Source organism: Segatella paludivivens DSM 17968 = JCM 13650 (assembly GCF_000373185.1).
GTDB lineage: Bacteria > Bacteroidota > Bacteroidia > Bacteroidales > Bacteroidaceae > Prevotella > Prevotella paludivivens.
Window position 1 is genome coordinate 1 of record NZ_KB890636.1, and the last position, 57671, is coordinate 57671.

The 57671-nt window shown below is 39.7% G+C and carries 36 protein-coding genes and 1 pseudogene (1 of these 37 running past the window's edge); 14 read left to right on the forward strand and 23 right to left on the reverse strand.

Annotated features, from left to right (window positions below; all coding sequences use genetic code 11):
- From B045_RS15500 to B045_RS0104755, 5 genes are all read left to right on the forward strand, one after another.
- A partial coding sequence (locus tag B045_RS15500) for a hypothetical protein (RefSeq protein WP_044067623.1) occupies nucleotides 1–316 on the forward strand: 316 nt, incomplete at its 5' end.
- Between the two features lie 142 nt (nucleotides 317–458).
- Nucleotides 459–932, forward strand: a complete 474-nt coding sequence (locus B045_RS0104740) for a DUF4252 domain-containing protein (protein ID WP_018463124.1) — start codon at nucleotides 459–461, stop codon at nucleotides 930–932.
- Nucleotides 933–951: 19 nt separating this feature from the next.
- Entirely contained in the window at nucleotides 952–1443 is a 492-nt protein-coding gene (locus B045_RS0104745) for an RNA polymerase sigma factor (RefSeq protein WP_018463125.1), read from the forward strand.
- The gene (locus tag B045_RS14265) at nucleotides 1431–1829 is read left to right on the forward strand and encodes a hypothetical protein (RefSeq protein ID WP_018463126.1); all 399 of its coding nucleotides are present in this window, start codon (nucleotides 1431–1433) and stop codon (nucleotides 1827–1829) included. Before B045_RS0104745 ends, B045_RS14265 begins: the two co-directional genes overlap by 13 nt.
- 27 nt (nucleotides 1830–1856) lie before the next feature.
- On the forward strand, nucleotides 1857–2303 hold the full coding sequence (locus tag B045_RS0104755) for a DUF4252 domain-containing protein (protein ID WP_018463127.1): 447 nt from the start codon (nucleotides 1857–1859) through the stop codon (nucleotides 2301–2303).
- Here B045_RS0104755 and B045_RS0104760 read toward each other — a convergent pair.
- From B045_RS0104760 to B045_RS0104780, 5 genes are read right to left on the reverse strand one after another with little or no spacing between them, the layout of a single operon-like run.
- The gene (locus B045_RS0104760; protein ID WP_018463128.1) at nucleotides 2287–4737 is read right to left on the reverse strand and encodes a glycoside hydrolase family 2 TIM barrel-domain containing protein; all 2451 of its coding nucleotides are present in this window, start codon (nucleotides 4735–4737) and stop codon (nucleotides 2287–2289) included. The two genes, B045_RS0104755 and B045_RS0104760, sit on opposite strands and share 17 nt — an antisense overlap.
- On the reverse strand, nucleotides 4734–5762 hold the full coding sequence (locus B045_RS0104765; protein WP_018463129.1) for a glycoside hydrolase family 53 protein: 1029 nt from the start codon (nucleotides 5760–5762) through the stop codon (nucleotides 4734–4736). The genes B045_RS0104760 and B045_RS0104765 overlap by 4 nt, the downstream gene beginning before the upstream one ends.
- A gap of 23 nt (nucleotides 5763–5785) precedes the next feature.
- A complete protein-coding gene (locus B045_RS14270) occupies nucleotides 5786–7132 on the reverse strand; it encodes a DUF5111 domain-containing protein (RefSeq protein ID WP_018463130.1) in 1347 nt (448 codons plus the stop codon).
- A 12-nt stretch (nucleotides 7133–7144) separates the two neighbouring features.
- A complete protein-coding gene (locus tag B045_RS0104775) occupies nucleotides 7145–8728 on the reverse strand; it encodes a RagB/SusD family nutrient uptake outer membrane protein (protein WP_018463131.1) in 1584 nt (527 codons plus the stop codon).
- Between the two features lie 12 nt (nucleotides 8729–8740).
- A complete protein-coding gene (locus B045_RS0104780; RefSeq protein ID WP_026234340.1) occupies nucleotides 8741–11707 on the reverse strand; it encodes a SusC/RagA family TonB-linked outer membrane protein in 2967 nt (988 codons plus the stop codon).
- Between the two features lie 206 nt (nucleotides 11708–11913).
- On the opposite strand from B045_RS0104780, the gene B045_RS0104785 reads away from it, so the two are divergent.
- Nucleotides 11914–15279: an AraC family transcriptional regulator gene (locus B045_RS0104785; RefSeq protein ID WP_018463133.1), complete on the forward strand. Its 3366-nt coding sequence runs from the start codon at nucleotides 11914–11916 to the stop codon at nucleotides 15277–15279.
- 238 nt (nucleotides 15280–15517) lie between these two features.
- Here the strand turns inward: B045_RS0104785 and B045_RS0104790 are convergent, their stop codons facing one another.
- The 5 genes from B045_RS0104790 to B045_RS0104810 are packed head-to-tail and all read right to left on the reverse strand — an operon-like array spanning nucleotide 15518 to nucleotide 25497.
- Nucleotides 15518–17653 (reverse strand): glycoside hydrolase family 97 protein, encoded by a 2136-nt coding sequence (locus B045_RS0104790; protein WP_018463134.1) that lies wholly within the window; start codon nucleotides 17651–17653, stop codon nucleotides 15518–15520.
- Nucleotides 17654–17683: 30 nt separating this feature from the next.
- Nucleotides 17684–19450: an endo-dextranase gene (locus tag B045_RS0104795; RefSeq protein ID WP_018463135.1), complete on the reverse strand. Its 1767-nt coding sequence runs from the start codon at nucleotides 19448–19450 to the stop codon at nucleotides 17684–17686.
- 31 nt (nucleotides 19451–19481) lie between these two features.
- Complete coding sequence (locus tag B045_RS0104800; RefSeq protein WP_025882704.1) at nucleotides 19482–20975, reverse strand: SusF/SusE family outer membrane protein; 1494 nt, start codon at nucleotides 20973–20975, stop codon at nucleotides 19482–19484.
- 16 nt (nucleotides 20976–20991) lie between these two features.
- The gene (locus B045_RS0104805) at nucleotides 20992–22491 is read right to left on the reverse strand and encodes a RagB/SusD family nutrient uptake outer membrane protein (RefSeq protein ID WP_018463137.1); all 1500 of its coding nucleotides are present in this window, start codon (nucleotides 22489–22491) and stop codon (nucleotides 20992–20994) included.
- A gap of 9 nt (nucleotides 22492–22500) precedes the next feature.
- Nucleotides 22501–25497, reverse strand: a complete 2997-nt coding sequence (locus B045_RS0104810) for a SusC/RagA family TonB-linked outer membrane protein (protein WP_025882706.1) — start codon at nucleotides 25495–25497, stop codon at nucleotides 22501–22503.
- A 220-nt stretch (nucleotides 25498–25717) separates the two neighbouring features.
- On the opposite strand from B045_RS0104810, the gene B045_RS0104815 reads away from it, so the two are divergent.
- The 5 genes from B045_RS0104815 (at nucleotide 25718) to B045_RS0104835 (ending at nucleotide 32188) form a co-directional block, all read left to right on the forward strand.
- Nucleotides 25718–27367: a DUF6377 domain-containing protein gene (locus B045_RS0104815; RefSeq protein ID WP_018463140.1), complete on the forward strand. Its 1650-nt coding sequence runs from the start codon at nucleotides 25718–25720 to the stop codon at nucleotides 27365–27367.
- A 189-nt stretch (nucleotides 27368–27556) separates the two neighbouring features.
- Nucleotides 27557–29047, forward strand: a complete 1491-nt coding sequence (gene cysS, locus B045_RS0104820; RefSeq protein WP_018463141.1) for a cysteine--tRNA ligase — start codon at nucleotides 27557–27559, stop codon at nucleotides 29045–29047.
- A gap of 172 nt (nucleotides 29048–29219) precedes the next feature.
- On the forward strand, nucleotides 29220–30017 hold the full coding sequence (locus tag B045_RS0104825) for a M48 family metallopeptidase (RefSeq protein WP_025882710.1): 798 nt from the start codon (nucleotides 29220–29222) through the stop codon (nucleotides 30015–30017).
- Between the two features lie 655 nt (nucleotides 30018–30672).
- Nucleotides 30673–31185: a hypothetical protein gene (locus B045_RS15280; RefSeq protein WP_025882712.1), complete on the forward strand. Its 513-nt coding sequence runs from the start codon at nucleotides 30673–30675 to the stop codon at nucleotides 31183–31185.
- 82 nt (nucleotides 31186–31267) lie between these two features.
- Nucleotides 31268–32188: an ATP-binding cassette domain-containing protein gene (locus B045_RS0104835; protein WP_018463144.1), complete on the forward strand. Its 921-nt coding sequence runs from the start codon at nucleotides 31268–31270 to the stop codon at nucleotides 32186–32188.
- Nucleotides 32189–32267: 79 nt separating this feature from the next.
- Here B045_RS0104835 and B045_RS15770 read toward each other — a convergent pair whose 3' ends face one another.
- Complete coding sequence (locus tag B045_RS15770) at nucleotides 32268–32393, reverse strand: hypothetical protein (protein WP_262502954.1); 126 nt, start codon at nucleotides 32391–32393, stop codon at nucleotides 32268–32270.
- Nucleotides 32394–32412: 19 nt separating this feature from the next.
- Between B045_RS15770 and B045_RS0104840 the strand changes: the two genes are divergently transcribed.
- The gene (locus tag B045_RS0104840; protein WP_238311951.1) at nucleotides 32413–32958 is read left to right on the forward strand and encodes an ABC transporter; all 546 of its coding nucleotides are present in this window, start codon (nucleotides 32413–32415) and stop codon (nucleotides 32956–32958) included.
- 81 nt (nucleotides 32959–33039) lie between these two features.
- On the opposite strand, the gene B045_RS14275 is transcribed toward B045_RS0104840, so the two are convergent.
- Nucleotides 33040–33426: an HU family DNA-binding protein gene (locus tag B045_RS14275; RefSeq protein ID WP_025882715.1), complete on the reverse strand. Its 387-nt coding sequence runs from the start codon at nucleotides 33424–33426 to the stop codon at nucleotides 33040–33042.
- A 970-nt stretch (nucleotides 33427–34396) separates the two neighbouring features.
- Nucleotides 34397–34834 carry a GatB/YqeY domain-containing protein gene (locus tag B045_RS0104860; RefSeq protein WP_018463149.1) on the reverse strand — a complete coding sequence of 146 codons (438 nt, stop codon included), beginning with the start codon at nucleotides 34832–34834 and terminating at the stop codon, nucleotides 34397–34399.
- A gap of 134 nt (nucleotides 34835–34968) precedes the next feature.
- Between B045_RS0104860 and B045_RS0104865 the strand changes: the two are divergent.
- Nucleotides 34969–36889 (forward strand): annotated as a pseudogene (locus B045_RS0104865) (heavy metal translocating P-type ATPase).
- A gap of 16 nt (nucleotides 36890–36905) precedes the next feature.
- Here B045_RS0104865 and B045_RS0104870 read toward each other — a convergent pair.
- The 6 genes from B045_RS0104870 to B045_RS0104895 form a co-directional block, all read right to left on the reverse strand.
- The gene (locus tag B045_RS0104870; protein WP_025882717.1) at nucleotides 36906–38147 is read right to left on the reverse strand and encodes an esterase; all 1242 of its coding nucleotides are present in this window, start codon (nucleotides 38145–38147) and stop codon (nucleotides 36906–36908) included.
- 53 nt (nucleotides 38148–38200) lie between these two features.
- Nucleotides 38201–40561, reverse strand: coding sequence for a beta-glucosidase (locus B045_RS0104875; RefSeq protein WP_026234341.1), 2361 nt, complete (start codon nucleotides 40559–40561; stop codon nucleotides 38201–38203).
- A gap of 20 nt (nucleotides 40562–40581) precedes the next feature.
- The gene (locus B045_RS0104880; RefSeq protein WP_025882719.1) at nucleotides 40582–42915 is read right to left on the reverse strand and encodes a glycoside hydrolase family 3 N-terminal domain-containing protein; all 2334 of its coding nucleotides are present in this window, start codon (nucleotides 42913–42915) and stop codon (nucleotides 40582–40584) included.
- Nucleotides 42915–44111, reverse strand: a complete 1197-nt coding sequence (locus B045_RS0104885) for an esterase (RefSeq protein WP_025882721.1) — start codon at nucleotides 44109–44111, stop codon at nucleotides 42915–42917. Before B045_RS0104885 ends, B045_RS0104880 begins: the two co-directional genes overlap by 1 nt.
- 153 nt (nucleotides 44112–44264) lie before the next feature.
- The gene (locus B045_RS0104890) at nucleotides 44265–45833 is read right to left on the reverse strand and encodes a RagB/SusD family nutrient uptake outer membrane protein (protein WP_018463156.1); all 1569 of its coding nucleotides are present in this window, start codon (nucleotides 45831–45833) and stop codon (nucleotides 44265–44267) included.
- A gap of 26 nt (nucleotides 45834–45859) precedes the next feature.
- Complete coding sequence (locus tag B045_RS0104895; RefSeq protein WP_018463157.1) at nucleotides 45860–48922, reverse strand: SusC/RagA family TonB-linked outer membrane protein; 3063 nt, start codon at nucleotides 48920–48922, stop codon at nucleotides 45860–45862.
- A 203-nt stretch (nucleotides 48923–49125) separates the two neighbouring features.
- On the opposite strand from B045_RS0104895, the gene B045_RS0104900 reads away from it, so the two are divergent.
- Nucleotides 49126–53133, forward strand: coding sequence for a hybrid sensor histidine kinase/response regulator transcription factor (locus tag B045_RS0104900; RefSeq protein WP_018463158.1), 4008 nt, complete (start codon nucleotides 49126–49128; stop codon nucleotides 53131–53133).
- A 183-nt stretch (nucleotides 53134–53316) separates the two neighbouring features.
- Here the strand turns inward: B045_RS0104900 and dusB are convergent, their stop codons facing one another.
- From dusB to B045_RS0104925, 4 genes are all read right to left on the reverse strand, one after another.
- Nucleotides 53317–54303: a tRNA dihydrouridine synthase DusB gene (gene dusB, locus B045_RS0104905; RefSeq protein ID WP_018463159.1), complete on the reverse strand. Its 987-nt coding sequence runs from the start codon at nucleotides 54301–54303 to the stop codon at nucleotides 53317–53319.
- A gap of 956 nt (nucleotides 54304–55259) precedes the next feature.
- On the reverse strand, nucleotides 55260–56390 hold the full coding sequence (gene dprA / locus B045_RS0104915; protein WP_018463161.1) for a DNA-processing protein DprA: 1131 nt from the start codon (nucleotides 56388–56390) through the stop codon (nucleotides 55260–55262).
- A gap of 4 nt (nucleotides 56391–56394) precedes the next feature.
- Nucleotides 56395–56799: an acyl-CoA thioesterase gene (locus B045_RS0104920; protein ID WP_026234342.1), complete on the reverse strand. Its 405-nt coding sequence runs from the start codon at nucleotides 56797–56799 to the stop codon at nucleotides 56395–56397.
- Between the two features lie 167 nt (nucleotides 56800–56966).
- Nucleotides 56967–57671, reverse strand: the 3' portion of a protein-coding gene (locus B045_RS0104925; protein ID WP_018463163.1) for a DUF4249 family protein. Its footprint extends 201 nt past the window's final position; the window shows 705 of its 906 coding nt (coding positions 202–906); its start codon lies beyond the right edge, outside the window; it ends in the stop codon at nucleotides 56967–56969.

Here is a 57671-nt window from a genome sequence, read left to right on the forward strand (position 1 = left end):
TATTGTTGAGGCGCCGCGTATCTTATTTAAAGATACTACAAGTCGAACTAATTACCCAATACAAATGCAATATTTTATTTTTATTGTTGAGGCGCAGTGTCTTTTATTTAAAGATACTGCAAGTCGAACTAATTACCCAATACAAATGCGATTTTTTATTTTTATTGTTGAGGCGCCGCGTATCTTATTTAAAGATACTACAAGTCGAACTGATTACCTAATACAAATGCAATTTTTTAGGCGCAGTGAATCTCATCATTCTAATCATTTATTGCCAAAAAAGAATAAAATACCTGTTTATGCGCTTACAATATAACAGAGAATGTTTATCTTCGTAATTTAAAGATGTTTTGGCATTTTTACAATTATATAAATTAATTGTAACATAAATCGTAATATTGCGTCTATGTTATTGTAAGCGCTACAAATGATTATAAACATTTAAAACAAAATTCATTATGAAAAAGATTATTCTTTCTATAGTATTGGCTTTAGCAACAACAGTTTGCACTGCACAAAGCGTAAATGATGTTATCAGTCAGTTCAAAGGCGTAAAAGGCGCTACGTGTCTTAATCTTGATAAGACAATGATAAAATTGATGGGACAAGGCAAAGGTAATATGCGTCTTCCTGAAAAAATGCAGTTGGATGCCGTGGTAAACGGCATAGACTCTGTTAAAATACTAACGCTTGAGGATTGTAATGCAAGTATTAAGAAGAAGTTTGCCAACAAAAATATTAACTGGGACAAATATGGATACGAATCTGTTGTGACAAGTAAGGAAGATGGAGAAAACGTTGAAATATTTGGGAAAAAAGATGGTGATGTTTTTAAGGAAATAGTGATACGTGTCGTATCAGAAGATGATGACAATGTGTTGTTGCAAGTATTTGGGAAGATAGATCCTAAGATGTTAAACAACAATAAATAGATGATATAAATCTCTATAAATGGAAGCCTCTGAATTCAAACGACTTTTTCTGCCTTGCAGCAACAAATTATATATTGTTGCTTGGAGACTTACGCATAACCGTCAGGAAGCGGAAGATCTTGTGCAGGAAACAATGCTGAAGTTATGGACTCAGCGTGATAATTTGAATGAGTTGAAGAATTGTGAGGCTTTCAGTGTACGAACACTCCATAATATTTTCATTGACCAAAATCGCAGGAAACACCTTATGGAGACAGATTCTCCACCTGAAGGGATGACGCTGAAGGCAAATGAGAGTGACGCATCAGAGATTATGCAACAAAAGGAGACGGGAATTATCGTGACAAGGCTTATTGCTAAACTGCCGAAACAGCAACGCGATATAATAACTCTAAAGGATATTGATGATTTTTCTTATGAAGAAATAGCTCAACAGACAGGACTATCAATGATTAACATCAGGGTACACTTAAGTCGGGCTAGAAAGCAGATCAGACTATGGATAAGATAAAAGATATGATGGATAAATATTGTGAGGCGCAGACTTCTGATTCTGAAGAAAAGGAAATAAGAAGGATGATAATGGGTGAAGACCCAGAAGTGCCTGATGACTTGGAAGCAAGACTATCCAAACAGATTGACATGTGGAACACTGTAGAAAAGAAGTCGGTACGTAAAGCCAACATCACAAGTTTGCGTTGGATTGGATGTATTGCTGCTTCATTGCTGTTGTTGTTCTCTCTTGGATTTTTTCTGAACCAACGTACTGATGAAGAGGAATATGCAAAGCAGGAAGAAAACTGCACAAATCCTGATGATGCGTATGCTGAAACTGCGAAAGCTCTAAAGACGTTCTCTCATGCTATGAAGCATGGAGAAGAACTTATGAATAAATAAATGAATTTGTAAAATAACAGATATCAAATGAAAAGATTCATCATATCATTGGCTTTGCTATGCTGCATGACAGTTGCTCTGGCACAGAATGCCCTGTTTAACAAATATGGAAATACGAAGGGCGTGACTACTGTCACGGTTGGAAGTGCTATGCTGCAATTTATGGGAAATGGCAGAGTGGGCGATAAGGACATAAGTAAGATTGCCGGTAAGCTGAAAAGTATAAAGATTTTGGATTGTGAGCGTCCTTCAATAGCTCCAATAATATACAAGGAAGCTCAGCAGTACTATCGTAAATACAGATATATTGTTGCTATGGAGACCAACGAAGATGGTGAGCATACAACAATTTATATGAAAGAATACGGAAAGGGATTAAACGAATTCGCCCTTCTCCAATATGAGAAGAGCGAACTCCAGATTATTAATATCATAGGATATGTAAATCTCAACGATATTAAGGGATTGCAATAATTTTTGTCTTAACTGTCTTTCCCAATTTATTATCTTTTACGGTAAGTAATATGTCGCCCTTCTTACCGTTACTCTCTACAACGACAACCAACTTTCCGCTGAACAGTTTCATCTGAGGTTGAGTGAATGATTCAAGACTTGTTGCGTCTCCATTACATGCTGCCTTGAAACTTCCTGCGCCCTTAACATCAAATGTAAGTTCATCAGAAGCGTCAGGAATCAGATTACCCTTGTTATCCGTTAGGCTAATAGTAACAAAAGCCAAGTCGTTCCCATCGGCTTTTATCTCATTACGATCGGCTTTAGCCTCTAATTTTGCAGGTTTTCCAGCGGTACATATAATTTTTTCCTCAGCTTTCTCGCCATTGGCTTTGTATGCCACAACCTTTATCTCACCTGGTTCATACTTTACGTCATCCCACATAAGGCGATAACGGCTAAGCAAATCCATGTTTTCTAGCTGAGGCTTTTCAGTATTTGAGCTTGAAGGAGCAACTGCATAAGTCTGCTTAAACTTTCTTCCTTGGCTTTTCCCGTTTACAAACAGTTCGGCACTAGGGTAGTCGGTATATACAAACACTGGTGTAACTTGTCCTTCACGACCATGCCATGTCCAGTGAGGCAATACGTGAAGAGTGTGTTTTGCTTTGTTCCAAACACTGCGATAAAGATAGAAGCGGTCTTTTGGAAGACCTGCTAAATCGCATATTCCAAAATAGCTGCTACGACTTGGCCAATAAGTATCATAAGGAGTAGGTTCGCCTAGATAATCAAAACCAGTCCAGACAAATTGTCCAATGGTGTAACTTCTATCATCCTGCATCAGCAAATCAGCCTCTGGAAGATTACTCCAGCCACAATATTCAGTATCATAACTAGAACACTGTCCGTCAGGATAAACTCCGTTGTCGGTAATTTTCACAGGGAACTTATATATTCCACGACTGCTCACAGTAGAGGCTGTTTCAGAACCCAAAATGAAACCTTGCGGAATATTCTTGATGCTTGTATCGTATTTGTATACTCTATAGTTGAATCCCGGAACATCCATTACCTTTGCAAATCCGCTGGTGATAGCATTCTCAGCTTTATCCATGCCCTGAGTAACGGGACGTGAAGGATCAAGACGATGACAGATGTCTTGTAATTGACGTGAGATTTCACGTCCTTCTACACTCCATTGTTCTGGAATCTCGTTTCCGATGCTCCACATGATGATACTTGGATGATTACGATGGTTTAGCACTAGATTTGTAATATCACGATCAGCCCAGTTATCAAAGAATTTGGCATATCCGTTCTTGCACTTAGGATATTTCCACATGTCAAAACTCTCAGCCATAACCATCATACCCATAGAATCACAGACTTCCATTTGCATTGTAGAAGGCATGTTGTGTGACGTTCGAATAGCATCACATCCCATATCCTTCAATATGCGTATCTGGCGAATGATAGCAGCCTTATTAACTGCTGCTCCAAGAGGACCTAAGTCATGATGCAGACACACGCCCTGAATTTTACGGCTGATACCGTTTAGCATAAATCCTTTATCAGCTGATACGCTTATCGTGCGAATGCCAGTCTTATCAGTTGTTTCATCAATAAGTTTGTCTCCACAATATAGTTTTGTCACTACACGGTAAAGATATGGACTTTCAGGACTCCACAGGTTAGCATTTGCTATATTCATCTCAGAATGCATGTTCCCGATGTTGTCTATCTTAGCATTGCTTTGAGCTGTAATATTTCCAGTAATGTCAATGATAGATACTTCAGCGCGAAGTCCTTCCATATTCTCATATCCATGTACATGAGTGTCTATGGCAATATTGGCATTCCCATTGCTGATTTTGTTTGTTCTTATATATGTACCCCAACGGTCAATGTTTGTATCACCAGTCAATATCAATGTCACAGGACGGTATATTCCGCCACCAGGATACCAACGACTGCTCTCCTCAACATTATTCAGATGTACTTCAATCGTATTGTCCTTTCCGTCCTTATTGATATAAGGAGTCGCGTCAACACGAAATGCATTGTATCCATACGCCCAATATCCGGCTTTGTGACCATTAATATAAACAGTTGGTTCACTCATTGCACCATCAAACTTCAGCATTGCGCGATTATATTCAGATGGAACGGTGAAAGTCGTTTTATAAAATCCTTCACCAATCCAAGGCAAAGCACCAGAACGTCCGCTTTTCTCGGTCTTTTCCTTCTCGCCATTCTGTGTTATGGCAACAGTCTGCAAGTCCCATTTCTTGTCAAATGGTCCACTGATAGCCCAATCATGCGGAACAGTTACCTGTTGCCATTCTGTGTTATCGCGGCTGAACTGCCATTTGTTAATGTTAACTTCTCTGCGTACCTGTGCAAAACAGGTAGCAGAGATTAATAATGATGTCGCAATAAGTCTTATCTTCATTGTTTGAAAATATTTAGTGTTGATGTAGCCTTTCCTGAGTTATCAAAAACTCCTTTGCTGTATCCTTGCCAGCTGTTGTAACATTCTGGTTCCCAATAGAACACGCCAAGGCATCCGTCAATAGCTTTGCAGCCTGTTACAAGCTTCGTCATAAAAGCTCCTGCATTTTCTGAATCCCAAGGCATACCTACTTCAGAAAGAACTACTTTGCATCCATATCTGTCTTCAAGTGTCTTGATGTTGCTTAAGCAGTCGTTGGTTTCTGTTTCCCAATCGCTGTCTTCTGGGTAAAGAGACATACCGATAACATCCCATTTAGCACCGTTAGCTTTCAGTCCGTCGAAGAGCCATGTGAAATGTCCTAGCACATTACCTTTGTCTACGTGTATGATGACCTGTGCGTTCGGATAAACACTCTTTACTGCATCATAGCCAGAATTGATAAGTTGTGCGAAACTACTCTGGTCAGTGTCAGAATAAGCTCCTTCCTTCCACAACATTCCTGTTGGAGTTTCATTACCTACTTGAACCCATTCTACATCAACGCCTTTGTCTTTCAAAGTCTGCAATACATCTGTTGTATGTTTTGCTACGTCAACCTTAAGTTGGTCTAGGTTGTCATTTGCCCATGCAGCTGGTTTTGTCTGATGTGCAGGATCAGCCCATGAGTCGCTATAATGAAAGTCAATCATGACTCTAAATCCTAGATTCTTTGCACGAAGAGCTTTAGCAAGAACATCCTGTTTGCCGTTCCAACCATCAGTTGGGTCAACCCATACACGTAGTCTTATAGAGTTAACGCCCATTGATTTCAAAAGTTTCAGACATTCAGTTTCTCTACCGTTTGCATCATAAAATTTTGTTCCAGCAGCTTCCATTTCTGTAACCCAACTTACATCGGCACCTTTTGCGAAACCGCTCATGTCATAAGTTGGAACAGTCTCTGCAACTGTTGTATCGGTATCACTGCATGAAGATAATGCAATGATACTGACAAAAGCTAGAAATATATACTTTAATTTCATAAATTTTTCTTTTAAGAATTTAACTATTTAGTATAGCTCCATTTCATCGTGTTTAAATCCACTGTCACATTCAGACTCGTTCCGTTTGTGAAGTCTGCATTAAACCATATAGCATACTTTCCATCTGCGCTGTCAAGAGTATATTGGTTTGTAGGATCAGAACCATACCACACCTTATTCTCTTCATCAACTATTTGGAAGTTTTCCCATTGCTGTGCAGCATAAGTACCGGCATATATACCTGTTCCGGTTTTAGCTAGAGTTGCCAGTTTGGTCGCACCATCTTTAGAATACATTGCGAGTTCAGATGGGAACTTGACAGTAGGATTATCAGGTGTAACAGTTCCGCTAACAATTTCATAACTGTATTGTGCATGACTGTTGATATACATATTAACAGTGTAAACACCAGCCTTTGCTATTGTTGTGTCTGGAAGATTGAATGTTTTTGCAACAGATGACGAAGTGCGTGTCGTTGAATTGTATTCATTAGCAGTTGCTGTTCCTCCAATATTTGTGTTGTCAGCTGTTGTCGTAATCTGAGCAGTCCATACCCCCTTCTTTGTATCATACGTAAAATCACTACCGTTTATTGTAACCTTTGTGATATTTGCAGCACTCCATACTTCATTCTTTGTATCCACAGTAACAAACCAATGTCCGCTACCATCAGCAAACCAGCAGTTCCATGCGTCGCTAGCCTTAGATAGTTCAAACTCATGGCCACTAACGTTATAGTTGCCCCATGTAGTTCCGTCATTCTCTACAAACCAACAGTTATACCAGCCTGCTGCTTTCATGTAGCCAGTGTAAACTCCGTTTTCAGAGTCACTGTAAAGGCGAGCTATAGTATCAGTCTTATCCTTGCTTAGTACGCTGACAAAGTTCATGTGGATAGTAAATGGAGTAACGTTAACCTTTTCAACATTACTGTATGCAGGGTCCATATTGTTACCTTCTACGCTTTTTATGCGAAAATATAAAGGAGCCGAAACATCGGCACTTAGTCCTAAGCCTTTAGCTATAGAATTGAGGTCATCACCTATATAAGCTTTAGAAGGAGAAATTACAGTGCTCTCGTTAACCTTTCCGCTGAAATCCTCATTAGCTGATATTTGCAGATAAGTTTTTAGCACTCCGTCTGGAGCAGTCTTCGATGAATCAGAAGAAAGCAGAGTAGCATTGTTCCATTCAAGAGACAATACAAGTTTCTTGCTATTGGCTATTGACAGTACCACGTCATTTGTTGTAGCTGTAAGTTCAGAACCTCCGAACCCGTTAAGGTATATAAGGTCACCGTCCTTATTACAACTGCTAAGCATTGTAACAGTTGTAAGTAGCAACATTATGTTGTATAATATCTTTTTCATTTAATTGCTGTATTAATAGTTCTCGTTGTATAGATTTGGATTAGCGGTGAGCTCGGTATTTGGTATAGGGTAGATGTTATACTTGTTGTCTACTGCCATACCGTCTTTAGTGCCACCTTTCCACTGCCAAAGATATTTTGAAGTGGTAAACTCGCCGAAGCGTATAAGGTCTGTACGACGTTCACTCTCAAGATATAGCTCACGTGCGCGTTCGTTGATGATGTAATCAAGAGATAACTGGCTTTGTTTTAAATCACCGTCAGTGTTACCATAAGCACGTTCGCGCAAAGCATTTACATACTTTAAAGCCAGATCATAGCTTCCGCCATTGCCACCTCTTAATACCGCCTCTGCATACATTAGATATACATCTGCGAGACGGAACATTGGATAATCTGTATCTACACCACCATCGGCAGTATTAGAAGCAGTTTGTCCAGCATCGGTAAGGTTAGTCCATTTTGTCATGAAGTAGCCTTGCGATTGGTTCGTAATATCATCTAGATACTGAGTTTGGTTTTTCGTGAAGAATTTAGCACGATTGTCTCCAGTTTCAAATTTAGCAGGCAGTTCGCCTCTTGAACGGAACATTCCCCATGCAGACTTTACTCCATAATCGGCAACGTTAAGATCGCTTGATGTATTTCCCATCTCACCGCAGATTATATATGTCGTAGAACCCCAAGACACAGTTTTCTGTGCGTCAACAGGCAATGCGAATATTATTTCGTTAGTACGTTTGTCGTTGTCGGCATTAAATAGTTTTGAGTAATCACTTTCCAAAGTGTATCCTTGTGCGATAGCGTTATTACATGCATCAATACACTCTGTGTATTTAGCCTGACCTGTATAAACCTCATCGTTTAGATACAGTTTCGCAAGCAGTGTATAAGCTGCGCCTTGTGAAGCACGTCCATAAGGACATTCTGAAGCAGGATACATATCTGTTACTGCAGATTTAAGTTCACTTTCAATGAAAGCGGCTGTCTGTGCAGCAGTATAGCGTGGAGGAGTGAAACTTCCTACAGGGTCGTTTTCGTCAACGAATGGTATATTGCGGAACAGGTCAAGTGCGTGATAATAGAACAACGCACGCATGAAGCGAGCTTCTGCACGATAGTGTCGAAGCAATTGCTGATCGGTATCGCTGAATGTACTGATTTTAGTATCAGTGCAGTTGCGCAGGAATTCATTGCACAATGTGATATTATAGTATATACGATAATACATATCCGAAACCCAAGGGTCGTTGGCATCCCACTGCAGATAAGTAATACCCGAAGTTTTATCACCCGACAACCATGTAGAAGCGACTTCATCAGTACCACATTCCTGTAAATTGAAGTAGCATCTCATGTAATCGTATCCCATGTTAGAACTTAGGTCGGAATTTAGACCTCCCTTACCTTGTCCGGTAGTCACCATTGACGTATAAATCTTTCCAAGAACAGATTCGTAATTTTCTGCAGAGGTGTACACCTGTTGTGATGTAGTCTCTGTATGTGGGTACTGGTCTAGATCGGATGTACAAGATGCCATAGGCATTGTCAACGCAGCAAGAGCCAGCATATTGATTGCTATTTTTTTAGATTTCATGAATTTCGATTTTTAGAATTGAAGACCAATGCTAAGTGAATAAGTGCGTGGACGAGGATAGAAAGAATTATCCATTCCGTTTGGTACCTCTGGGTCTACGCCTGTATATTTCGTGATAGTGAATACATTCTGAACCAAAGCTGATAATGTAAGTCCAGATATATACTTTCCTACATTTCCGAAATTATAGCTGAGGCTTAAATTATCCAATTTCAGGAATGATGCGTTCTCTACATAATAGTCTGAAAGATACTGACGAGATTGGAAACCAGTCTTTACATAACTGTTATTCAGATTATTCAATTGGAATGAGTTATAACTTACGGTTTCCCATGCGCCTGTGCTCATTGCCATTCCGTTATATACATAGTTGCCTATGTTTGCACGGAAACTTGCACTGAAAGTAAATTTCTTATAACGTAAAGATGAACTTAATCCCATAATATAATCAGGTGCTGGAGACTTGTAACGATACAAATCAGCAGAGTTTATCTGTCCGTCGTGATTTAAGTCGGCGTATGCACCCTCAATAGGTTTACCAGTCTTCTGGTCATAAAGCTGATGGTAAACATAGAACATGTAAGGTTCATAACCCTCTGATAATACTTGGAACTGATAAGAGTCAATACTTGGACCTACAAGAATGTTGGTTGCAGTGCTTCCCTTTACTAAAGAGAGGTTCTTAACTTTCATTTTCTGCCATGTAAGGTTGTAGCTCAAGTTCCAATCCCAATCCTTTGTCTTAATAGGATTGGCGTTAAGAGAAAATTCTATACCGTGGCTGTCTACGTTACCCACATTTGTAAGAATATTCTTAGCGAAGTTTGTTCCTGCCGCTGAAGGAACAGTTGCCAAAAGGTCTTTTGTCTTTCTTGTATAGAAGTCGAAACTACCAGAAAGGCGATTGTCGAGGAATCCGAAATCAAGTCCGAAATCCCATGATGATGTTGTTTCCCATTTAAGATTTGAAACGTATGCCTCTGGACGATATGTATATATATATTGTCCATTCATTAGTGCTTGTGCGCCGTCAACGCTCTGTGTGTATATTGGCAGATAGTTATAGTTTCCTATACCATCCTGCTGACCTGTCACACCATAGCTTGCGCGCAGTTTAAGATTACTGAGCACTTTGTTATCCTTTAACCAATTTTCCTGAGTAAGTGTCCATCCCAAAGCAATAGATGGGAATGTTCCCCAACGTGTGTCTGGAGAGAAGCGTGATGTGCCATCACGGCGCATAGTTGCTGTAAGAAGATATTTTCCGTCATAAGTATAGTTTAGACGACCATAGTAAGAAAGCAATACATGGCGATAGTCACTAGCCTTTATCTGTGAGAGAATATCGCCCTTTGCATCCAATGTTGCATAAGCTGGGGTTGTACTCTTCCAGTATTGGTAATCATAACCTACTGTAGCCTCTACGTTGCTCTTAATGTCTTCAAAGTACTTACTATAGTTTGCATAAAGTGTGAGAAGACGGTTTGTGTTTTTCTGTGGACCATAACCATAGTCAAGTCCGTAAGTTGAATAATTTGAAGCAGCCTCTAATGGTACATATACTGTTCCCTTACCTTCAGAGATATCAGTACCCATTGTCGCGTGCAATTTCATGTCTGGGAAGAAATGGAGCTTATAATCGAGGTCAACACTTCCGATAAAGCGCTTAACCGTACTTTTTGATGTGTTTTGATCTACAAGACCTAAAGGATTTCTTACGCCACCGTTTACTGGTAGTCCTGATGCATCAAGAGATTCATAATATCCGCCATAAGTCTGATTGCTCATGTAGATAGGTTGTGTTGGGTTGAATGTCGCTGCTGCCCATATAGCGTTGCTATTATAGAATTGGTTGTTGTTGTATGTGCCCTTAGCGTTGACAGTTACTTTCAAATGATCTTGAAAGAAACTAGGACTCAGTACGACATTTCCAGTCCAACGACCAACATTGTCGTTCTTAACTAATCCGTTCTGGTTCATATATCCAGTTGAAACACGGAATGGCAGAAAACCAATCTTCCCACTTAAACTCAAGTTGTTGTCTGTTCCGAAAGCAGTGTGATAAACTTGATCGTTCCAGTCGGTATCAGCATTGCCGAGAAGAGCCTGCTGGGCTGTTGTTCCCTGTGACTTTATGGTGTTTACAAAATCGTTGCGACTCATCATGTCAATAAGTTTTGTGCGAGTCTGCATGCTGTTTGTTGTGTTAAAGGCAATTTTTAGCTTACCTTCAGCACCTTTCTTTGTTGTGATGATGATAACGCCGTTTGACGCACGTGAACCATATATAGCAGTAGAAGAGGCATCCTTTAATACTGTTATGCTCTCAATGTCGTTAGGATTGATCATACTTAGGAAATTACTTGAATTTCCAGATATACCACCTTGCTCCAATGGCACTCCGTCAAGAACGATAAGTGGGTCGTTACTTGCATTCAATGATGCACCACCACGAATACGGATAGTGCTTCCTGCTGTTGCAGAACCGCTGTTTGACATTATCTGTACACCCGAAACCTTACCGTTGATAAGTTGTTCAGGACTGCTTACCATACCCTTATTAAAGTCTTTCGACTGAACTGTTGATACACTACCAGTAAGGTCGCTTCTGCGTGCAGTACCATAACCGATTACCACAACCTCGTTAAGAGATTTCTGGTCGTTCTGCATCTTAATGGCAATATTACTGCCAGTGATAGTTACGTGCTGTGAAATATATCCCACATAACTTACAGTAAGAGTCTTTGTACTTTGTGGTACGATAATCTTGAAGTTTCCGTCAAGATCTGTTACAGCCCCGCCACTTGTGTTGCCCGGAAGCATAATGGTTGCACCGATAAGCGGTTCGCCATCGCTTGCGTCAGTAACGATACCTGTAATAGTTCTGTTTTGTGCTGCTGCTGATAAAGACATGCAAAGCAACACCCCCAAAATAAAGAAGATATTCCTTATCCGGGATAGATTTAGAAGGTTACTCATTGTTTTTTAATTAATAGGCTTAAATGATTTTGTTTAAATTCTACGGCGGCAAAGTTAGTTCCAATAAAATAGGGCAAAGACTACAAAATAGACAAATAAAACTACATATTAGACAAATATTCTTAATCGGACAACAAAAAAGACATCTGTTGGTCTAAAATATGTATCTTTGCCATATTATACACAGTCAACGCAACCATAACATTATGAAAATCATATATCAGACATTGTTTATAAGCATTGTGCTGCTAATGTGCAGCATTAAGGGACATGCCGTGCCATATAGATTTGATAATATGCATATTGACGGTACTTCTACCGTTTGCAGTTTCACACAGGATGAAAGTGGAATGATGTGGCTTGGAACCGAAAACGGACTGTATAGTTATGACGGTTATAATTTCTATCCACATTTTCAGAGAAGGGATATCGCTAATTCACGTGTACATTCTTTGTGTATGCGCGACGGAATGATATATTTGGGGACCGAAAATGGACTCATGATTTATGATATTCATGCTGGGAGATATGTAGAAAAAGCTAAGAATGGACCGCATGATATACGTGCAATGCTGATGATGCACGACAGAATGTTGCTGGGAACATCACGTGGATTGTTTATAAAGAAAGGAAATAGCATAAGATATGCTGCGGAATATGGAATCAGCCAGACTGTCTACTCGCTCCTCAATACTCATTGGGGACAACTTGTTGGTACAATCAACGGACTATACGTCATCAATGGCAACCACGCACGTAGAATAATGATAGGTACGGGAAGACAACCACTTGTAAATGCGATAATTTCAGATAAGCATAATAATATATGGGTGGGAACAGAAGGTGCGCTATACAGTTGGAATGGACGCTCTTTTATCCCGGTTCTCCCTCTGATGGGAAATTCTGTTAAGACTCTTGTCACTGATGCTAAGGATAATTTGCTTGCTGGAACAGACAATGGCTTATATATTATCTCTTCAAATGGTAATGTAACGCGTGTAATACATGATGCGCGCTCACAGGAATCACTTGCCAATAACATCGTGTGGTCACTTTATCGTGATCGTTTTAATAATATATGGATAGGCACAGATAATGGAATGTCTATGTTCTCAGGCTTGTCTTTCTATAGTTATACTTCTCTTGCTGATATTACGCAAAGTGGAGACGGTAACTGCCTGCACTATATTTATCGTGACAGTAGGGGCACCATGTGGATGGGTGGCACAGATGGATTGTTGAGATACGACAATTATAATGGTATATATGATCATGTTTCGTGGTTCAGGCAGAATTCTCCGCTTACACCGCTATCTCATAATCGTGTGCGTCGTGTCTATGAGGATGTTGATGGTGATATCTGGGTAGCAACAGATCATGGAATTAATTGGTATGACCGAAAAAGTGGACAATTTCACAACTTCATTATATTAGACAAGACCGGACGTTATTCCACAGCATGGGCGTATGATATAGTGCTTGATAGTCGCAAGCGTTTATGGATTGCCGCATATATGGGAGGTGTGTTTGTGATTGATAAGCGCAGACTTCTTTATTCTCATGGTACTGTTATTGCCGATCATCATATTTCTGACGGAAAGGGTAAACTATTAAATATACATATTGGTCAACTTAATATTGATGCAAAGGGAAATATCTGGGCTCTTGTTTATGGTAGTGGCATGGCATGCATAAACCCTGTTAATTTCAAGGTGCGAACAGTAATGCCGCAGCGCAGTATCAGTTACATGATGGCAGATAGCCGTGGACGTATCTGGGCTGGATATGACGGTGGTGTAACAATGATAAATCCATATACAGGAAAGACAACAGACCATAAATTTACAGATGGTTTCACTTCCGACCGTGTAGTATCTATGGTTGATGCAGGAGGACAGATTTGGGCTCTTGGAGAGCAGACTTGTCGCATCATCAATATGAATGGAAGCGACCGACATTTCCGAATACCTGGAATTACGGCTCTCACTGCTAGTTACTCTCCACGCGACCGTATGGTCTACATTGGTGGCAATGACGGCTTCGTTAGCGTAGCACCTTCTGTGTTCTCTGGAAAGGTGAAGACTCATAAACTAATGCTTACTTCATTGCTCGTTAACGGACGTGAATATGTAAACGACGAATGTGATATACGCTTTGCTGACGAAGTAAAATTGAAATGCAATGAGAATAATATTTCATTTCACCTTTCAGACATGCCTTATAATAATAGTCCACAAGCTATTTATGTCTACAAACTTGAAGGCAGTGATAACGATTGGAGAAATCTTGATAGCAGAAATGGTGAAATACAATATAATGCACTGGAATATGGTAACTACAGACTGCTGGTGAAGAATATTGACAATGCTGCTGATGATGCCTTTGTGTATAGTCTTGATGTTATAATCTCTCCACCTTGGTATCTTTCCATTTGGGCTAAGATATTCTATGTAATTCTTATTATCGCACTTTTGCGCTGGATAATGAACTTCTATGCTGTTAAGAAGAATCTGAAACTTGAACGCATTGCACGTCAACGCATCATGGAGCAAGCTCAGGCTCGTACTCGTTTCTTTGCTCACTTGAGTAGTGAACTTAAAATTCCTTTGGCAAGGATTCTTTCGCCTGTATATAATCTACTTGCTTCTGATAATACAAAGAATTCTGAACTGGAGGATATACGTAACGGTGCATCTATTCTTAACAGACTTATCTACAAGTCTCTTGATGTAGATAGTGATGATCGTGAAACGATAAAACCACAGATTGTCACTATTGATGCCGTGAGCTATCTTAAATATGTGGCAGCTGATATCCGTAGAAGATGTCATGGCGGTATGCGTGTAGACAGTGATGTGACGATGCTTTATATTGATGTAGATGTTGTACGCTGGGATATCGTGTTCAATTCGCTTCTTGAGTTTGTTCAGCGGCATTCTGATAATGATTCCGAGAGCGTTGTAACATTGCGCAGCGACGTAGAGAAACAGTTGCTTTCCATTTCTGTTTCAAACCGCACTATGCACATCAACGAGGCAGAACGACAGTTTATATTCGAGAAATACAATCCTGGGAGTAACGATGCCGAAAACGTGTCTTCGGGGCTCTTCATGGTAAAGAAATATATTGAGTCTGGTAAAGGTTCTGTTTCTTTTGACCGTAATTCAGTAGGAACTTGGGTCTTCAGAACACATTTTCCACTTGATAGAAAGGCAGCTCATTCCATAAACAGTGGTGAACAGGAACCAGCTGATAAATTGTTTGCTAAGGCTGTAGCTGTTATTGAGGCGCATATCAGCGATTCAGAGTTCAACGTTACTAGTCTGCAAAATGAATTAGGAGTTGGAAACAAATTGCTTTATCGTCGCATCAAACAAATAACCGGTATGACTCCAGTTGAATACATTCGTGACATAAGAATGAAGAAAGCTGCACTGTTGCTTCGTGAAGGTAAATATTCTGTGTCAGAGGTTATGTTCATGGTAGGTTTCTCCAATACGGGATATTTCTCAAAGTGTTTCCAAAAAGCATTTGGAATGACACCTACTGAATTTGGAAAGGGAATGAAGTAATGATAAGAAAAAACTAGTTTTATTCTAATCAAAAATTATGAGAATTCTAAATCTTTCTTACTAGATATAAATATCTAAATGAAAGATAATAATCATTTCGTATGATGTTAAAAATAATATAGCATAATCCGTTTGTTATTTTAATAACAAACGGATTATATTTACTGATAAAAACTATCAAAACTAGTTGAAGCTAATAAAGATGTTATTATAGCAATTTTTGTGAATTCAAGCTAAATTATTCTTTTAACATAGAAATGGCAAAACCACCTCCTCTAGCTTCGCGTATCTTGAGCACATCGCCCTTTCTTAAGGTTCTGTGAGTGATCACATAAGCTTCTGAATTTTTCTCGTAATCAGCATCAGGCGCATCTTGGTAGATAGTACAGTTGTACTTTCGTCCTTTGTCTAGAAAATCTAGCTTCACAACTGCGGTATGGCCATCTCCGTCGCACTTACCGCCAATAAACCAATTGTCTGTCCCCTTAGTTTTACGGGCTACAGTAATATATTTTGCAGGCTCAGCCTCCAAATATTTTGAATAAGCCCAGTCTAAAGGTACATCACGAACAAATTGCAGTGGATCATCATACTTCGCATAATTTTCAGGTGTATCTGCTACCATTTGTAGTGGACTATACATTATCATATAAAGAGCTAGTTGACCGACAAGAGTTGTATGGACATAATTTTGATTTTTGCTCCATGTACTTAGCTTTGTTTCAAAAATTCCTGGAGTATAGTCCATAGGTCCACCTTGCAGACGAGTAAATGGAAGGATGACAGTATGGTAAGGAGTATTACCACCAAAAGCCTCGTACTCTGTTCCACGTGCACTCTCATTAGCCACCATATTCGGATATGTTCGACAAAGCCCAGTTGGGCGGACAGCCTCGTGAGCATCCACCATAATATGGTGTTTGGAAGCCTCTTTGACGCAATACAAATAATGGTTATTAATAAATTGGCTGTAATGATGCTCACCTCGTGGAATAATATCCCCGACATAACCACTCTTAACAGCATCATAATTATATTTGTTCATCAGGTTGTAGGCAGCATCCAGATTACGCTCATAATTCCTTACCGAGGCGCTTGTCTCATGATGCATCATCAGTTTCACACCCTTATCATTAGCATAATCATTTAATGCCTTGATATCAAAATCCGGATAAGGTGTTATAAAGTCGAATACGTCATCCTTACTATGTCCGAACCAATCTTCCCAGCCTTCATCCCAGCCTTCGACAAGCACCTCGTCCAAATGGTTTTTAGCAGCAAAATCGATATACTTACGAACCTCAGCATTGTTAGCCCCGTGTGAGTTATTTGGCTTACATTTAGAATAGTCCGTAACACCTAAACGGACGGACGGAAGATCATCCGTGTAATTCCAAGTTTTAGCACCCACAATCATTTCCCACCACACACCGCAGTATTTAATGGGATGAATCCATGAAGTATCTTTTAATTTGCATGGCTCATTCAAATTCAGTATTAGTTTACATGATAGCATATCCCTGGCATCATCGCTTACTAACACTGTACGCCAAGGTGTATTAAATGGTGTCTGTATATATCCTTTCAGACCTTGTGCATCTGGAGTAAGCCAAGACTCGAAGATAAAATTCTTATCATCAAGATTCAGGTTCATCGTCGGATAATTGACGCATGCAGCTTCATGAATATTAATATATAATCCATTATTGCTCTTCATTTGCAAAGCTGTCTGGACACCCGTCGGAGAATATGTAGTCTGCGAAGCATTACTTGTTACAGCAGTCTTCATCAGACCACGAATCTGAGAAAGTCTGGATATCTGTGTTTCATACTCCTGCGTATCATAATCACCAGGTATCCAGTAAGCCATATTATCACCTGTCATTGCAAACTGTGTATGCTCTTCCTTAATAATAAAATAATTAAGATCTTTCTGCTGTGGAAATTCATACCGAAGCCCCATCCCATAATCATAGACACGGAACCGAATCACGATATTTCGGTTACTTGATTTCTGATAGAGATTGACTGCCATTTCATTATAATGGTTGCGAATAGTTGACGTCTCTCCCCAGACAGGTTCCCAAGTTTCATCAAATGTAGAATCATGAGCTGACGTTTCCGTAAAGCCATCTATTAGACTCGTCTCATTCGTTCCTTTCGAAGCATTCTTATTTTTAGCTAGTTCCAACCCCAAATGACTAGGTTTTATAACAGTCTTACGCTTATAGAACATCTCATAGGTAGGGACTCCATTTTCCGTAAGTGAAAATTTCACCAATACATTCCCATTCGGTGATTTTACTGTCTGAGCACATAGGCAATCAGGCAGTAAAATCATAAGAATAAGAATAATCTTTATTATCTTTTTCATCCTTTTTCTTCTCTTATTATAATAATTTATTTATTTCTCGATGACAACCATTGTCCAGTATTTCAAGGAAGGAATAGTAAACGTAACATAATCTCCTTGCTGCTTAAATTTAAGTTCTTGAGGAGCTCCACCATAATTATCAGGAGAAGCAACCCATATCTTCTTGACCGAAGAAGCATGCACCCCCAAAGGTAAGGATGTTATTGTCTCTGGTTCTGGCATGGAACCGTCCAGGTCGCGCCAACTTAAACTATTGGCTTTGACAAAGTTGAGAAGATGAATAACTTCTTTACCTTTAACCTCTTTGGCATACGCCGTTACTGTATTTAGCTTTGGAGGCCAGTTATTAATAATTACATTACTGTTTCCACTATAAATCTCGTCATAATTTTGAAGACCTTTATCTCTAAGGAAATTTTCATAAGCTGTAAAGAAATCATAATAATGAATGATTGCCGTTTTTAAAACGTCACTCATCTTTAACTTGCTGTTTGGAAAATATTCATTCCACAACATGTGATCGCCTAATTCAAGATGGTCAGCTCCAATGGCAAACATAACAGCATCAGTCAACAGCACACCAGGAGTGTTAAATTCAGATTGACTGCTGTTATAATTCATATAAGCGGCATAAACTTGAGCTAGGCTGTCATTATATGACTGATTGCCTTTCATAATGGAAAGTAAATCACTGAATGTTGACTCTCCACTCCATAATTCAGAGTACAAGAAATCAACATCACCAGTTCCTGCTATCTGTTGAGAACCAAAATTGGCAACCGCATTCATCACTAGACTCTTATTTAACTGGCGAGTCTTCATTTTTTTTATAAAAGAAGCGAAACCATCAGTAAGATTTAATTTACTCCCATAATAATCATAGACATTGCCCCTGTCTCCTACCTGGTCAATATGATAACCGTCAAAATCCAGACTGGCATAAACATCATCATTACGGTCGGCTATATAATTCTGCCAGTTCTCATTAGCAGCATCCATCAAATAGATGTCACTCTTCCATCCCGTCGGCATTGATAGTTTATCCATCGTAGCATGTCCTGCATCATCATACAGATGCCACTTCTCACTGACACCATCCTGCTTTGCATCATCCAAGGCCCCATAGCATAGATTATAAAACATTGCCTTCATACCATAAGCATGCTGAGTAGATATATAATCTTTGATAACACTAGTATAAATAGTACGGTTTGCAATATCTGTATAACTGTCCATCAAGTTTCCTTTTGCTCCTCCTAAAGGCCATTGATGTTTGTAATGCCAATCATAAAACTGGATACCATTGATATGGCAGCGATTGAGAAAAGACATGTCATCCTGAATTACAGAATGGGTCTTACTGCCATCGTATGTAGCCACAAAACCATAACGGGGGTATTTAGCCCAATCGGTAGATACATCGATAGCAATAGTACCATAGACGGTTTCTGTATGATCGTCATTTTGGGTATAAACATCAGCTAGATAACCAGTATAGTTAGCGGATGGGGCTGTCCAAGTCCATGCATTACTTGCCAAGTCATCACTGGTAACAACATCGTTCCCATGACGATAACGGATCTTAGCTCCTACTGGAATCTTACCAGAAGCTGTAATAGTAACTGTCTCTCCAGGTTTGTAAAGTGCTTTGTCCGTATTCAAATTTAAATTTAATTCAGAACTGATATTGACTGCTGGTTGCAACGTCTCTATATGAGAACTGTCAAACGCGACATTGTCACTACTACAAGATTGACATATCAGCGGAATAATCATTAATATAGGATACATTTTCATATTTATTATTATTTTTATTTTATATTGTAAACTATTGCTTAACAATAGAAACCGTCTCTTCAAGCTGATTAAGTGTAATTGTATAAGTTCCGGAAGTTGTAATTTTCCATTTTCTATCAATACTGGAAATATCAATATTTTTGTATTCCGCTTTTAGATAGTCATTGCTCATATCAATAAATAGAGCTTTTTCAGTCTGTCCAGTAGGTTTTTCATCATTCCCGTTGGCACACATGAACCAGCCTCCAAGCCAGTCACTTTGTTTGTCGCAAGAAAACTTTAGTTCACCAGCGTTAAGTATTCCTGTCCATGTAAAGATATAAGGACTGTCTGTAGCTGTCATTGGTGTGGCGTTGCCAAGGTCCCAGCCGCAGGGAGCTGCATCACCTACCAGATACATCATGCTGTAAGGTGTAAACTCACTCATCATCATATGCTCCTTGCCTGTCCGAATATCAACACAAATCTTATATGCTTTACCTGTCTCACTATCCTTCAGTTCCCATTTGTTGTCGGGCGTGAATCCGCTTACCAGCTGCATCGAAGTTTCTTTATAGGGGGCATTTCCCTGAGTTGGTTTATACATATATTCCCAACTGCCTTCTGATGTGCCGAATTTAAAATTACCGCCTTGATCAAAATAATGTCCATATCGGAAAAGAAAATTATCCAAAGGATCATGGGGCATATTAACGAAATTCCAACTTGTCATATCTCCTACAAAATAAAGATGGTCAAAGGCTGGTTTATTTCCTTCTTCCTGAGTTAATGTGACTTGGCCAGTAAGGAGATTTGCTGTCACCTTGTAATAATGGTCCACTGTGATTTGCCATTTACCGTCAGGTTGATCGTCACGGGTACGTAATACTACCGAGTCATTTTCATTCTTATTATATGATGGGAGAATTTGTCCAAGAGTCGTGATAAATTTCAAGTTGCCGGATTTTAAATTACCTTCCCAAGTGAAAAGACCGTTTTCTGTACGTGTCATCGCTGTTGCATTATCTGCACTCCAGCCATTTGGAGTCGCATCACCGATAAGATAAAGAGTGGTAGTAACAGCCTTATAGGGAGTCATCTGAAAAGTTAGAGAGTCTGTTTGAGCCTGATCTACTCCATTTACGATAGCACTGATACGGGCATCTATACTTGTAGGCTGTCCTGTTGTTCCGCCAAACTTATCTAGGATAAGATTGTTGATATTTTCTTCGTTTATACTCCATGTATAGACTTGTGATCCATTTGCCAAAGCTGTATACGGTTCCGCAAAATTAGTTCCTGCTTTAGCAAGTTTGAGTTGATAATAAATTCTATTACCTGTATCTGCATTATTTCCTGTTGTCCAATTCAGCGTAATCGCATTACTAGCATGGTTGATTTCCTGTAAATTATCAACTTTCTCGGCGGCGGTTAGGGTGAGTTGATTCATCCCTTTATCCAATTGTTTGTAGTCCTGATCGGTACAAGCTGAAAGTAATAGCCCTCCTAGCAATATTCCGATAAAACCATAAATATATTTTTTCATCATATTTCTTAATTTATTAATAACCTGGATTTTGTGTCATCAGAGGATTTGCATCAATCTCTGTCTGTGGAATCGGGAATAACAAGCGGTTTTTTGTCACATTTGTCTTTCCGATAGATTTGAGAAATTTCAAAGCATAATTGCCATGGTCCAGACGGATCATATCAAACCATCTATGTCCTTCAAAAGCGAGTTCCATACGCCGCTCATGAATAATTTTATCACGCATTTCTGACTGAGTAAGACCGGAAACGGCATCTAATCCAGCACGTTTACGTACTGTGTTAAGAGGTATTGCTGCTTGGTCTGTTTTGCCAAGTTCATTAAGAGCTTCTGCCTTCATGAGTAATACATCTGCATAACGATATACGACGAAGTTGGCTGGCGAAGTATTATATTCAGGGGAAATACTCTTTGGGATCAAGAATTTTCTCACATTATACCCAGTGTATGAATAAGAACTTTTATAGATTTTCCCATCAAAGTCAGGGCAACCTTCATAAAGAACCGTAAGATCTTTCCTCTTGTCACCATCTTCCCATTGACCCATAAATTCCGATGTAGGTTGATTCCAGCCGTAACAGCCGGCTACAAAGTTGGAATTACGTGGTCCCATAAAGGTAGACAACCAATTTGATTGAGGATTGTTCCCCCAGAAATCATACTCAGTATCTCCACTATATTGTACTTCAAATATTGATTCTGTTCCATTATTAACCTTTGCGTCAAAATTTGCGTCAAAATTACATTTGCTCAAATCGTAGCCAAGAGCTGTAACTGAATCACAGAGATTGACTACATTCTGATAATAGTCCGGATGGTCAGGTGCAAGCGTTAAGTACATATCTGCCATCATGGTCATGGCTGCATCCTTAGTAGCCCGTCCTAAATCTACTTTATTATATTCACTCTTAGTTGGTAAGAGATCCATAGCCTTCTGACTATCAGAATGAATCTGTTTGTAAACATCATTAGCAGAAGAACGGGCAATAGCTGTAGGTGTACCAGGGGCATAAGGTTCAAGTCGTAGAGGGATGCCTCCATATAGACGAACGAGAATATAATAATAATGTGCACGAAGAAAATATGCCTCTCCAAGACAGCGTTTTTGGAAATCATCCAAATTTTTTCCTTCTAGATCCTTGATCAAAATATTACATTGGCCAATGCCTACCCATGGTGAACGCCACATGTAAAGGGCCATGCCATTATCACTTCCTTCTGTGAAGTTAGAGGCCTGAACAGTTTCTATGCCATCAGTACCTCCACCAGCACCAACATTGCTGTTTCCTGAAACAATATCCAGCGTCCACAAACGCTGATTATACATATTTGAAGATTGGAGCGTTCGATAACAACCACTCGCCATAGCTGAAGCGACAGAATCTGTGACACTCGTCTCTGGATCTACTGTGTTCTTGGGTGCTTTGTCTAGAAAATTATCACTGCAAGACGTAACTGTTTGGACAGCTAGGACTGTCAAAAATACTATATTGAAAACCGATAACTTTTTCATGATGATATTTTAGAAGTTAACATTAAAACCAATATTGAAAGTTCTGGAAACTGGATAACTGGACAAATCTATGCCGTTAATGCCTACTTCCGGATCAAACCCAGAATAACCCGTGATAGTAGCTACATTCTCACAAGAAAGTGTTAGTCGAGCACTTTCAACAGAGAAAATTTTCATCCACTGTAACGGAAAATTATAAGAAAGAGATATTGTTTTTAAACGAAGATAAGATCCATTTTCCACAAAACGGTCTGAAATACGGTTATTGCCATTTGGATCACTATAGACGGCACGGGGTATAACGTTACTTGTTCCCTCTCCATTCCAACGTGAAAGAACATCGGTCAACTGGTTATAAGCAGCAGACATTCCTGTAAGGTCAATTTTATTAGCATTAAAAATTTTATTGCCAGCAACTCCTTGAAGGTAAATGCTCAGTTCAAATCCTCTCCAAGTCATACTGTTGTTTATTGAGAATAAATGGCTTGGATTAGGATTACCGATAACCGTACGGTCTTCATCATTGATTACACCATCATGATTAAGATCTTTGAAACGAATATCCCCAGGTTCTGCACCTACCTGTGAAGCATGGTCATGAACTTCTTTCTCATTTTGAAAGATTCCGTCAGTTACATAGCCGTAGAATACGTTGATAGGATAGCCTTTTGCCAACATAGTGACATAAGAATTATTAACCTGATTAATATAATAAGGGGTAGAACTGTTTAAATCATTGATCTTATTTTTATTATACGTATAGGATAGAAGAGTTTCCCAACCAAGAACCCCTTTAAGATTCTGGGTATGCAAAGTGATTTCTATTCCTTTATTGGTAACTTTACCAGCATTGGTGTAAGTAGTACTGGTATCCTCAAAACCTGATGTAATAGGAATCGAAGCTTTTACAAGCATATCGCTGGTCTTCTTGATATATGCATCAAAAGATAAATTAATTCGTGAATGGAACATTGTAGCATCAAAGCCAATATTTTTTTGAGCAACCTGTTCCCAGTGAATATTTGGATTAGCCAAAGTGGTGGAAATAAGTGCTGTCTGCTCATTGCCATCTGTACCAAAAGGATAGACACTTGTATTATAGGTGGGCATATAGCTGTAATTGCTTACACTGGCTTGGCTACCTGTAATTCCATATCCCATGCGGATTTTCAAGTCATTGAGTAACTCGTTCTGCTTAAACCATGGTTCTTCTGTCAGTCGCCATGCCATAGAAACAGATGGGAAAGTTCCCCAGCGATGATTGCGCCCAAATCGGCTTGAACCATCTTTACGTATGGTTGCTGTTATTAAATAACGGTTACTGTAATCGTAATTAGCACGAGCCATATAGGAAAACAGAGCCCATTCTGTCTCATTGCCACCAATCGCATACATCTTCTGGCCATTGTCCATTTCATGAACATTTTCGAAAGCGAAGAGATTTTTCTGTGCATTCAGATAGTCAAAATCATTCCATTGTGCAGAAGTACCTGCCATTAGAGAAACATGATGTTTCTCGGCAAAAATATGGTCATAGAGAAAATAATTATCCCAAAGGTAAGTAAATGACTTATTATTACTTTTATATCTGGAGCTTTGCTCTACAGGAATAGGTTTCCATGCATAAGCAGGAGTATAGTTATCCATATACCAGAATTTCGCATCAATACCCAAAGTACTTTTAAATTTCAAATCCTTACTAAAACTGATTTCACCTGTAATACTACCAAGAAGATTATAACCATTTGTCTTGTTTTGGTTCATTTCAGTAGGACCCACAGGATTTTTTGTAGAACCATACCATAAAGAGTTACCATTAGGTCCTGACCATTCACCGTTTTCATCTTTTACAGGAAAAATAGGAAGTGCACGATAAGTACTTCCCAAGTCGTAACTTCCCTGCTTCTTAACATCGGCACTCAAAGCAAGGCTATTTGAAAATTTGAGCCATTTTAGAACTTGAGCATCACTGTTAGCCTCGAAGGTATATCGACGATAACTGACACTTCTAACGGTACCCGTCTGGTTAAGAAAACCTCCCGACACATAATAATGGGCTTTATCTGATCCACCAGAATAGCTTAACGTGTAATTTTCAAGATAACCTGTACGAAAAACCTTGTCATTCCAGTTGGTTCCATTTCCGAGTGAAGAAGGAGCCGCCCATAAAGGGTTCTGATTATAACCAGCATTAGCCATCATCTCATTATTCAATTCTGCATATTGAGAAGCATTGAGAAGAGAAGGCTTTTTCGTAGCATTCTGAAATGAAAAATTTACGTTCAGTGAGAGGTGTCCTATGCCATCTTTACCTTTCTTAGTCGTAATCATAATTACTCCATTGGCACCACGAGATCCGTAAATAGCAGTTGCAGAAGCATCCTTCAATACATCCACCCGTTCTACATCAGCCATATTCAGATTATTCAATCCCAAATCAGTTGGTATACCATCTATGACGACAAGCGGATCACAGTTGTTGATAGATCCCAATCCTCTGATTTTAATAGAGACATTGTCACCAGGTTTACCAGCATCTACAACTTGCAGACCAGCGACTTTTCCTTGTAAAGATTGTCCTATGTTTGCAACAGGTTGCTCATTCAATTTTTTAGCATCAATGGATCCTATTGAACCCGTCAGATCACTCTTCTTCATCGTGCCATAACCAATAACCACAACTTCATTAAGTTGCTTGCTATTCTGAGATAGTTCAATGTTTAAAACTTGTCTGCCTTGAACCGGCACATTTTTTGTGGTATATCCCAAATAAGATATGGAAAGAGTTGCTGTAGAAGGAACCATAAAGATAAAATTACCATCCAAATCCGTAACAGTGGCATTTGCAGTACCCTTTTGGATTACCGTAGCTCCAATAATAGGTTCCCCGCTTTCGTCTTTTATGACTCCGTGGACCTTAATGTTTTGGGCGAAAAGGCTTAATGATAGTAGAACGCCTACGCTACAAAACACAATTCTTTTTGTCAATTGTTTAAAGATGTTCATAATAAAGATAAGTTTACATTTTGTTTAGATTTCTGTGGCAAAAATAGCTTATTATTCTACAAGTTAATCATGTAAGTATAGAATAAGTAGAACATTGAATATTTATGAAACCTATAACTCATTGATTATTATGGTTTTTCATAGAATTTTAAAAAACATTTAAGTAGATGTTTGATAATATCTTATTTTTTGTTATATTTGCAGAAATAATTTAAAAACCATGTTAAAACGCCTTTTATATACTATTTTTTTCTGTATGCTTGCGGGATTGTCCTGTCAGGCATCAAACCAGAGACTCCTTTTACGATTGGATAGTATTCTTTCCAATCGTGAAGCATATCACAATTCCAAAGAAATGTATATTAGTATACTTAAAAACTATGCTAAAAAAAAGCAAAGCAAGGAAGAACTGTTAAAAATTTATGAAGATCTTTATCAGGAATACTATGTATACCAATTTGATTCTGCTAGGGTATATATAAACAAAGCTATTCTCCTCTCCCAGCAAATAAAAGGAACTGATCATGTTATTCAAAACTTGCTCTATAAAGTGCAACTTTTTGGTATTGGAGGACTTTATAGTGAAGCATCCAATTTGCTGAATGCGATTCAAGTAAAGAAAATATCACCAAAGTTGTATTTCCTATATTATATTACTCGCTTTACTCTCTATTCATACAGGAGTGATTACTGTAATGATGACTATTATTCTCCAAGATATAGGGCATTGGCAGCATATAGCCTCAAAATGGCCATGCCATATTTGACCAGAAACATGCCGGAATACGATTTTTATCACGGTGAATACTATATATATGTCACGCGAAATGATAAAAAGGCTCTTGACTACTATTTCAAGACCATTCATCATCAGAAAGAAACTTCGCGATACTATGCAATGGCCAGCTTTGCTATTGCTAACAATTATAATGCGCATGGTGATACTGCTAAATATGAAAAATATCTCATTCAAGCTTGTATCGGCGATGCACTATGTAATACACGGGAAAATCTCGCATTGCAGGATCTTGCTATCTTTCTGTTCAAAGGAGGACAAAAAAGGGTAAATAATGTAGAACGTGCCGATAAATATATCAAGATTGCTTTGGAGGATGCAAAATTATATAATAACAGGCTTAGAATACTCGAAATATCACAAAAATTGCCAATAATTGTTTCAACTTACGAGAGTATGATTAAATCAAATAATAGCAAACTAGAATTCACTCTTATTATAATTTCCATACTTATCATCATATCTCTTTTCGGTATTGTTTTAATATTCCGACAAAACAAACTTCTTACTTTACATCGAAAACAATTATATAAGAGCAATGACCAGCTTATTCTGTTCAACAACCGATTGAACATTCTTAACTCTGAACTTCTTGATACTAATCGAAAAAGAGAAGGACTAGCTAAACTATATATTGACTTATGTGCCAAGTATATTGATAGGTTAAGTAAATATCAGAATTTAGTACAGAGAAAAATAAAAGCTCACCAAGTTGACGAACTTCTTAGCACAATATCTTCCTCGCGCTTGTCCGAAGAAAATGCTACGACATTTACGAATCGATTTGATAAAGCTTTTCTTGACCTTTATCCTACTTTTATTGATGAATTTAACAATCTTCTGATTGATCCACAACCCAAAAAGACAGGCAAAACCATCAAAAGCTCTATGACTAATGAACAGCGAATTTATGCTTTGATCCGGTTAGGTGTACTAGAAAGTTCAGAAATAGCATCTCTGCTTTTCTATTCCCCACAAACCATCTACAATTACCGCTCAACAGTAAAAAATAGAGCAAAAAATAAGGATACTTTTGAATATGATGTACAGAATCTCTGTACTATTATTAAATAATCCGAGTTGAACGAATTACTATTCGGTGTCAGAAGTTATATTCATTGTAGATTTTTTCCAAAAAGCATTTGGAATGACACCTACCGAATTTGGAAAGGGAATAAAGTAATGATAAGAAACGAGGGAAATATTTTGATTTTACCCTATTTTGCATTAACTTTGCAATCACATTAGTAATATAAATATGTTATGGAACAGAATTTTTTAATCTATAATACTCTTACTCGACATAAAGAGTTGTTCAAACCGTTGCATGCTCCTAATGTTGGTATGTATGTGTGCGGACCTACTGTTTATGGTGACGCGCATCTTGGACATGCACGTCCTGCGATAACTTTCGACATATTGTTCCGCTATCTTAAACATCAGGGCTATAAGGTGAGATATGTTCGCAATATCACTGATGTAGGTCATCTTGAGCATGATGCTGATGAGGGCGATGACAAGATTGAGAAGAAAGCTCGTCTTGAACAGCTTGAACCAATGGAGATTGCGCAGTATTACACAAATCGCTATCATGATGCTATGGAGGCGCTCAACGTGCTTCCACCGTCTATTGAACCTCATGCTACTGGTCATATCATTGAACAGGAAGAGTTGGTGAAGGAAATCCTTGCCAACGGTTATGCTTATGAGAGTAATGGTAGTGTGTATTTCGATGTAGTGAAATACGATAAAGATCATAAATACGGTATTCTTTCAGGTCGTAACCTTACCGACATGATAAATAATTCTCGCGAACTCAATGGTGTCAGCGAGAAGCATAATCAAGTAGATTTCGCTTTGTGGAAGAAGGCTCAGCCTGAACATATTATGCGTTGGCCTAGTCCTTGGAGTGTAGGCTTCCCAGGTTGGCATTGTGAGTGTACTGCAATGGGACGTAAATATCTAGGTAGTCATTTCGATATTCATGGTGGAGGTATGGATCTTGTCTTCCCTCATCACGAATGTGAGATAGCACAGGCTGTTGCAAGTCAGGGTGATCAGATGGTCCACTACTGGATGCACAACAACATGATAACTATAAACGGACAGAAGATGGGAAAGAGTCTTGGTAACTTCATCACTCTGGAACAGTTCTTCACGGGTAATCATGAGAGTCTTACTCAGGCTTACAGTCCTATGACGATAAGATTCTTCATTCTCTCTGCTCATTATCGTGGCACAGTTGATTTCTCTAACGAGGCTTTGATTGCTGCCCAGAAAGGCTATGAGAGACTGATGAACGGTATCTCTGATATAGATCGTATTCAGGTATCAAAAGAATGCGATGCTGAGACTGATAAATTTGTGAAGGCTTTGCGCCAGCGTTGCTATGATGCAATGAACGATGATTTGCAGACTCCTCTTGTTATCAGCTACCTGTTTGAGGCATGTCACCTTATCAATAACTTACTTGACCACAAGGCTCAGATTTGTGCAGAGTGTCTGAAGGAACTTTCAGAGACAATGAATCTTTTTGCTTTCGACTTGTTAGGTTTGAAGAGCGAGAAGGGTGCAAACAACGATGCACGTGAAGAGGCTTACGGAAAGGTAGTAGATATGGTTCTTCAGCTTCGTACAAAGGCAAAGACTGATAAGGACTGGGCTACGAGCGACCAGATACGTGATGCCCTTGCAAATGCTGGCTTCGAAGTTAAAGACACGAAGGATGGTGTCACTTGGAAGTTAAACAAATAAGATATACGAACTAGTATTGTCTAAATGAAATAAGCGCACAAGTCAATGTGTGCCTTTTAAATCCCCTCCCGTAAAGAGAGGGGATTTTAAATTGTAAAAATGTTAGCAAGTTCTTATGACAAGTTTTGAAATACTATTATAAATTTAATCAATGTTTAATATATAAAAGAAGATGAATTTTAAACTAATCAAGCGTATTATCTTAGTAATACTTTTAGCGTGTTCAATGCCGGCTGCGGCACAATTTAATTTTAAGAAAGTAATTGGTGGTGCATCAAAAGCTGTACAAGCTGTTGTAATTTCTGATGCTGATATGGCTGCATATGTAAAAGAGTATATTGACTGGATGGATAGCCATAATAAGGTGTGTGATGAAAAAAGCAAATACACTATTCGTCTGAATAAACTGACACAGGGATTGAGTGACGTTGAAGGTGTAAAATTGAATTTCAAGGTATATTATGTTACAGATATTAATGCATTTGCGTGCGCAGATGGCAGTGTCAGGGTATTTTCTTCGTTAATGGATATTATGACCGATGACGAATTACTTGGAGTTATAGGTCATGAAATAGGTCATGTGGCACATAAAGATTCTAAGAAAGCTTTTCGCACAGCCTTACTTACTTCTGCATTGAAGGATGCAGCGGCTTCACAGGGTGGAACAGTGGCTAAACTTACAGATTCCCAATTAGGTGATTTAGGTGAAGCGCTAGTAAACTCTACCTATTCTCAAAGTCAAGAGCGTAACGCGGATGATTATGGTTATGACTTTTTAAAAAGATCTGGGAAAAACCCTTGGGCAATGGCTTTGTCTTTCAAAAAGTTGAAAGAGTTACAAGATAAAGCTGGTGGAGAAAAGAACAGCAAGATTAATCAATTATTTTCTTCACATCCTGACTTAGTTACACGTATTGCTCGTATGGAAGAACGTGCGACAAAAGAGGGTATCGCAAAACCTACGAAGTAAAAGAGAACATTCCTCTTTATAACGAATTTGTGCAAATAAATATGTAAAATGGAGAAGTAGACTTGTTGTTGAAAGCTCTATATACAATTTCTTAATATACGAACTGCCTCAAAGCGAATACTTTAAGGCAGTTTTTTTGTTGTATCAAAACGTTCTCTATTTTGTCCTTCTTATTCATATATATATATTCCTATTTGCCTTTTAGCTTATCAGTTAGTATTGTTTTCAATTTATAAAGATAAGTGTTTTTGAAGATATGATTATTATAACGAATTTGTGTTAAAATTCTTCCCGTAAATAATAACGTACAATATTTTTGTCTATATTTACAAAAGAAAGAGGGGCTTATTCCCCTAATTTAATAACCACTCTAATGATAAATGATGAATGAAAAATTTAAAACAACAAGCGATGTTGATTCCATATATTGCCATTATTAATACTTAAACTATTATGGTTAGGCGCAGCCTACTTTAGTTGTGATGAATTATGATAAGGAAAGTATGTTCGATGCTTTTGTACTCAGCTTCACTTAGGTGAGTAATTATTACAAAATGAAGTGTATATATAAATGCTATACACATTTAAATAGTCTATTATGAAACGTAATTTTTGGAAAAGGTTTTCCTTGTTCTCAATATGTATTTTTCTGTGTTTGAGTAGCTCATCACAAAGTAAAATACTTAAAAATACCACTGTTCCCAATGTGGAAAATGATATATTGATTTGTGATAGTACGTCGAAACCAAGATTAAAATTCTTCGTCAAAAGGGATTATGATATTTTTGAGGCAAAAAAGAATACTACTGTCAAAGAATTGGATCGTGTTATGGATTTCGGGCTCCTTGAAGGTGATACTAGGGATAGCCTAATGTCTTTATGCAGATGTGCTGTTACTCAGGTTGCTAGGCCTGCTGAGATACAAAAACTTTGTACATCCAGATATTCGATGGTTATTAAGCTCTATGTCGGTAAAGGTGGAGTTGTGATTTATGATGAATTGGAGTTTAAAAGAGATTACAGTTCAATACTTTCGGATGTCCAAAAGTCTCAAATCTTAAAATTATTGTTGAAGTCTACGGTAAATAATGAACGTACTAGTAGAATAAAAGATTATACCATTATAAATTACTCTATTAATGCATTGTTTAAGAACAAAAACAAGTAATGCTTATTGCGATTGAGCGTGTATCATTTTAGCATTAAAAACTCAAAGGAAAGTATTACTCTAGATTTTATAATATAAATGGATGGAACAATCTGAAAATATACTTACTGTTAAGCACTTGAAGAAGTCTTATAAAACCTCCTCTGGTGCTATTGATGTTCTCAAAGATGTAAATTTAGAGCTTGGTAATGGCGTGACAGCTATTCTAGGACCTAATGGGGTCGGGAAGACGACATTAATCAAGATATGTACTGATTTGCTCAATTTCGATGAAGGACAAGTCGCTTATTGTGGTAAAGATTTGAAAAGCATGACTAAAAAGGAGAAAAGCCAAACTTTTTCTCTGTTGTCTGAAGGAAGTCGCAATCTGTATTACAAACTTACGCCACTAGAAAACATCAAGTATTTCGCCACATTGAGAGGTCTTTCTTTTGAAACCATCAAGGAGTATAGTCTCAATCTATTTCAGAAACTCAATCTGTATGAGAAAAAGGGAGAAATGGTAGAAAATCTATCAAGAGGTATGCAGCAGAAAGTTGCCGTTGTATGTGCATTGAGCATGAATACCCCCGTGACTTTCTTAGACGAGCCAACTCTTGGACTTGATATGGAGAGCAGTATCAACTTGAGTAAATTCCTTAGAGGTCCTGAATTCACTTCAAATAGATCTATTATCATCACATCCCATGACTTTAGTTTCATTGAAAATACTGCCACTCAGATATACAAATTGCAGGATGGAATGATGGTAGAGAAGAAAGATATTGGAGAAAGCGACGATACATTTATCATACGAATTAATCATCCGGATATTGATAAAATAAATGATGATGGTTTAGAAGTTATTGACGCATGTGGCCAATATTGCACCATTAAGATATCGACTTCTTCTTTACTGTTAGGCGAAGAGATACATAAATTGAACGATGCTGGTCACGAGATCGTTTGTGTAGAGGCTGCGAATCAAAATATTACGAATTTCTATCTAAATAAAGAACCATGAAATACTATTTGAATTTATTTATCCAAGAATTTGAGAAGACATGTAAAATCGCAATGCGATACAAGTTTGACACAATATTCTATATATTTTTCTGGGCAGTTTTAAGCGTAATCGTATCCCATGTTCTTTGCGCTAAGCATCCGAGCAATGTACCGATATTTGTCAGTTCATTTATGATTTGGCTCATTACCAATAATAGTTTCATATCTATTGTAGAATCTATTATGAAAGAAAACACTCAAGGCACTTTGGAACAGTTATATCTTAATGCGCGTTCCTTCTATAGCCTACTAATCATAAAGGGAGTTGCCGTAAGTATATTATCCATCATAGAATCAATGCTTACTTTATCCTTATGTTTATTGTTTGTGCCAAATGTGAAATTTAGTATGATATTGCAATGGATCTACGTTTTACCATTGCTCCTTATTGCAATATTCTCACTCATTGGTATTGGTATGACGTGTGCCTCGTTTGCTTTGAAATACAAAAATATCTCAAATTTCTACAGCATGGTATCGTCCATACTTTTTGGTATTCTTACTTATGGAGCAATCTTCTTAAACAAGAAACCGATATTGACGATACTCTTTCCCTTTGCTAAGGCTAACGCAACTATCCAATTATTCTTGAGAGGAAAAACCCAAATCAGTGCAAATGCCTATATCATCATAATTATCAATGACCTGCTCATGATGGCATTAGGTTATGTTGTTTTGAAATATTATCTAAAAGAATCCAAGAAGTCTGGTTCCTTGTCTAAATTCTAAGGGAAGCTTCATGTTATGAAGACAAGTATTTAGCAATCAAGGATATTAATCTGCTGGGGAAAACGGATTTATACAATGCTACTATCGAATTTCGATAGTAGCATTATCTGTCAAGCTACGTGTGAGCTTCCAAGTTACGGAATCTCGCTTAGTATCCTCACGGAATTTGAGATGGACACCATGGATGTTTGATTGCTTGAAATCGGCAGGATTGGAGACAGAATCACTCGTTACTCCTACGTGAAAACTGCCAAGACAATTTACGGTGACTTCTTCACCATTAAGAAGGTGATCATGGATTACATCTATCAACTCTGTAAGTACCAACTTCACGTCGCTGCATGTGGCGGAACAGTTTCTTTGTATCTCATCGGAAATTTCGTTCATGTCAATTTTACCTGTCTTTCTAGTTCGTGCAAAATGTTTTTCCTCACTTCTGGACTTCTCTAGTGTGCATTGTATTGCCATATTTTTTTTAGTTTTAAAATCCAATATCCTACATGTTTTTGCGTAACTATTTGCAATTCAGTTTGTTAGATTATGTATGATTACCTAAAAACATACATGGAACGGAGTAATAAGGCCCATATCACTCAGAAGTCCTACATGCGTTGCAGAGTAATATGGGCCTTATTACTCAACGGCGCAACGAAAATGGTGATTTTGTTATTGTTGCGCTGGCTGATTATTCTGTTATAATGAGCAGGTATTCCATACTAACTGTTACTCTTCTTGATTAAAATCCACGGTTAGGCAAAAGTCGTTCTACCTTTGCCTGTGTTTTATGGTTGCAATCAATCAATTTATAGTGTTTCCTTATTCTATTTTTTTTATGTCGTAGAAATTGGGTAAAGACCATGTATGATTCATGTATGAAACATGTATGATATGGCTATATCATACATTAGCAAACGTATTGATAGTAAGCGATTTAACCCTAGCATGTATGTTATGTATGTTTTTTTTAACATTTTTAGAATTTTCGTTTTCCATGTGTCGATTAGCGATGCAAAGATAGAATTGCACTTGGGGAGGAAATACAAAAGAGAGCATACGAAACATACGTGTGTCATAAATAATAACAACGTTTTTGGGGTATGTTTAATTCGTTGTGCAAACGATTGTGCAATTTTTATATAAAACAATTGGGGGGATATGTTTGATATTTCGGAAATAATGCTATATTTGCACTTGATTTTTAAAAAACAAATAATTATGAATAAAGATAATCTACTTTTAACGAGTAATGGGGATGAATCAAAGGATGCATCTGCTGACATAGATTTCAATATGTGGCTTTTGGAGTTCCTTGATAGAAAAGTTTAAGTTTTAGGTACATTTTCTCGACATGAAATATTATAATCGCGAAAATAATATGGGCTGGCACATCACAATATGCCAGCCCATATTTTTTTCATGTCTCCATGAAATAAGAATATTATTTTGTTATGTGTGAACGTACAAGATCAGAAACGACCTTGCCGTCAGCAGAACTCCATTTTTCTTTTACTTCCTTTATCACCGCACCCATCTGCTTTTGTTCTATTCCGTCAGGATAAGAAGACTTGATGAAAGCATCTATTTCGTCATTTGAAGGAGCCTGAGGAAGTAGGGTTTCTAAAATGATGTATTCAGCCTTTTCGTTGTCGGCAAGGTCTTGGCGGTTGTTAGCAAGATATATTTTTTCGCTTTCCTGGCGTTCTTTCACCATTTTGCGTATAATCTGAATCTCTGCGGCATCGTCTAGAGGTTTTGCGTTTTTCGCGGTTGTGAACTTTAGAAACTCACTCTTAAGAAGGCGGTAAACTGCTGACTTCTCTTTGTCACCAGACTTCATAGAAGTCATAATCATTTTGTTGATTTCACTGTTATACATAAGCTTATATATTATATGTGTTTGCTTGTTAATGAGCAAAAATAGTGCCAAAGATACTATTTTTGCGTTTAACTGACTTTGCAACCAGGTTGTATTTCCTTTTCTATACCTTTGCCCTCGAAAACAATAATAAGATTAATTATGGAAGAAAAAAATATGCATAGTCATGAGCATGAAGAAGAGGGAATGGCACTTTGGCAGATAATCATGTCTGCGGTAATGCTCGTTGTAGGTATGATAGCCAGTGCAAAAGGTGTGAACATGTTTGAAAACAACACACTCAAACTTGTATGGTATGTCATTGCTTTCATGCCGGTAGGCTTGCCAGTAATGAAGGAAGCTTGGGAAGCTATTGTTGACGATACTGACTTCTTCAGTGAATTTATGCTAATGTCTGTTGCCACGATAGGAGCGTTTGCTCTGGGGGAGTACCCTGAGGCTGTGGCAGTGATGTTGCTTTACTCAATAGGAGAGGCTTTGCAGGATAAGGCTGTTGACAAGGCACGTGACAATATAAAGAGTCTTGTTGCCTTTCGCCCAGACATGGCAAGAATAGTGCATGGACAGGAATATAAAGAGGTTAAACCTGAAGAGGTGAATATTGATGATATCATTGAGGTGAGACCAGGAGAACGTGTACCTTTGGATGGCAAACTCGTTACTGCTGCTACATCAATGAATACAGCTGCACTAACAGGTGAATCTGTCCCACGACTGATTGAGACAGGAAAGGAAGTGATGGCTGGAATGATTGCTACAGACAGCGTGATACGTATTGCTGTGACACGTATCTCTGCCGAGAGTGCAATAAGCAGAATCTTGTCTATGGTTGAGGAGGCTGCAAATCGTAAATCCCCTACAGAGACATTTATCCATAAGTTTGCGCATGTATATACTCCAGTCGTGATATTGCTTGCAGTACTCGTTGTTGTTCTTCCATGGTTACTTTCTTTTGCCACAACTTATGATTACGTTTTTTCTGAGTGGTTCAAGCGTGCGCTTGTATTCCTTGTTATCAGTTGTCCGTGTGCACTAGTTATCAGCATACCTTTAGGTTATTTCGGCGGTATCGGTGCGGCTAGTAAAAGAGGAATACTCTTCAAGGGTAGCAATTATCTTGACGCTATTGCAAATCTTGACGCAGTGGTGTTTGATAAGACGGGAACTCTCACAACAGGCGAATTCAAAGTGCAGCAGGTTGTAGGTATTTCTGATGAAGATATGGCTTTAGTAGCCGCCGTAGAAGCGTTTAGTAGTCATCCAATAGCTTCTGCTATTACAAAATATGCTGGTAAAGACAACGTGACTGTAGATGACTCATTATTGAAAAATATTCCAGGGGCAGGAGTTGAATATGGAGATATGCTCATTGGAACGCTGAAATTGCTTCGTGATAATGGAGTTGAGTATGGTAAGTCATTAGAAAGTATTCCTGAGACAATTGTTGCTGTAGCAAAGAAAGGACAGTTAATCGGCTATATATTACTTGCAGATACTCCCAAGAAAGATACAGCGACTCTTCCACAACGACTCAGAAGACAGGGCGTTAAGATTATGCAGATATTGAGTGGTGACAAACAGGCGTTGATAGACAAACTTGTAGCGTCACTGAATAAAGACAGCGAGACTCATGTCACAGGATTTGGTGACCTGCTTCCGCAAGATAAGGTGTCACATATTTCTGCACTTAAAGAACAAGGCAAGAAGGTTGCTTTTGTTGGAGACGGCATTAATGATGCTCCTGTATTGGCGCTGAGTGATGTTGGTGTAGCAATGGGCGCAATGGGATCGGATATGGCAGTGGAGACCGCTGATGTGGTTATTCAGACAGACGAACCAGGAAAGGTTGCTGAAGCTATTGCAATAGGTAAGCGCACACGAAGAATTGTATATCAGAATATCGTGTTTGCGATAGGTGTAAAACTTCTTGTGATGGTACTAGGAGTCTTTGGTGTCGCCAATCTTTGGGAAGCTGTGTTTGCCGATAGTGGAGTAGCATTGCTTGCTGTTATGAACAGTACACGTATATTCTTAACGAAAAAAAGTGGGATTTAAGTCCCACTTTTTGTTTTTATTTAAACAATTTCTGTGCAAATGTTGCCAGATAAATTCTCCAGTTGCGCCATATATGCCCCCCATCGGTCTCCATGTATTCGTATGGATAATGGTTTTCGTCTAGGAACTTGCGCAAGTCTGCGTTGGCTTTATAAAGAAAATCGGATTTGCCGATAGCAATCCAGTAGAGTTTCGGGTTGCTTTTAAAGAGCTTCTTCATTTGCTCTTGGTAAACATTGTCGGCTTTCATTTGATAATAGATGGATGAATCTTTCAGATTGATGTCTTTATTTAAGTGTAAGCCCGCCGAGAAAAGACCGTAGTAACTGAAGTCCATTGGATAGAGACGGCTGATGCTAAAGGTTTGTCCACCACCCATAGAGAGACCGCAGACGGCACGTTCTTCACGACTTTTGATAGTCTTGTAGTGACTGTCTACATACTTTACGATGTCCATAAAACTTTCTTCCATACTAGCCGCAGCGGGAGCTGTTGGTCCTGTGTTGCCCATGAATGATGGTGTATACATACCAAATGACCATTCTCCTGGGGCTGCTTGGCAGTTAGGATTACCGTTAGGCATGACCACAATCATCGGTTTAGCTTTGCCTGTTGCAATTAAGTTGTCCATGATTTGTGCGGTACGCCCCAGTTCGCTCCATGCGTTTTCATCGCCACCAGCACCATGTAACAGATATAAAACAGGGTAAGCTTTGCCCTTGTCATAGCCAGCTGGTGTGTAGACTGTCATACGACGGTTCATCTTCAACGTAGGACTGGAATACCAAACTTTAGCCACATCTCCGTGAGGAACATCGTTGACGCTGTAAAGGTCACCCTTGTCACCCTTTTCTTTGGTGGTAATAAAAATGCTGCTGTAGGTGGTGATGTCGCGGTTCATGTAGATGTTATTAGGGTCGTTTATGTTCAAACCATCGACATTGAAAGTGTAGGAATAGAGTTCTGAAGGCAGAACGGTAGTGGTATAACTCCACTGTCCTTTCTCATTTTTCACGAGTTGAGCACTTCCTGGTGCGTCATATTCACCGCGACTAGTCTGCATCTTGATCGTAGGAAGGAAGTCTCCGCTCACGCTTACCTTCTGTGCTTGTGGAGCATAGAGGTTAAAAGTGACGGTCTCGTCTGCATTTTTGACCGGTGATTGAATGTTGGTACCATTGAAAAGTTTCTCTTGTGCCATGCAGCTTGTCCCAATAATGGAGACAAGTACAGCTGTGATTATTAGTTTTTTATTCATTGCTTATTGATTTTTGTAATAATAATAATTCTTTTATACTGCATAATTATGGATTAGCGATGCAGCAGATTGAGAGGTTCTTGAGGGGCAAGTACATTGTGAACTGGGCTTTCTTGTGCCTTGACATGGGTGGAGAGAGTAGCTCTGATATCACGTGACGAAGTACCGATGAGTAGCTGATATATTCCTGCATCTATTTTCCATGCTGATGATGCTTCACTAAAGGAAGCCAAATCAGCCGTTTTGACTGTGAGTGTAACAACTTCTGTTTCACCAGGTTTCAAGACCTTTGTCTTGGCAAAAGCCTTTAACTCTTTAGCTGGTTTATTAAGTTTTTTGCTGTTGGGAGCAGTTTCATAGAGCTCGACAATTTCTTTGCCTGTTGTCTTTCCGATATTCTTTACATTTACTGTAACGGTAATTATATCACCATTATTGTTGACTTTAGCATTAGAATAGGAAAACTTTGTGTAACTGAGTCCATAGCCGAAAGGATAAGAAACCAGCTTGTTGAAACTGTCAAAATAACGATATCCTACGTAAATATCTTCCTCATAGTTCGTGTAGTCAACGTTCTTCTCGTTGTTTCCAGTCTTGCCTTGGTTGGTCATATTCAGGTCGGGCATTTTGTCTATCGGGAAATTTTTAGAGGAATAAGCATCAGTAAAATTGATAGGCCAAGTCATCGTAAGCTTTCCAGAAGGTGATGTCTTACCGCTAATCACATCAGCTACAGAGTTCCCGCCTTCTTGGCCAGCTTGCCAAGCACAAAGAATTGCATCGGGCATAGCCTTCCAAGATGCAGTTTCAATGGGGCCACCGATATTTAACAGTACGATGACTTTCTTGCCAACTTTATGATATGCTTTACACACCTTGCTGATGAGTTGATATTCTTTCTTTGTAAGATTGAAATCCGCCAGCTTACGGTCCAGAAATTCACCACTGATGCGCCCCAAGGTGATGACGGCAACCTGAGCAGTCTTGGCTTGCTGATTCAGCTGCTTAGTTGTGATGTTCATCTCCGTAGGGCGGGGCGAAGGAAGGAACATTGTCAGCATGGCTGTCTGCTTGTCTTTCTTTTTCGTCTCTTCCAAGTGTGCTTTCTCGGCTGCTTTACAGTCTGAGATATATTGAGTGTATGCCTTTTGAAGCTGATTATCAACACAATACCCTGCATTTTTTAAACCGTCTAAGAGTGACACGACATAGGCATGGTTCACGTTTCCTGAGCCTGTTCCGCCGGCTATAAAATCGTAGCTAGTGCAACCATAGAGTGTAATCTGGGTGTTAGAAGCCTTGGTTTGAATTGGTAACACTCCATTGTTTTTTAGCAAAACCATACCTTCAGTAGCACTTTGTCGGGTTATAGCAGCATGTGCTTTAAGGTCGGGTCTATTGCTATAATGATAGCCCTGATAGCGCGGCGTCTTTTCAATGAGATTCAGAATGCGTGTAATATTGCGGTCAAGATCTGTGATTTTCAATTTTCCGTTCTTTACGTTTTCAACAATTGAAGAGAATTGTTCTGACTTTCCAGGTTGTAGCATATCGTTGCCAGCCCACACTTGGGTAGCCCCGTCCTTACCTCCAAACCAGTCGGTCATCACAGTACCTTGGTAGCCCCATTCGTCGCGAAGAATTGTCGTGAGTAAGTCTTTACTCTCTGAAGTATAAGTGCCATTGATCTTATTATAAGATGACATCACAGTCCAAGGATTTGCCTCTTTTATAGCAATTTCAAAGGGCTTGAGGTAAATTTCACGGATAGCACGTTGTGAAATACGAGCATCGGTATTCATTCGGTTGGTCTCTTGGTTGTTGAATGCAAAGTGTTTGATGCTTGTTCCGACACCATTGCTTTGAATTCCTCGTATATATGCCGCTGCCGTCTTGCCTGCTACAAGTGGATCTTCACTATAGTATTCGAAGTTACGCCCGTTTAATGGATTGCGATGAATATTAACGGCTGGTCCTAAAAGAATGTCGACACCATACTCCTTGACCTCGTTTCCCATGATTCTTCCTACTTCTTCCACCAACTGTTGATCCCATGTTGATGCCAATAATGTCCCAATAGGGAAGTGAGTGCAATAATAGGTAGCGGTATCATCGGTGCGATGTGCGTCAATACGGAGCCCCGCTGGACCGTCTGCCAGCACGATGGATGGGATGCCAAGTGAGTCAAGTGGGTAAGTGGTCCCAGCTGCTCCTGATACCAACGATTTGGTGGATCCTATGACAGCATTGTTTCCAGTCATGCCAGTCATGCCAGTTCCAATGACAAAGTGGGCTTTGTCTGTCAATGAAAGTCGCTGAAGTAGGGCTTTCTTATCAATAGTCTTGGCTTCCATAACACAGGCTATTGCCAGTGAGGTAGCCAGTGCAATAAAAAATAAGTTTCTTGTTTTCATAGATTCTTTTTGTTGATAGATTAGCGATGTAGAAGTTGAAGTTTCACTAAAGGCTTCATCACATTGTTTACTTTGCGGACAGAAGACTTGACTGTTGCCAGACAACGGGCCTCCACATCTTGGGCAGAAGAGCAGATGAGAAATTGATAAGTGCCAGCATCAGTCTTCCAGGCTGATGCTTTCTCATTGAAAGAAGCAAGATCATCAGTATTTATATTCATATTCATGGTCTCGCTTTCACCTGGTTGAAGTAAACGTGTTTTGGCATAATCACGCAGTTCTTTGATAGGCTTGTTGAGGCTTTTACTTTTGGGGGCAGCTACAAATAACTCTACAACATTGCGTCCTGCATATTTACCAGTATTTTTTACTTCAATGCTGATATTATAGACATTACCCCGCTGAATGACTTTTGCTTTGTTGTAAGCAAAGGTGGTGTAGGAGAGACCAAAGCCAAATGGAAAGCTTACTTCCTTATTGAAACTGTCGAAATAGCGATAGCCCACGTATATATCCTCATCATAATTGGTATAATCGATATTGGCTTTAGGTTCGCGTTTGTTGTTTTGATTGGCTTCCCCCCACATATACATGGTTGCCAAATCTTTCATATCCTTTACGTCGGATGGAAAGTTTTTGTCGGATGCAGCATCACCATAGGCATTTTGGAACGTGATAGGAAGTTTTCCTGAGGGATTAACTGCCCCGGAAACTACATCGGCAATACTGTTGCCAATTTGTTCTCCACTTTGCCAAGTACAGAGAATACCGTCAACAAGTGATTTCCATGAGCTCGTTTCGATAGGACTGCAAATATTAAGCAGTACGATAACTTTCTTACCTTCCTTGTGATAAGTCTCGCTTACTTGTCTGATCATCTTCAGCTCTTTATTGTAAAGATTAAACTCATCTTGGGTTCGGTCTGCGGCTTCGCCACTCTTTCTGCCTATCGTGATGACAGCAACATCTGTGTTTATTGCGTTTTCTTGCAGCTGCTGGTCAGTCATTTCAATTTCCTCGGCACGATTGAGTGGACGTAAAGCAAAGGGAGGAAGTCCATTAGGATAAAGTCGCTTCTGTTCCGATGCTATGTGCATTTTATATTGGTCTAGAAGTGGTTTGTAAATAGTGAAACCTGCTTTGCGGAGCCCTTCGACGAGCGATACTGTATAACGGCCCTGCATTGTGCCGCCAAAGCCAGTCCCACCTGATATGATGTCATAGCTTGTACAGCCATATAGAGCAACTTTTTTTCCTGTCAGTAACGGCAAAACGTCTTTATTTTTCAACAAGACCATACCTTCGGCACCAATTTTTCGGTCATCGGCGCTATGCTGTTTCAAGTCGGGTTCATTGGAATATGGATAATTGGCAAAGCTGTGACTCTTAACGATGAGTTGCAAAATGCGTTTCACATTGCGGTTAAGTATGGTCATAGGCAACTTTCCGTTTTTTGCATTGGTCAGTAGTTCCTGATACTGACGATCCTGCCCGGGTTGTAACATATCGTTGCCTGCCAGCATAGAAGCTGTAGCACTCTTGCCGGCGTTCCAGTCGGATACTACCAATCCCTTAAATCCCCACTCGCTGCGGAGGATGGTTTCAGTGAGTGAAGGATCTTCACATGTAGGCTTTCCATTAATGCTGTTATAAGCTGTCATGACAGTCCAAGGGTTACCAATCTTTGTAGCTAATTCGAAACCACGCAAGTAAAGTTCGCGTAAGGCACGTTGACTAACACGGCTGTCGTTGGCATTCCTATTGGTTTCCTGATTATTGGCTGCAAAATGCTTGATGCAGGCTGCCGTGCCCTCGCTTTGTATACCTGAGATATAATAAGCAGCAATTGTGCCCGAAAGATAGGGATCTTCCGAATAATATTCATGATTACGACCACAAAGAGCATTGCGCATGAGGTTCATGCTCGGTGCAAGAATCCAGTCGAGTCCATATTCGCGTGTCTCGTTTCCGATACCTTTTCCTACTAGATAGGCTGCTTGCTTGTCCCAAGTCGAGGCTAGCGTGATGCTCGTCATGTAGTCGGTACAAAAGTAATCATGGCTGTCATAGTCGCGATGTGCACTTAGGCGGAGCCCTTGATTGCTGTCGGCACAGTAGATTGATGGTATGCCCAAATGGGGAATAGCATAGGTACTTCCAGCTGTACCAGGAAATTTAACTTCGGTTCCGTAGCCCATTCCGCAGCCTAACACAATGTGACATTTTTCTTCGACGGTCATAACCTTTAGTATCTCGTCAATGTTTTCTGGCTGTAAACATGGCTGTGCAGAAATGCTAGAGCTATGGCAGCAACAAGCCGCCATAGCTATTATTAAAATAAGTTTCCTTTTCATTATTTGAACAATTTAGGAACAAACTCACTCAAATATATTCGCCAGTTGCGCCATATGTGTCCGCCTTCGGTTTCAAGGTATTCATATTTGAAGTTTTTAGAATCAAGATAATGGCGTAAGTCAGCATTGTTCTTATAGAGAAAATCACTTTTGCCTATACCTATCCAGAATAGTTTCGGGTGTTTAGCAAACAAATTGTCAATCTTTTGATCGCGTTTGGCATAAATTTCGTCAAGTCCACCTTTCTGTTGTTGGTCTACGGCTGCAGAGAAGAGTCCCACGTAGTCAAATGTGTCAGGATTGTTGATGGAGATAAAAAGAGAGTGAAAACCACCCATTGAAAGACCCGCGATAGCACGGTGCGCTTTATCTCTCTCCACGCGATAAGTGCCTTCTACAAATTTGATTACATCGGGAAAAGCTTGCTCAAAGTAACCATCCATGGTTTTTGGAAGAGCCATAGTGGGTTCTATGAAGCCTTGGGATGTCTCGCCTGGACATGCCTCTTGTGATATGTTTCCATTGGTCATTACGACAATCATAGGTTTTGCTTTGCCTTGAGCGATGAGATTATCAAGAATTTGGGCAGCGCGACCAAGTTCTGTCCAAGCTTGTTCATCACCGCCAATGCCATGAAGCAGATAGAGCACTGGATATTTCTGCTTGCTGGTTTCATAACCTGCTGGGGTGTAAACTGTACAGCGGCGGGTTAGACCAGCCGTTGGACTGTTGTACCAAATTTTTGAAACGGTTCCGTGAGGCACATTGTTTACTTTATAAAGATCAGCGCGGCCACCGCTGATGAGAAAGATACTTGTGGTGTTGGCAATGTCGCGAATAGCATAGACATTGGAAGGATCGGTCACTTTTACGCCATCAATAATCATATTATATAGATAAAGTTCAGGTTTGATTTCTTCTTTTGTTGTGAATGTCCACAGTCCTTTCTCGTCCTTGGTAAGATTGGCTACGCCCGGGGCATCGTATTCACCATAGGATGTATTCACTTTTTGTGTGGGTAGAAAGTCACCTGTTATTTGTACCTTCTGTGCTTCTGGAGCCATGAGTCGAAAGGTTACTGTGTTATCAACATTCACTTCTGGAGATTTCGGAACCTGTCCACCAAAGAGGTTTTGCTGAGCAAAACTGCATACAGTCAGTGTTGTCAGGCATAGGGTCATCAATTGTCTTTTCATCTTGTTTCAGAATTTTTATAATTGTTATATAATGTTTTTCCCGTTTTTTGTAAATCGTAAATAATCAGCATTTTATCTAATGCTATTCAGTGGAACGAGATGTGAAAGAAGTTTTTCTTGTTCCAGACATGTTCACTGATAGTTTGCTTTGATTTACTTCCAACCTTCATTCTGTGAAATATTCGGGTTAAGCTCTGTTTCCTTCAAAGGTATTGGTAAAAGCTTGTTGCGCTCTTGATACCCGTAAGTATCGTTTTTATAGTTCCATTGTATGCCATTTGCTGTGAGTGAAGGAATCTGTGCTCCCTGTTTGCCTAGTGTCTCCTTGGCATCTCCCCAGCGGACCAGGTCTTGATAGCGAACGCTCTCCATACACAGCTCAAGTCTTTTTTCGTTCTTGATAGCTAGAAGTGTAACGTTAGAAAGAGGGGCCAGTTTTGCACGTTTGCGGATCTGGTTGACATAATCAAGGGCTTTTTCCTGATTCCCAGCTTGAAGATTGGCCTCTGCAGCCATTAGTAGTACCTCGGCATAACGCATGACACGCATGTCAGAATATTGGAGAGCCTGAAAATAAGGTGCATCCATGATACAGTCGGCCTTTAACGGGCGTGTCTTCCACATGAAGTAGCCTTCATTTCCATAGAGGTAGGCACCTGGCATAATGCTGATGCCATAAGCTTTCATCTGGTCGTAGGTGCGTAGAGTACTGTTAAGACGGTATCCATCTTTGCCCTCTTCAACCACGAATGCGTCGTAAAGGCTCTTGCGTGGGTTCATGAAACCGTATGTTCCTGTGGCAATTTCGCCTGAGGCTTGTCCGCTGTAAAGCAATTTGTCGGTGCGCCAACCTTGCATCAGATAGAGCATAGTCATCTGATTCCATGCCTGTTCAGAGTCGTTGCGTAATTGTGCTTCAAGCATATTTTCGCAACAGTTGTTGTTGATTGCATGGAGTAGTAGGTCATATTCGCCAGTATAGAGTGCATATTTGCCAGATTGAATCACTTTTTCGAACATCTGTGCAGCTTCGGCATATTTACCTTCAAACAGATAGGTTTTGCCTAAATAGGCTTCGGCAGTCTCTTCGGTGATGCGGATTCCTGTTTCTCGGTCGTTTACATCTTTTTTAGATGGCAAAACCCCTGAATTGATTGCTGCCTTTAAGTCGTTTTCAACGTTTGTCCAGAGGGTCTGTTGAGTCGAGTTGCCAGGGCGATATTCATTAGGTTGTAAAAGATGGTCTACTACGGGCGCTGTACCCCAAAGTGTGACCAACTCAAAGTTGGCCCATGCACGGAAAAAGTATGCTTCAGCAATGTCGCGCTTCATATTGTTGGTATTAGGGGATACCTGATCAATAATTAAGTTGGCTTTATAAATAATACCATATAGATTTGTGTATTCTGCCTGCACCATACTGTGATCGGTGCCAAAGGTATATTCATTGAGTTTCTCCATTTCGGCATTGTCTCCGCGTGATCCTCCTCCGCACCAAACGTCGTCTGACAGTAGGTTTTTAAGGAAAAACCAGTTGTAGTAATTACTTCGGAAACTGACATAGAGCGATGTGAGGGCTTGATCAGCTTGCTCATCAGTCTTATAGAATGTTTCTTGACCACCCATATTGCCGTGCTTAGCAATGTCGAGTCTATCTTCACAGCTTGTCATACCAAGTCCTAAGCTGGCTATGATCAAAAGGGAAATATATGATTTTTTCATAAGTATTCTTTATTTGTTAGGGTTAGTTAAAAGTCTATATTGAAGCCTAAGACGAATTTCTTTGACATGGGATAGACACCCTTATCAATGCCCATGCCTGATGTTGCGTTAGCAGAAGCCTCAGGATCGAATCCTTTATACTTAGTAAAGGTAAAGAAGTCATCAAGAGATAGATAAACACGTGCATTGCTGACAGCAATTTTGCTTATCCATTTCTTTGGTAATGTGTAGCCTAACTGTATTTGTTTAATCTTGAAATAAGATCCATCAAATACCATTGCGCTTGAGCAAGCATACTTGTCCATATTAGCTGCACCAGCACGTGGCTGGGTTGCGGTGGTATGATTAACTGTCCATCTGTCGGTATAGAAAAGTTCTTTCTGTTTATTACTAGCTGCATAGTCTGGGCGGTTAATGCAGTTGAATATATCGTTACCCTGTGAACCTGTACCGAATATTGTGAGGTCAAAGCCTTTGTAAGCTGCCGTAAGCGTTAAACCATAAGTAAATTCTGGGATAGCATCACCGATATAAGTAAGGTCTCCATCGCTGATATTGCCGCTCTTGTCCAAATCCTCAAAGGTTGGATTACCCGTTTTGGGATCGATTCCTGCAAATTTATAGCCACGGAAATAGTAAACAGGATAGTTCTGTTCAAAATAGGTCACAGTGTATGTGTGGAATGTAGAACCTGCAAGACGAGTGATAGAAGGGTCAATATAAGTCACTTTGTTACTAATAGTAGCAAGGTTTGCACGAATTCCATAGCTGAAGTCTTTGATATGATCACGCCATCCTAGTTCAAATTCAAAACCTTTGTTAGATACATTTCCAGCATTGATTGGTGATGTGTTACCGCCAATCTCAAGAGATGGGGTGGTATTCCAAATCAAAAGATCTTTAGTCTTTTTGTTAAAATAGTCCATACTGAAGTTTAGTCTACTGTTGAAAGCATAGACATCAAGACCAATGTCGGTTTGTTCAGAAGTCTCCCATTTAAGGTTATCATTGCCCATTGTAGATGGACTGACACCACGTAGATAATTTATTCCACTGGTAAAAGGATAAAGTCCAGACTGTGTCATGTCGGTACTATATGAATATCCGCTTAAAGCTGAAAGACTACCATTCTGTCCCCAGCTGGCGCGCAGCTTTAAACTGTTTACGGTGTTGCGTAAAGGCGCAAAGAACTTTTCCTCAGATACAGTCCAACCTAATGAGGCAGCAGGAAAATATCCCCAACGAGTGTTCTTGGGCAATAGGGCAAGGTCGGCAGCATCGGCGCGCAGAGAGAATTGTGCATAGTATTTGCCTGCATAATCATAGCTCAAACGTCCAAAGTAAGAGAGCTTTGCAGTGCGGGTCTTTTCGCCAGCAACACTCTTAACAGCTGAGGCTGATGCAAAATTCAGATAATAGAAAAGAGGGTCGTTTTTGAGTAGTGCATCTTCTCCGTTAGCGTTGAGTCCTCCCTGAACATAGTCATAGGTTGATTCCTGATATGACATGCCGACCATCGTGTTGATATTGTGTTTGCCTAGACTCATTATGTAGTTGGCAAAGTTTTCCCATTGATAATAGATTGATGTTGAACTTTGATTGCTTTGGCTAACGTAATCTCTACTTTGTACACCATTACCGTAGAACGGCAGATTAGTAGTGCTACTGCGGGTTCCTGCTAGTCGATAACCAAAGCGAGATGTAAAGGTAAAGCCCTTAATAGGGGTGAAGTCTGCATATATAGACCCATTGATGTTGAAGCCACTGTTCCTAGCCAAATTATTATCACGCATAATCATTGGGTGATATTGCTCGCCTGAATAAAAGTTGGAAATTCCATAATAATTTCCATTGGCATCAGTAAGGAGATGTTTTTTGTTGTTCAAAGCGTTCTGTACGTGGAAGGGAAGTACGCCGTTGGCATAGGTGTCAGGTGTCAATGGGTCAAGCATCATTACAGAAGTAAGCAGAGAACCATATTCACTATTACTAGAGACCTGGCGTACATTGTATTTTTCAGTCTGGTTAGTTGTACCAACCTTAAGCCAGCTCTTAATTTTGTATTCAGAGTTGATGGTAGCAGTGAGTCGTTGATAGGTATCAGCATCGCCTTTTACAATACCGTCGTTGTTAAGATAAGAGAGTGAGAGATAATAATTACCACGGTCACTTCCGCCGATGAAGGCAAGGTTGTGTTTCATCATTTTGCTATCTTCAAAAGCCACATCTGTCCATCTTGTGTCTGTCTTTCCGTCCCAATTGGCTGACAGATAGTCTTTAGTAAAGGTGTTACCTTCCGTCATATACTGGATATACTCTTCTGCATTCAGCATCTTGGGAACACGTGCGAGCGACTGCCCTGTGTATTGGAAACTGTAACTGATACGACCTTCGCCTGCTTTTCCTTTTTTGGTAGTAATCAAAACGACACCATTTCCTGCTTCTGCACCGTAGATAGCAGCACTGGCTGCGTCTTTGAGAATTTCCATTGATGCTATATCATTCGGGTCAATGCCACTGATGTCGCTCATCCGAACACCGTCTACAACATAAAGAGGTTCTGAGCTTACATTTGAAGAGAAGCCACGAATGCGTACGGTAGGGCTTGAACCTGGGGCTGCAGAAGACGAAACAATCTGCACTCCGGCTGTCTTTCCCTGCAAAGCCTGCTTTGCATCGGTGATGGTTCGGTTTTCTATATCTTCGGCTTTCACTTGAGAAATAGCGCCTGTTACCGAACTTTTCTTCTGAATACCATAACCGACAACGACTACATCATCGAGGATTTTAGAGTCTTCCTTAATGACTATCTTTAGATTTTGTCCGGCCTTGACCTCTTGCGTGGCATAACCGATGTAAGAGATAACAAGCGTTGCCCCCTTGTGTGCTCTTAGTTTGAAAACTCCGTCAAGATCGGTTACGGAACCGTTTGTCGTTCCTTTTTCGACAACGCTTACGCCAATCATTGGTTCTTGTGTGTCATCCACGACACGACCGGAAACATTCATGAGTTCCTGTGCCCATGTAGGCAGGCACATAATTGTCAAAAGAAATAAGGTTAGTAACCTGATAGATTTAACTTTTTCCATGTTAGTAGTATTAAATTGTTACGGTTGCAAAGATATAACACAATTTTGATAGTGGCTTTTTCTATTATTCTTTTGTTTTTCACTTTTGTTCAAATGCGGTTTCCCTCATGTTCAAATGTTTACATATTTGTTCAAAAATATCAGTGAATCCTTTGTATGTGAAGGCTTTATTCGTATATTTGTGCCGGCTAAAAACAGTTAACATGAAGACACTTAAATCTAAGACCATTCAATCTTTTGTAGGAATCGGCATTGCATTGCTTCTTTTTTCGTGTGGAAAAAACAAGGAGAAAACAGCACTGGTTGATGAAGACCATGCTATGGTTGTTGCAGATGAGATCTCTAATCACAATATCAAAGCGTTTGCAGAAGATGCTTATGGGCATATATGGATAGCTACTTTTCGTGGTTTGAATAAGTTTGACGGCAACAAATATTATCAATATTTCTGCACTGATGACTCGCTTGGACTGCCTGACAATAATGTTTCGGGCGTGGCAAAAGACAAAAATAACCGCCTTTGGGTATCAACAGTGAATGGTATTTGCCGTTATACCGACCGCAATACCTTTGAGCGTATTCCCATTGACGACGATAATCGGAACATCGTGCAATTGCTCGTGACGCCGCAAAATCGTATCTTTATCTATAACATCGGTAGCCTCTTGGAATATGACGGACAAAAGAATCGCTTTGTTAAGCGACTTTCTCATCTAGACCCTCATAAAAATTTCATGGGTAGTATCCATGTGGACAGATATGAAAATATATGGGTAGCTAATTTGAATAGCCTTCGCTGCTTCGATCACCATACGCTCAAAATAACCGATTCAATAGCTTTCCCTAAAGGATTTAACCCTTTATATACCTATCTTCAGGATGGTAAATATTTCTGGTTGTGTGCAGGTAATGGTATAATGCTCTATAACACTGAAACAAAAACCTTTGAACATATTTCCTCAGCCATTGCTTCTAATCCTGTATTCAGTCACGATCAAGTTTACTGCATTCATCCCTATAACAAAGGTGGTCTATTAATCAGTACGGCGCAGAATGGCCTTTTCTATTATGATAGCAAAGTTAGACTGTTGACAGCTCAGGGACATCCTGGTTTCCCTTTTGATGAACCGAGCTTTAAGGTGACGCGTCTCTTCAAAGATTCTCGCAACAATCTCTGGATGGGCTCCTCTGATCAGGGCTACAGTGTGAACTATCAGTACAACAAATGTTTCAATGCCAACCACTTCTTGGTTCAGGCTGTGGGACATCAGTCGGTACTGGCTCTGGCGGCAGATCGTGGTGGAAATTTATTTATTTCAACGAAAATGCGTGGCTTGATGGTATATAACATGCAGAATAGAGTGCTGAAGCCCTTGACCTTAGCCAGACTTGATACACACGATCGACGTAGTGAAATAGGGAGCTTGCTTGTTGATAGCTGCGGAAAACTGTGGATAGGAAATGGCTTGGAGGTTATTCGGATGCGCTATGACGGCAGTAGGTTGGTGATAGAGAAACGCTATCAAGTTCCTTTTGTTATGTCGCTGATGCAGGGAAGTCATGGTATTGTCTGGGCAACCACTGCATCTAATAAAATTTATGCCTTTATGCCCGATGGTGTGCTGAAGCCTTGCACACTCTATCCAGCTACGTTTATCTTCATGCCTTGTGCCCTTCAGCTTCGAAACGACCGTGTCCTGACTGCGGCTTTCGGGCAAGAACTCGTGGAAGTGAATCCCTTGTCAATGGAAGCTCGTAAATGGAATGTGAATCTACAGGATTGGAAACGCTGCCTACCTCGTTCCTCTTTTATACCCACCGATCTTTATGAAGACCCAAAAGGCGATGTTTATGTGGGTACCGTCACTAACGGATTGATGCGCATTAGCCCCGACCATCAATATGCCAAGCGCGTTGATGGACTTTCATGTAAGGATATTTCGGCCATCGAAGCCGACCGGAAAGGTAATATTTGGGTAAGCACTATGAATGGACTCAATAAGATAGATGCCCTCACGGGTGCCATTACGTCCTATTATGCTACCGATGGCATCGGTGGAAATCAGTTCAACGACCGTGCTGCATGCCTCTTGCCCAATGGGCGAATGGTATTTGGTGGTACGCATGGACTCACGATTTTCAGTCCCGAAAAGGTGTATGCACGTCAGAGTGTACCTTTGGTCTTCGAGATACTGAAGGTACACAACGAGGTTATCTCGCCCGAAACCGACGACTGCATCGCCCGAAATCTGGAAGACAAGCCTGAGATTCATTTGCAGTATGACCAAAATAGTTTTAGTATTTCGTTTGCTGCTTTGGCTTATGGAGATTACGAACGCGCCAGTTATTCCTATCGTTTGGAAGGTTTCGATGACTACTGGGTCGAGTCAGGCAACAGTCATGAAGCCTTTTATGCCAACCTTCCTGCTGGGCATTATACACTGAAAGTGAGGGGAAAGAGTAAGGGAAATGATGAATTCACGGCTGAAAATGAGATTGAAGTAATCGTGGCTTCAGCTCCTTGGAACACGTGGTGGGCATGGTTGCTCTATGTGTTGGCGGCATCGCTAGTGGCTTATCAGCTTTACAGACTGCGCCAACGCATCTTCCAAGAGCATGAAGCTGTGCGGAAAGCAGAATTGGAAAAAGAACAGGAATGTCGTGTCAACAAAATGAACATGAGTTTCTTTGCCAATATCTCTCATGAGTTTCGAACACCATTGACTATGATATCTGGACCAGTAGGTATGCTTTGTGATGACCGTCATATATCGAATGACAACAAAAAGCTACTGCTGATTGTTCAGCGAAGTGTGGTGAGAATGTTGAAACTGGTCAATCAATTAATGGATTTCAACAAACTGGAGAATGACACACTGAAACTCAAAGTGAGACGTACCGACGTTGTCAACCAGTTGCTTCGCATCTGTGATATCTTTAAGGTTAATGCCGATGAAAAGGGTATTCTGCTGCGACTCTATGGTCTTGAAGACTCATATTTGATGTGGCTTGATACCGATAAACTGGAGAAGATCATGAATAATCTGCTTTCTAACGCTATGAAATTTACGCCCAAAGGCGGCAAGATAGCTGTCAGTCTTGATGTTGCTGACGGCAATATGACCGTAACGGTGGCTGATAGTGGTAGGGGTATTCCAAAAGATCAGATTGAAAATATCTTCAGACGCTATTATCAACTGAACAACCAGACCAAGGGAAAACTCAATTGGGGCACTGGAATCGGGCTCTATTATGCTAGAAAGCTCGCTGAACTGCACCATGGAACTCTCGTGGCAGGTAATAAACAAGGTGAGACCGGGGCTGTGTTTACATTGACTTTGCCAGTAGGAGAAGGAATTTACAGCGACGCAGAACGCGCATTGCCCGAGGATAAACAGACGGAGCTCTTTCCGATTCTTCCGCAAGAAGAACAGCTTATAGACACGGCTTCACTGACTGATGGCAAGCCAACAATATTGGTTGTTGATGACGATACAGAGGTAGTGAACTATTTGCAGACGTTGCTTGTGCCTTATTATAATGTGGTTTATCGCTTTGATGCCGAGAGTGCATATAAAACTATCAGTGAAGATGAACCCAACCTGATACTGAGCGACGTCATCATGCCAGATAAAACGGGTTACGAACTTTGTCGGGAAATAAAAGAAAACCTACAGCTTTGCCACATTCCGCTAATCTTGGTTACGGCAAAAGCCACGGTCGAAAATCAAGTAGAAGGACTTAATACTGGGGCTGATGCCTATATAACCAAACCGTTTGACCCCAAACTTCTATTGGCCATGATTCATTCGTTACTGGCGAACAGAGAGAAGGTGAGACAGTTGCTTATCAACTCTACACAAACCGATGACATAGATGAAAAAGCTCTTTCTCCTCAGGATAAGAACTTCATGGACCAATTGTATCAGATCATGGAAAACGAACTGTCGAATCCTGAGCTTGACGTTGGGCACTTGACGGATATGCTCCATATCTCGCGCACCAAACTTTATTACAAGATGAAGGGGCTTACGGGAGCCAATCCGAGCGTGTTCTTCAAAACATACAAGTTGAACCGCGCTGTAGAACTCATTCGTGAGGGTTGCTATACCATGAGTGAGATTGCTGATCGCACTGGCTTTAACACGCCCAGTCACTTCTCTACGAGTTTCAAAAAGCAGTTTGGAGTGTCGCCAAGTGATTATAAATAATGGTTCGTTTGATATTGGAATGGGGGTGGCTTGGATATTCTCGAAATACTGGGCCTATTTGGAACTTCGGATAGATGATTTTCTAATACGCGAGTTATGCAAGAATAAGTGTAAAAAAATCCTTTCCTCTATATTATGAGGAAAGGATAATATTGCTTTTGTCATGAGTGGCTAAAGAGAAGATTATTCCTTTAATAACTTTCTGCAATCTTCGAGTATAGCCATCAGTTCGTCCACCTTAGTGGCTCTCAGCATCGCTATACGTGTTTGTCTAAAATCTGGAATTCCCTTGAAGATTGGACTTGAAGCAAGATGCCTTCTTGTGTGGATGATTCCACGGTATTCATCAATGCGTTCAACGTTTATCTTCAGTTGCTCTTCTAGAATATCAATTTTGTCATCAATGGATAGTGGAGTAGCGTCATCAGTCTTGTTGTCGAGATATTCTCTCATTTCCTTGAATACCCAAGGACTGCCGAATGTGGCTCTTCCTACCATTACGCCGTCTACACCATATTCGTCGAAGGCACGTTTCGCCTCTTCTGGACTTGTAATATCTCCGTTACCAATGATCGGTATATTTATTCTTGGATTGTTTTTTACCTTACCAATCAGTGTCCAGTCTGCTTCACCAGTATACATCTGACTACGTGTGCGGCCGTGTATAGTAAGTGCTTGAATACCGCAATCCTGTAGCTGTTCGGCAAGTTCGGTGATGATAAGATTATCGTTGTCCCATCCCAGTCTTGTTTTTACTGTGACAGGAGTATTTACCGCTTTCACTACGTTCCGGGTGATATCAAGTAGCAAAGGGATGTTTTTGAGCATACCTGCACCAGCACCCTTACTAGCTACCTTCTTAACAGGACATCCGAAGTTTATGTCGATAACATCAGGATGCACTTGTTCTACAATCTTAGCAGCCTCTACCATAGACTCTACGTCACGACCATATATCTGAATACCGACAGGTCGTTCGTCGTCGTTGATAGTCATCTTGCTTAGAGTAGCCTTAATGCTTCGTACTATGGCTTCTGCAGCAACAAATTCTGTGTACACCATAGCGGCACCATATCGCTTGCAAAGCATGCGAAATCCTACATCTGTTACATCCTCCATAGGAGCAAGAAACAAAGGTCGGTTGCCATAATCAATATTTCCTATCTTCATACAGCGTGCAAAGTTACAACAATTTTTCTATCCTAGCAACGAATAATAAATATTAGGATTACTCATGATTCCTTTATACCAACCATAGTCTGTTTGATTTCTTGCCATAAGCATTTATAATATTGAAGAGGTGTAGCTAATCAAAAAGGAATTCGATTATGTATGTTATTGCAAATAAGATTGCAGCAATACCTGGTATATAACCTTTTAAATGATCCACATAGTCTAAGGAAAATCTGCGACCTTTATATTTTTTTACATCTAGATGATTTAACCAAATATTGCTTTAATCTTTTCTTTTTCCGCTATACTTGTCCCATTCGGGAAACAGCGAACACAGAATAGATTTATCATTAGTTAATGTTCGAACTTTTCTTTTTGCTAATTTGTTTAATTACAAACTGTTTGACTTTTATATAGAGCAAACACAATATAATAGTTAGACAAATGCCATATACAATATTGAATGGAGAATCGAACCACCATACGATCGTATAATTATCATTTCCGGAAATGACTTCATGATGCCACAATAGGCTAGGAGAAACTAAATATCTTATTATATCATCGATGTATGTAATGATATTCACAAAACAAATACTTTCTATAATGATTTCTATTTTTGTGAATCTGTATTTACACAAAGCAATAATAACTGGCAAATTATATATAGGGAAAATAATACCACAAAATATCGATACAAATATTGGTGATGAAAATGGGGTTTTATTGTCATCTGAACTGGCACAATAATATGTAATAACACTCGTGATCAATGTTCCAATTGTAATAGCAATCACCGTCCAGCAGTAACTCCTTAATATATAGGAAAGAAATTTTTTCATATTATTCATGCATTAAGAATCTATATGATTACTCAAATTTTTATTTATTTTTCTTGGCGTATTATGTCTTTTTGATAGTCTTAACTTAGTTGCTTTTGTATACCAATTTTTCTATCCAAGCAAATGATATACTCCGCCAGGCAGTGTTTTCACGATGCCTTTCATCTCCATTGAAAAGAGTAAGGCTGTGAGGTGTCCTATTGCCATACAACTTGTGACACATAGCATGTTGATTTGTTGATCGTTTTCCTTTTGCAGTGCTTTCACCACTTGCTGTTCTTCGTCTGTGAGCTGTGGAAACAGTTGTCGCTCAATTCCCTTACTGCGAGCTTCGGATAGTTGTTTTCCGTTTTCCCATCCCATAGCCTTTACCATGTCATAGGCACATGTAATTAGGTTTGCGCCGTTGTCACGTATCAGGTTGTTACAGCCTTCGCTATACATGGCACCGACAGCTCCAGGAAAAGCAAAAACATCTCTATTGTAGTCGCGTGAAAGTCGGGCTGTGATGAGTCCTCCACCATGAGCTGCACTCTCAATAAGTATACAGGCATCGCTCATTCCTGCAACGATTCTGTTTCTGCGCACGAAATTCATCTTATCGGCATTTGTGCATGTTATGAATTCAGAGAGCAGTCCTCCCTGATTAATCATCTTAGCTGCATCTTCCTTATGAGCTTGGGGATATAAATAGTCAAGTCCATGAGCAAGAACTCCAACGGTTTCAAAACCGTTTTGCAATGCGTTGCGGTGTGCGTGTATGTCAACGCCATAGGCTAAACCGCTTACGATTAGAGCATCAGGACAATACTGTTTTAAATCCATGATAAACCTTCTTATCATGTCCTGTCCATAGACAGTGCAACGTCGTGTACCAACAATGTTAATGATTTTCTGATTGTTGAGGCTTGCGTTACCACGATAAAACAATACAAGCGGTGCGTCGTCACATTCTGCAAGTCTTCTAGGGTATTCTTCATCGTTGAGACATAGAATCTTAACCTTGTTCAGGTCGTCCCATTTCATTTCCTCTTCGACCCTGCGTTGCAGTTCGCTGATATCTTTGAACGCATCAACAAGTTTTGGTGAAGCTTCGGGCACAATCTCTCGGATGTCATTACGATGCTCCAGAACAGAAGTGGCACTTCCCACCCGTCTATACATCTCAAGCATTCCTGCAAGATTATAGAATCCTATACGTGAAAGAACAATGGTATTAAATTTTTCTTGTTGGTCAATCATTCTCCTATTCCATAAATGGCTTAAAAGCGTTGTCGTAGTCTTCGCTGTTGCCAAGTCTACCATTAATAAGACATACAAGTTCTACAGTAGCGTGGAAACTGAGTCGTTCGTCGCTTGCACGGAATAAATCGTGAGTGAAGATATATCTCACGCCTTCCTTCTTCAAACCCATACGAGAGATGATTTCATCATCGCATTTAAGTGGTGTCTTGAATGACAAATTCATTCTTGCAACAACGGCATCAACACCCTGTTCGTGCATCTTCGCAAAACTTAGACCTGTAGATTTAAGAAAGCGATGTCGTGTATGTTCTGTATAGTGCAAATAATTAGCGTTGTTTACGATGCCTTCTATATCACATTCATAGTCACGCACTTCCATGCGTGTTTCATATATATATTTCATAATTTATTTTTATATCGTTACCCATTGATGAAATTGAATTCCATCTATATTGGTTATGTAATGACTACCTAACTTCAGAAGTGATGAATGTTTTCATTCATCACTTCTGAAATAGTATCATTATCATAATAACGATATTTATTGCTAAATATTGCTTCGTATAGAGATTTCTATTCTGGAGCCTTAGCCGACATTGACGATACCGCATAAGCAGTGAAAAATCCTCTTGCCCCATTAGATATGTTGGTAGAGATATTGGCAGGAGGCCCTCCAAACATAGGGTTTGAACCATTCTTCTGGCTTGCACATTCATTTATAAAGTTATAGTATGCCTTGCTAATATTACTAAACTCCACAATCATACTGTCGCCCGATGACATGAATATCATATCCTTTGCATCATCATCGCTGAATTTACTCTTATCAGCGACATCGTTAAAGTTCCATACCGAGAGGTTCTTTACATACTCACCGTTAAGGCTCACGTCGTTAAACGCAATATACTTACTGATCTTGTTATACCACACGCCATTGATGCTATATTTGCCCATATAATAGTTCTCTACATCTCCATCATCCTGAGCACTTATATTTAAAGAGTATAATGTATATTCGCCGACCTTCTTCTTAGAAATATTAAACGAGTCTACCTTCAGAGCTTTTGGCATATTACACTCTGCTGTATACTCCTCGTCGCTGCCATCATTGTTAAAGTCCATCACAACCGATAGCTTATAATTCCATCCCGGTTTACCCATCATTGGGTCCTTAGTAGCATATATACCGCTTCCCACAGAGTCCTGTGTAAGCATATATAATTTAGAAACCATCCCACTGTCCTCTTTTAAGGTAACGATAGCTTTAGAGATACGCTT

Coding starts and splice junctions, on each gene's coding strand:
- B045_RS0104775 (WP_018463131.1), bottom strand. CDS start 8,728: ATGAAATCTAAAAAAATAGCAATCAATATGCTGGCTCTTGCTGCGTTG.
- B045_RS0104890 (WP_018463156.1), bottom strand. CDS start 45,833: ATGAAAAAATCATATATTTCCCTTTTGATCATAGCCAGCTTAGGACTT.
- B045_RS0104780 (WP_026234340.1), bottom strand. CDS start 11,707: ATGAGTAACCTTCTAAATCTATCCCGGATAAGGAATATCTTCTTTATT.
- dprA (WP_018463161.1), bottom strand. CDS start 56,390: ATGATTGACCAACAAGAAAAATTTAATACCATTGTTCTTTCACGTATA.
- B045_RS0104795 (WP_018463135.1), bottom strand. CDS start 19,450: ATGAAAATGTATCCTATATTAATGATTATTCCGCTGATATGTCAATCT.
- B045_RS14275 (WP_025882715.1), bottom strand. CDS start 33,426: ATGGCAATACAATGCACACTAGAGAAGTCCAGAAGTGAGGAAAAACAT.
- B045_RS14270 (WP_018463130.1), bottom strand. CDS start 7,132: ATGAAAAAGATATTATACAACATAATGTTGCTACTTACAACTGTTACA.
- B045_RS0104755 (WP_018463127.1), top strand. CDS start 1,857: ATGAAAAGATTCATCATATCATTGGCTTTGCTATGCTGCATGACAGTT.
- B045_RS0104790 (WP_018463134.1), bottom strand. CDS start 17,653: ATGAAAAAGATAATAAAGATTATTCTTATTCTTATGATTTTACTGCCT.
- B045_RS0104895 (WP_018463157.1), bottom strand. CDS start 48,922: ATGGAAAAAGTTAAATCTATCAGGTTACTAACCTTATTTCTTTTGACA.
- B045_RS0104825 (WP_025882710.1), top strand. CDS start 29,220: ATGAATTTTAAACTAATCAAGCGTATTATCTTAGTAATACTTTTAGCG.
- B045_RS0104835 (WP_018463144.1), top strand. CDS start 31,268: ATGGAACAATCTGAAAATATACTTACTGTTAAGCACTTGAAGAAGTCT.
- B045_RS0104880 (WP_025882719.1), bottom strand. CDS start 42,915: ATGAAAAGGAAACTTATTTTAATAATAGCTATGGCGGCTTGTTGCTGC.
- B045_RS0104900 (WP_018463158.1), top strand. CDS start 49,126: ATGAAGACACTTAAATCTAAGACCATTCAATCTTTTGTAGGAATCGGC.
- B045_RS0104815 (WP_018463140.1), top strand. CDS start 25,718: ATGTTAAAACGCCTTTTATATACTATTTTTTTCTGTATGCTTGCGGGA.
- B045_RS0104760 (WP_018463128.1), bottom strand. CDS start 4,737: ATGAAGATAAGACTTATTGCGACATCATTATTAATCTCTGCTACCTGT.
- B045_RS0104785 (WP_018463133.1), top strand. CDS start 11,914: ATGAAAATCATATATCAGACATTGTTTATAAGCATTGTGCTGCTAATG.
- B045_RS0104870 (WP_025882717.1), bottom strand. CDS start 38,147: ATGAATAAAAAACTAATAATCACAGCTGTACTTGTCTCCATTATTGGG.
- B045_RS0104745 (WP_018463125.1), top strand. CDS start 952: ATGGAAGCCTCTGAATTCAAACGACTTTTTCTGCCTTGCAGCAACAAA.
- B045_RS0104810 (WP_025882706.1), bottom strand. CDS start 25,497: ATGAACATCTTTAAACAATTGACAAAAAGAATTGTGTTTTGTAGCGTA.
- B045_RS0104875 (WP_026234341.1), bottom strand. CDS start 40,561: ATGAAAACAAGAAACTTATTTTTTATTGCACTGGCTACCTCACTGGCA.
- B045_RS0104805 (WP_018463137.1), bottom strand. CDS start 22,491: ATGAAAAAGTTATCGGTTTTCAATATAGTATTTTTGACAGTCCTAGCT.
- B045_RS0104740 (WP_018463124.1), top strand. CDS start 459: ATGAAAAAGATTATTCTTTCTATAGTATTGGCTTTAGCAACAACAGTT.
- B045_RS0104765 (WP_018463129.1), bottom strand. CDS start 5,762: ATGAAATTAAAGTATATATTTCTAGCTTTTGTCAGTATCATTGCATTA.
- B045_RS0104885 (WP_025882721.1), bottom strand. CDS start 44,111: ATGAAAAGACAATTGATGACCCTATGCCTGACAACACTGACTGTATGC.
- B045_RS0104860 (WP_018463149.1), bottom strand. CDS start 34,834: ATGTATAACAGTGAAATCAACAAAATGATTATGACTTCTATGAAGTCT.
- B045_RS0104800 (WP_025882704.1), bottom strand. CDS start 20,975: ATGAAAAAATATATTTATGGTTTTATCGGAATATTGCTAGGAGGGCTA.
- B045_RS15770 (WP_262502954.1), bottom strand. CDS start 32,393: ATGAAACTATTATTGGTAATGAGCCAAATCATAAATGAACTGACAAAT.
- B045_RS0104840 (WP_238311951.1), top strand. CDS start 32,413: ATGAAAGAAAACACTCAAGGCACTTTGGAACAGTTATATCTTAATGCG.
- cysS (WP_018463141.1), top strand. CDS start 27,557: ATGGAACAGAATTTTTTAATCTATAATACTCTTACTCGACATAAAGAG.
- B045_RS14265 (WP_018463126.1), top strand. CDS start 1,431: ATGGATAAGATAAAAGATATGATGGATAAATATTGTGAGGCGCAGACT.
- dusB (WP_018463159.1), bottom strand. CDS start 54,303: ATGAAGATAGGAAATATTGATTATGGCAACCGACCTTTGTTTCTTGCT.